This window comes from Lentibacillus juripiscarius (assembly GCF_042685205.1).
GTDB lineage: Bacteria > Bacillota > Bacilli > Bacillales > Amphibacillaceae > Lentibacillus > Lentibacillus juripiscarius.
The window spans coordinates 1-57671 of the sequence record NZ_JBHUNA010000005.1 but is presented as its reverse complement, the minus strand read 5'-3'; the positions used below and the strand labels follow the sequence as shown (position 1 = coordinate 57671).

At 44.0% G+C, this 57671-nt stretch carries 59 protein-coding genes, 8 tRNA genes and 1 rRNA gene (1 of these 68 running past the window's edge); 16 read left to right on the top strand and 52 right to left on the bottom strand.

Annotated elements, in window-relative coordinates; translation table 11 throughout:
• The 3 genes from ACFSUO_RS03050 to ACFSUO_RS03040 form a co-directional block, all read left to right on the top strand.
• Nucleotides 1–140, top strand: partial view of a YaiI/YqxD family protein gene (locus ACFSUO_RS03050; protein ID WP_382390963.1) — the end only. Its footprint begins 307 nt before the window's first position; 140 of the gene's 447 nt are visible here — the last part of the coding sequence; its start codon lies off the left edge, out of view; its stop codon occupies nt 138–140.
• Nucleotides 141–621: 481 nt separating this feature from the next.
• Nucleotides 622–870 (top strand): AbrB/MazE/SpoVT family DNA-binding domain-containing protein, encoded by a 249-nt coding sequence (locus ACFSUO_RS03045; protein ID WP_382390961.1) that lies wholly within the window; start codon nt 622–624, stop codon nt 868–870.
• Entirely contained in the window at nt 870–1199 is a 330-nt protein-coding gene (locus tag ACFSUO_RS03040) for a type II toxin-antitoxin system PemK/MazF family toxin (RefSeq protein ID WP_382390959.1), read from the top strand. Before ACFSUO_RS03045 ends, ACFSUO_RS03040 begins: the two co-directional genes overlap by 1 nt.
• A 338-nt stretch (nt 1200–1537) precedes the next feature.
• Here the strand turns inward: ACFSUO_RS03040 and ACFSUO_RS03035 are convergent, their stop codons facing one another.
• On the bottom strand, nt 1538–2935 hold the full coding sequence (locus ACFSUO_RS03035; RefSeq protein WP_382390957.1) for a LysM peptidoglycan-binding domain-containing protein: 1398 nt from the start codon (nt 2933–2935) through the stop codon (nt 1538–1540).
• Nucleotides 2936–3047: 112 nt separating this feature from the next.
• On the bottom strand, nt 3048–4292 hold the full coding sequence (locus tag ACFSUO_RS03030) for a cytochrome P450 (RefSeq protein WP_382390955.1): 1245 nt from the start codon (nt 4290–4292) through the stop codon (nt 3048–3050).
• A gap of 433 nt (nt 4293–4725) precedes the next feature.
• Between ACFSUO_RS03030 and ACFSUO_RS03025 the strand changes: the two genes are divergently transcribed.
• Nucleotides 4726–5019 (top strand): DUF3219 family protein, encoded by a 294-nt coding sequence (locus ACFSUO_RS03025; protein WP_382390953.1) that lies wholly within the window; start codon nt 4726–4728, stop codon nt 5017–5019.
• A 78-nt stretch (nt 5020–5097) separates the two neighbouring features.
• Here the strand turns inward: ACFSUO_RS03025 and thrB are convergent, their stop codons facing one another.
• The 5 genes from thrB to ACFSUO_RS03000 all read right to left on the bottom strand — a co-directional run bounded on the left by thrB (nt 5098) and on the right by ACFSUO_RS03000 (nt 10671).
• Nucleotides 5098–6018 carry a homoserine kinase gene (gene thrB, locus ACFSUO_RS03020; protein ID WP_382390951.1) on the bottom strand — a complete coding sequence of 307 codons (921 nt, stop codon included), beginning with the start codon at nt 6016–6018 and terminating at the stop codon, nt 5098–5100.
• The gene (thrC, locus tag ACFSUO_RS03015; protein ID WP_382390949.1) at nt 6015–7076 is read right to left on the bottom strand and encodes a threonine synthase; all 1062 of its coding nucleotides are present in this window, start codon (nt 7074–7076) and stop codon (nt 6015–6017) included. The genes thrB and thrC overlap by 4 nt, the downstream gene beginning before the upstream one ends.
• Nucleotides 7073–8380: a homoserine dehydrogenase gene (locus ACFSUO_RS03010; RefSeq protein WP_382390947.1), complete on the bottom strand. Its 1308-nt coding sequence runs from the start codon at nt 8378–8380 to the stop codon at nt 7073–7075. The genes thrC and ACFSUO_RS03010 overlap by 4 nt, the downstream gene beginning before the upstream one ends.
• 907 nt (nt 8381–9287) lie before the next feature.
• The gene (locus tag ACFSUO_RS03005; RefSeq protein WP_382390945.1) at nt 9288–9515 is read right to left on the bottom strand and encodes a hypothetical protein; all 228 of its coding nucleotides are present in this window, start codon (nt 9513–9515) and stop codon (nt 9288–9290) included.
• Between the two features lie 46 nt (nt 9516–9561).
• On the bottom strand, nt 9562–10671 hold the full coding sequence (locus ACFSUO_RS03000) for a mechanosensitive ion channel family protein (protein WP_382390943.1): 1110 nt from the start codon (nt 10669–10671) through the stop codon (nt 9562–9564).
• A 168-nt stretch (nt 10672–10839) separates the two neighbouring features.
• Between ACFSUO_RS03000 and ACFSUO_RS02995 the strand changes: the two genes are divergently transcribed.
• The 3 genes from ACFSUO_RS02995 to ACFSUO_RS02985 are packed head-to-tail and all read left to right on the top strand — an operon-like array spanning nt 10840 to nt 12723.
• Nucleotides 10840–11259 (top strand): MarR family winged helix-turn-helix transcriptional regulator, encoded by a 420-nt coding sequence (locus tag ACFSUO_RS02995; protein ID WP_382390941.1) that lies wholly within the window; start codon nt 10840–10842, stop codon nt 11257–11259.
• A 26-nt stretch (nt 11260–11285) separates the two neighbouring features.
• Nucleotides 11286–11891, top strand: coding sequence for an alpha/beta hydrolase (locus tag ACFSUO_RS02990; RefSeq protein WP_382390939.1), 606 nt, complete (start codon nt 11286–11288; stop codon nt 11889–11891).
• 55 nt (nt 11892–11946) lie between these two features.
• Entirely contained in the window at nt 11947–12723 is a 777-nt protein-coding gene (locus ACFSUO_RS02985; RefSeq protein ID WP_382390937.1) for a DUF3891 family protein, read from the top strand.
• A 24-nt stretch (nt 12724–12747) separates the two neighbouring features.
• Here the strand turns inward: ACFSUO_RS02985 and ACFSUO_RS02980 are convergent, their stop codons facing one another.
• Entirely contained in the window at nt 12748–13479 is a 732-nt protein-coding gene (locus ACFSUO_RS02980; RefSeq protein WP_382390935.1) for an EcsC family protein, read from the bottom strand.
• A gap of 396 nt (nt 13480–13875) precedes the next feature.
• On the opposite strand from ACFSUO_RS02980, the gene ACFSUO_RS02975 reads away from it, so the two are divergent.
• The gene (locus ACFSUO_RS02975; protein WP_382390933.1) at nt 13876–15489 is read left to right on the top strand and encodes a catalase; all 1614 of its coding nucleotides are present in this window, start codon (nt 13876–13878) and stop codon (nt 15487–15489) included.
• A 74-nt stretch (nt 15490–15563) separates the two neighbouring features.
• On the opposite strand, the gene ACFSUO_RS02970 is transcribed toward ACFSUO_RS02975, so the two are convergent.
• The 12 genes from ACFSUO_RS02970 to ACFSUO_RS02915 all read right to left on the bottom strand — a co-directional run bounded on the left by ACFSUO_RS02970 (nt 15564) and on the right by ACFSUO_RS02915 (nt 27868).
• Nucleotides 15564–17168, bottom strand: coding sequence for an ABC transporter permease (locus tag ACFSUO_RS02970; RefSeq protein ID WP_382390931.1), 1605 nt, complete (start codon nt 17166–17168; stop codon nt 15564–15566).
• Nucleotides 17165–18073, bottom strand: a complete 909-nt coding sequence (locus ACFSUO_RS02965) for an ABC transporter ATP-binding protein (protein WP_382390929.1) — start codon at nt 18071–18073, stop codon at nt 17165–17167. Before ACFSUO_RS02965 ends, ACFSUO_RS02970 begins: the two co-directional genes overlap by 4 nt.
• Nucleotides 18074–18256: 183 nt before the next feature.
• Nucleotides 18257–21079: a UPF0182 family membrane protein gene (locus ACFSUO_RS02960; protein ID WP_382390927.1), complete on the bottom strand. Its 2823-nt coding sequence runs from the start codon at nt 21077–21079 to the stop codon at nt 18257–18259.
• Between the two features lie 165 nt (nt 21080–21244).
• Nucleotides 21245–21706, bottom strand: a complete 462-nt coding sequence (locus ACFSUO_RS02955; RefSeq protein WP_382390925.1) for a YndM family protein — start codon at nt 21704–21706, stop codon at nt 21245–21247.
• A 236-nt stretch (nt 21707–21942) separates the two neighbouring features.
• Nucleotides 21943–22929, bottom strand: a complete 987-nt coding sequence (locus ACFSUO_RS02950) for a diaminopimelate dehydrogenase (RefSeq protein WP_382390923.1) — start codon at nt 22927–22929, stop codon at nt 21943–21945.
• A gap of 1095 nt (nt 22930–24024) precedes the next feature.
• A complete protein-coding gene (locus ACFSUO_RS02945; RefSeq protein ID WP_382390921.1) occupies nt 24025–24744 on the bottom strand; it encodes an endonuclease/exonuclease/phosphatase family protein in 720 nt (239 codons plus the stop codon).
• Between the two features lie 40 nt (nt 24745–24784).
• A complete protein-coding gene (gene ytxJ, locus ACFSUO_RS02940; protein WP_382390919.1) occupies nt 24785–25129 on the bottom strand; it encodes a bacillithiol system redox-active protein YtxJ in 345 nt (114 codons plus the stop codon).
• 35 nt (nt 25130–25164) lie between these two features.
• Nucleotides 25165–25551, bottom strand: a complete 387-nt coding sequence (locus tag ACFSUO_RS02935) for a hypothetical protein (protein ID WP_382390917.1) — start codon at nt 25549–25551, stop codon at nt 25165–25167.
• A 2-nt stretch (nt 25552–25553) separates the two neighbouring features.
• A complete protein-coding gene (locus ACFSUO_RS02930) occupies nt 25554–26033 on the bottom strand; it encodes a UPF0158 family protein (RefSeq protein ID WP_382390915.1) in 480 nt (159 codons plus the stop codon).
• 13 nt (nt 26034–26046) lie between these two features.
• Nucleotides 26047–26454, bottom strand: a complete 408-nt coding sequence (locus ACFSUO_RS02925) for a secondary thiamine-phosphate synthase enzyme YjbQ (protein WP_382390913.1) — start codon at nt 26452–26454, stop codon at nt 26047–26049.
• A gap of 12 nt (nt 26455–26466) precedes the next feature.
• Nucleotides 26467–27150 carry an RluA family pseudouridine synthase gene (locus ACFSUO_RS02920; protein WP_382390911.1) on the bottom strand — a complete coding sequence of 228 codons (684 nt, stop codon included), beginning with the start codon at nt 27148–27150 and terminating at the stop codon, nt 26467–26469.
• Nucleotides 27151–27301: 151 nt separating this feature from the next.
• Nucleotides 27302–27868 carry a DUF4256 domain-containing protein gene (locus ACFSUO_RS02915; protein WP_382390909.1) on the bottom strand — a complete coding sequence of 189 codons (567 nt, stop codon included), beginning with the start codon at nt 27866–27868 and terminating at the stop codon, nt 27302–27304.
• A gap of 178 nt (nt 27869–28046) precedes the next feature.
• Between ACFSUO_RS02915 and ACFSUO_RS02910 the strand changes: the two genes are divergently transcribed.
• Complete coding sequence (locus tag ACFSUO_RS02910) at nt 28047–28412, top strand: carboxymuconolactone decarboxylase family protein (RefSeq protein ID WP_382390907.1); 366 nt, start codon at nt 28047–28049, stop codon at nt 28410–28412.
• 97 nt (nt 28413–28509) lie between these two features.
• Here the strand turns inward: ACFSUO_RS02910 and ACFSUO_RS02905 are convergent, their stop codons facing one another.
• From ACFSUO_RS02905 to ACFSUO_RS02890, 4 genes are all read right to left on the bottom strand, one after another.
• Nucleotides 28510–29076, bottom strand: coding sequence for an NADPH-dependent FMN reductase (locus ACFSUO_RS02905; protein WP_382390905.1), 567 nt, complete (start codon nt 29074–29076; stop codon nt 28510–28512).
• A gap of 194 nt (nt 29077–29270) precedes the next feature.
• Nucleotides 29271–30296: a hypothetical protein gene (locus ACFSUO_RS02900; protein WP_382390903.1), complete on the bottom strand. Its 1026-nt coding sequence runs from the start codon at nt 30294–30296 to the stop codon at nt 29271–29273.
• A gap of 3 nt (nt 30297–30299) precedes the next feature.
• Entirely contained in the window at nt 30300–31172 is an 873-nt protein-coding gene (locus ACFSUO_RS02895; protein ID WP_382390901.1) for a permease prefix domain 1-containing protein, read from the bottom strand.
• On the bottom strand, nt 31169–31492 hold the full coding sequence (locus ACFSUO_RS02890) for a PadR family transcriptional regulator (protein ID WP_382390899.1): 324 nt from the start codon (nt 31490–31492) through the stop codon (nt 31169–31171). Before ACFSUO_RS02890 ends, ACFSUO_RS02895 begins: the two co-directional genes overlap by 4 nt.
• A 61-nt stretch (nt 31493–31553) precedes the next feature.
• On the opposite strand from ACFSUO_RS02890, the gene ACFSUO_RS02885 reads away from it, so the two are divergent.
• Genes ACFSUO_RS02885 through ACFSUO_RS02875 form a run of 3 tightly spaced genes read left to right on the top strand, consistent with a single transcriptional unit; the run spans nt 31554 to nt 32664 of the window.
• The gene (locus ACFSUO_RS02885; protein WP_382390897.1) at nt 31554–31808 is read left to right on the top strand and encodes a hypothetical protein; all 255 of its coding nucleotides are present in this window, start codon (nt 31554–31556) and stop codon (nt 31806–31808) included.
• Between the two features lie 48 nt (nt 31809–31856).
• Entirely contained in the window at nt 31857–32288 is a 432-nt protein-coding gene (locus ACFSUO_RS02880; protein ID WP_382390895.1) for a nucleotidyltransferase family protein, read from the top strand.
• Entirely contained in the window at nt 32257–32664 is a 408-nt protein-coding gene (locus ACFSUO_RS02875; RefSeq protein WP_382390893.1) for a nucleotidyltransferase substrate binding protein, read from the top strand. The genes ACFSUO_RS02880 and ACFSUO_RS02875 overlap by 32 nt, the downstream gene beginning before the upstream one ends.
• Nucleotides 32665–33034: 370 nt before the next feature.
• Here the strand turns inward: ACFSUO_RS02875 and ACFSUO_RS02870 are convergent, their stop codons facing one another.
• On the bottom strand, nt 33035–33166 hold the full coding sequence (locus tag ACFSUO_RS02870; RefSeq protein ID WP_382390891.1) for a ribbon-helix-helix protein, CopG family: 132 nt from the start codon (nt 33164–33166) through the stop codon (nt 33035–33037).
• A 152-nt stretch (nt 33167–33318) separates the two neighbouring features.
• Here ACFSUO_RS02870 and ACFSUO_RS02865 point away from each other — a divergent pair, with 152 nt between their 5' ends.
• Nucleotides 33319–33681, top strand: a complete 363-nt coding sequence (locus ACFSUO_RS02865; RefSeq protein WP_382390889.1) for a DnaJ family domain-containing protein — start codon at nt 33319–33321, stop codon at nt 33679–33681.
• A gap of 42 nt (nt 33682–33723) precedes the next feature.
• On the opposite strand, the gene ACFSUO_RS02860 is transcribed toward ACFSUO_RS02865, so the two are convergent.
• Both ACFSUO_RS02860 and ACFSUO_RS02855 read right to left on the bottom strand, forming a co-directional pair.
• Nucleotides 33724–34149: a hypothetical protein gene (locus tag ACFSUO_RS02860; protein WP_382390887.1), complete on the bottom strand. Its 426-nt coding sequence runs from the start codon at nt 34147–34149 to the stop codon at nt 33724–33726.
• A gap of 177 nt (nt 34150–34326) precedes the next feature.
• Entirely contained in the window at nt 34327–35340 is a 1014-nt protein-coding gene (locus tag ACFSUO_RS02855; RefSeq protein ID WP_382390885.1) for a DUF3231 family protein, read from the bottom strand.
• A 206-nt stretch (nt 35341–35546) separates the two neighbouring features.
• Here ACFSUO_RS02855 and ACFSUO_RS02850 point away from each other — a divergent pair, with 206 nt between their 5' ends.
• Entirely contained in the window at nt 35547–36089 is a 543-nt protein-coding gene (locus ACFSUO_RS02850; protein ID WP_382390882.1) for an NADPH-dependent FMN reductase, read from the top strand.
• A gap of 915 nt (nt 36090–37004) precedes the next feature.
• Here ACFSUO_RS02850 and ACFSUO_RS02845 read toward each other — a convergent pair.
• The 10 genes from ACFSUO_RS02845 to sigW all read right to left on the bottom strand — a co-directional run bounded on the left by ACFSUO_RS02845 (nt 37005) and on the right by sigW (nt 48539).
• Entirely contained in the window at nt 37005–37505 is a 501-nt protein-coding gene (locus tag ACFSUO_RS02845; protein WP_382390880.1) for a hypothetical protein, read from the bottom strand.
• 678 nt (nt 37506–38183) lie between these two features.
• On the bottom strand, nt 38184–39986 hold the full coding sequence (glmS, locus tag ACFSUO_RS02840; protein ID WP_382390878.1) for a glutamine--fructose-6-phosphate transaminase (isomerizing): 1803 nt from the start codon (nt 39984–39986) through the stop codon (nt 38184–38186).
• A 117-nt stretch (nt 39987–40103) separates the two neighbouring features.
• Nucleotides 40104–40238 carry a hypothetical protein gene (locus ACFSUO_RS02835; RefSeq protein WP_382390876.1) on the bottom strand — a complete coding sequence of 45 codons (135 nt, stop codon included), beginning with the start codon at nt 40236–40238 and terminating at the stop codon, nt 40104–40106.
• A 366-nt stretch (nt 40239–40604) separates the two neighbouring features.
• On the bottom strand, nt 40605–42395 hold the full coding sequence (locus tag ACFSUO_RS02830) for a S9 family peptidase (protein ID WP_382390874.1): 1791 nt from the start codon (nt 42393–42395) through the stop codon (nt 40605–40607).
• Between the two features lie 122 nt (nt 42396–42517).
• Nucleotides 42518–43417: a cation diffusion facilitator family transporter gene (locus ACFSUO_RS02825; protein WP_382390872.1), complete on the bottom strand. Its 900-nt coding sequence runs from the start codon at nt 43415–43417 to the stop codon at nt 42518–42520.
• A gap of 236 nt (nt 43418–43653) precedes the next feature.
• Nucleotides 43654–45003 carry a phosphoglucosamine mutase gene (glmM, locus tag ACFSUO_RS02820; protein WP_382390870.1) on the bottom strand — a complete coding sequence of 450 codons (1350 nt, stop codon included), beginning with the start codon at nt 45001–45003 and terminating at the stop codon, nt 43654–43656.
• Nucleotides 45004–45073: 70 nt separating this feature from the next.
• Entirely contained in the window at nt 45074–46303 is a 1230-nt protein-coding gene (locus tag ACFSUO_RS02815; RefSeq protein WP_382390868.1) for a CdaR family protein, read from the bottom strand.
• Nucleotides 46296–47111, bottom strand: coding sequence for a diadenylate cyclase CdaA (gene cdaA / locus ACFSUO_RS02810; RefSeq protein ID WP_382390866.1), 816 nt, complete (start codon nt 47109–47111; stop codon nt 46296–46298). The genes ACFSUO_RS02815 and cdaA overlap by 8 nt, the downstream gene beginning before the upstream one ends.
• A 183-nt stretch (nt 47112–47294) precedes the next feature.
• Nucleotides 47295–47969, bottom strand: coding sequence for a zf-HC2 domain-containing protein (locus ACFSUO_RS02805; RefSeq protein ID WP_382390864.1), 675 nt, complete (start codon nt 47967–47969; stop codon nt 47295–47297).
• Nucleotides 47970–47975: 6 nt separating this feature from the next.
• The gene (sigW, locus tag ACFSUO_RS02800) at nt 47976–48539 is read right to left on the bottom strand and encodes an RNA polymerase sigma factor SigW (RefSeq protein ID WP_382390862.1); all 564 of its coding nucleotides are present in this window, start codon (nt 48537–48539) and stop codon (nt 47976–47978) included.
• A 139-nt stretch (nt 48540–48678) separates the two neighbouring features.
• On the opposite strand from sigW, the gene ACFSUO_RS02795 reads away from it, so the two are divergent.
• Nucleotides 48679–48828, top strand: a complete 150-nt coding sequence (locus ACFSUO_RS02795; protein WP_382390860.1) for an aspartyl-phosphate phosphatase Spo0E family protein — start codon at nt 48679–48681, stop codon at nt 48826–48828.
• Between the two features lie 152 nt (nt 48829–48980).
• Here the strand turns inward: ACFSUO_RS02795 and rocF are convergent, their stop codons facing one another.
• The 11 genes from rocF to ACFSUO_RS02740 form a co-directional block, all read right to left on the bottom strand.
• Nucleotides 48981–49883 carry an arginase gene (gene rocF / locus ACFSUO_RS02790; RefSeq protein ID WP_382390858.1) on the bottom strand — a complete coding sequence of 301 codons (903 nt, stop codon included), beginning with the start codon at nt 49881–49883 and terminating at the stop codon, nt 48981–48983.
• Nucleotides 49884–50050: 167 nt separating this feature from the next.
• Nucleotides 50051–51148 carry a phosphomevalonate kinase gene (locus ACFSUO_RS02785; protein WP_382390856.1) on the bottom strand — a complete coding sequence of 366 codons (1098 nt, stop codon included), beginning with the start codon at nt 51146–51148 and terminating at the stop codon, nt 50051–50053.
• Between the two features lie 12 nt (nt 51149–51160).
• On the bottom strand, nt 51161–52138 hold the full coding sequence (gene mvaD / locus ACFSUO_RS02780; protein WP_382390854.1) for a diphosphomevalonate decarboxylase: 978 nt from the start codon (nt 52136–52138) through the stop codon (nt 51161–51163).
• A gap of 27 nt (nt 52139–52165) precedes the next feature.
• Entirely contained in the window at nt 52166–53131 is a 966-nt protein-coding gene (gene mvk / locus ACFSUO_RS02775) for a mevalonate kinase (protein ID WP_382390852.1), read from the bottom strand.
• A complete protein-coding gene (locus tag ACFSUO_RS02770; RefSeq protein WP_382390850.1) occupies nt 53128–54417 on the bottom strand; it encodes a hydroxymethylglutaryl-CoA reductase, degradative in 1290 nt (429 codons plus the stop codon). The genes mvk and ACFSUO_RS02770 overlap by 4 nt, the downstream gene beginning before the upstream one ends.
• A 292-nt stretch (nt 54418–54709) precedes the next feature.
• Nucleotides 54710–54782 (bottom strand) — tRNA-Lys (locus ACFSUO_RS02765).
• Nucleotides 54783–54902: 120 nt separating this feature from the next.
• Nucleotides 54903–54974 (bottom strand) — tRNA-Gln (locus ACFSUO_RS02760).
• Nucleotides 54975–54984: 10 nt separating this feature from the next.
• Nucleotides 54985–55069, bottom strand: a tRNA-Tyr gene (locus tag ACFSUO_RS02755).
• Between the two features lie 51 nt (nt 55070–55120).
• Nucleotides 55121–55196 (bottom strand) — tRNA-Thr (locus ACFSUO_RS02750).
• A 217-nt stretch (nt 55197–55413) separates the two neighbouring features.
• Nucleotides 55414–55489: transfer RNA gene (locus ACFSUO_RS02745), tRNA-Val, on the bottom strand.
• 81 nt (nt 55490–55570) lie between these two features.
• A tRNA-Glu gene (locus ACFSUO_RS02740) sits at nt 55571–55645 on the bottom strand.
• A gap of 185 nt (nt 55646–55830) precedes the next feature.
• Between ACFSUO_RS02740 and ACFSUO_RS02735 the strand changes: the two genes are divergently transcribed.
• Complete coding sequence (locus tag ACFSUO_RS02735) at nt 55831–56553, top strand: YwaF family protein (protein WP_382390848.1); 723 nt, start codon at nt 55831–55833, stop codon at nt 56551–56553.
• A 380-nt stretch (nt 56554–56933) separates the two neighbouring features.
• Here ACFSUO_RS02735 and ACFSUO_RS02730 read toward each other — a convergent pair whose 3' ends face one another.
• From ACFSUO_RS02730 to rrf, 4 genes are all read right to left on the bottom strand, one after another.
• Complete coding sequence (locus ACFSUO_RS02730) at nt 56934–57101, bottom strand: hypothetical protein (RefSeq protein ID WP_382390846.1); 168 nt, start codon at nt 57099–57101, stop codon at nt 56934–56936.
• Between the two features lie 187 nt (nt 57102–57288).
• Nucleotides 57289–57361, bottom strand: a tRNA-Thr gene (locus ACFSUO_RS02725).
• Between the two features lie 3 nt (nt 57362–57364).
• Nucleotides 57365–57439: transfer RNA gene (locus tag ACFSUO_RS02720), tRNA-Asn, on the bottom strand.
• A 40-nt stretch (nt 57440–57479) separates the two neighbouring features.
• Nucleotides 57480–57595, bottom strand: a 5S ribosomal RNA gene (rrf, locus tag ACFSUO_RS02715).
• Nucleotides 57596–57671 lie beyond the last annotated feature (76 nt).

The following is a 57671-nucleotide window of genomic DNA, read 5'->3' as shown; positions in this document are numbered from 1 at the left end:
ATCAGCTGCTGCAATCCCGCTATCTAAGCGCAATGGCACGCAAAAGCGGCAAACGGACAAAAGGACCGAAAGCTTATACGGCCGAGGATGAAGCAAAGTTCCGTGAGCTTTTCCGGCAAACGCTGGAGGACTTGCTTTAGTCGATTCCAACAGCGCGCTTCGCCTCTCTAATATAGCCACATCACGCCACATTCCATTTAATTTCCCAAGCCGGCACCGTACCCCCACCTCAACACCTTCCTCGGTACTTTCGCTGCTAAGATAGATGCTGACTTCCGCTGCGCCGGCATGCGCCTCCCGTTTAGAAATTCGGCTCAGTGCTGCCCAGCCGATTACTTTTCCTTCCTCCCGTGCAACCAGCCGGCAAACAGAAAAACGGGTATCTTCCCACCCTTCCCGTGGGGATTCTGTTTCAAATGTTACATTTCCGGTATGAATTCCTTCTATAAAAATAGCACGGACCTTTATCTACGACGATTTGACTTATCGTGCTGATTACCTGCTTACTTGCTATTTTATAATCATAAATAACCATGTACATCTTTGACAATTTTATGATAACAGAATATAATAATTTTAAGGTAAGGAAAAGTAAGAATCGATGGAGAGAGGTGGTTGTTGATGGAAGCAAAGTTAACCAGTAAAGGTCAGATAACTATACCTAAGGAAATTCGACGACTGTTGAACCTTCAATCAGGGGATGCGGTATCATTCGAAGTTCATGAGTCTGGGGTCACCATTAACAAATCAAGACGGCCATTGACAATACAGGAACGATTCGAAAACTATGATTTCAATAACTCGAAGGAAGAAATAGAAAAAGCCATGCGTGAAATAGACACAGGTAATGACGTTGGGGAGGAACGGTGATGAACTATAAGGCGAAGCAAGGTGATATTATTTCCATGGATTTCAATCCCCAAAAGGGCCGTGAACAGCGCGGCAGAAGGCCTGCAATTGTTGTAAGCAATAACTTTTTCAACCGACTCAGCAATTTGGCACTTGTTTGTCCCATTTCCAATACTTCTCCAGATTTTCCCCTTCATGTTAAACTGGATGACCAAACTAAGACAACGGGGTCCATTTTATGTCAACATGTAAAATCGCTTGACCTATCCGCTCGAAATGCATCATTTATTGAGAAACTTCCCAGTGAACTTCTTAGCGAGGTACTGAACATCATTCAAAGTGAGTTTTAGATGCAGGTTGTTAAAATGGTCCATTTTCACAAGACAATCGGAAATAAGACTCGCATTCAAATTAATGCTCTATTAAAGATGGCCCATTGGTAATCGGGAGCTTTTTCACCGTAAGGATGGGATCCTGCACCGGCCGGCGGTATGCTTGCAGATCGTTTTCCCAAGAAAAATGTACTGATTTTTAATCGATAGCTTGCGTGAGCCGCTCGATTTGTCACCATTGTTTGTCCAGGGGCCGGAATATGGTCGTTGAAGATCCCCACCGTCCGGCGGCCCATCTATTTATCCATGCAAAAAACCCCCTTTGAAATGGCCCTGCCATTCCAAAGGTCCGATGGTTATATCTTTCTAATTCTGAAGTTATCCTGCAGTACGGCCCAATTTTGTGGAAACGAGTTTCCCAATACCCAATAAAATACACCTCTTAGCCCATATTCCTTCACGGTGTCATATTTAGCCTGAACACTGCGGGCGTCTTCAAACCATACTTCATGCTCCTGGCCGTTCTCATCCATATAGCGGAAAAATGGTGATTGGTACGTTTCATCATACTGAATGGATACACCATATTTTGCTGCCAGCTGAACTGCTTCTTTCGGACTAATCGTTCTGGCAGTTGTACTTTCGACCCAAGGAATATTCCAATCGCGTCCGTACAAAGGCATTCCCATCAAGATTTTTTCACGTGGAATGACTGTGACAGCATAGTCCAGCACATCCCTTACTTCATTAATTGGTGCAATGGCCCATGGTCTGCCGCCTGCCCAGCCCCATTCGTACGTCATCAGCATTACAAAATCCACGATATCCCCATGTGCCGCATAATCATGCGCTTCATAGAGCAGTCCTTGCTGAACAGCACTTTCTTTTGGGGCCAAAGATGTCGATACCAGAAACCCTTCCGGATGCAATCGGGATACAACACGCCTCAAAAAGGCATTATAATTTTCACGGTCTTCCGGGTAAACATATTCGAAGTCAAAATTAACCCCTGCATACCCTTCCGATCGCAGCTTTTCCAAAAGGTTCGTAATAAACGTCTCCTGTGTTTCGGAATTACGAAGTAGCGTGGCAGCCAAATCTGAGTTTAATTCGCTCTGTTTAAAATTGGTTACAACAATCAGTGGTGCAGCATCATTAGCCCGGGCGGCTTCCAGTACCGACTGATCCCGCAACTCCGTAAGAGTTCCATCTTCCCTGACGCTGTACATAGATGGTGAAAGATAAGTAAGATACTTGCCCTCTCGCATTACCTCAGCTTTCCCCTGCTTATCCATTTGCGTTGTGTAGGCATTGACGTCAATTACAGGTTGATTCGTAATCGGAAATCGGAATGTTTGACCCGGAATGATTGGCTCCGGATCCCCGTTATTATAACTTACCTGCCCGGCACTCAACCCGTCAATACCCCAAATGTATTCATCTGCCTGAACGGTATGCAGAAAATACGGATTTGACACCATTTGACCGACGTATATCTCTGCAGGATTCGTAATATTATTTGCCACAGCAAGTTCCTGAACCGTTACACCAAACATACGGGCAATCTTCCATAAATTATCCCCAGCCTGAATAACATATTCACGTCCAGGCTCCGGGACAACCAGTGATTGCCCGACTACAAGCATATCAGGATTATCTAATTCATTTAACAAAACAATCTGATTCATATCTGAACCGTAATTTTGCGCTATTCGCCATATTGTATCTCCACTTTGCACGACATGTATTTGCATAATGATTACTCCCCCAATTTGCATGCTACTTTCACCCTATGCATTGGGTGTTTGTCCAGTAACAAATGGAAGGAGAATTCGTGCTTTAATGTCAAAAACGCCCTTGTCGATTTTATTTTCTTGTTACATCACTTATCATAAACCGGCTCTTCGGTATCGACGGCATGCGTACCATACTGAAACGCAAATCCTGTTTTGGCACGCTATAATCCATCCGCTTTGCCAAGAACTCCAGGCTCACTTTCATGACTTCAACCGTCACCCATTCACCTGCACAGCGGTGGCCCATATCATAATCTCCGCCGCCTTGCGGGATAAAATCAAAAAGACTTTCCTCCCAATTTTCGAAACGCTCCGGCCTGAATACATCCGGCTTTTCCCACAAATTCGGGTCATGATTGGTACCATAGACATCCAGCAACACAAGTGTCCCTTTTTTAAAATGATGGCCGCCCCAGTTAAAGTCGTCGCGCACCCTGGCACCCAAGAAAGGACCAAACGGATAATAGCGGCGAACTTCCTGAACAAACATCCAGCTGTAGTCATCATCACCCATTTGCAATTTCTCTTTCGTTTCCGGAAAATCATGCATCGCCAATGCACCGAATGTGATATACCGGCCAATGGCCACAATCGGTCTTAAAATATTTATTAGTTCGACAGCCGCGACCTGCAGATCCAACAAATTTCCATTCAAATCACGATGCCAAGCCATTGCGTATAAAGCAGTGTCTTCAGGTGGTGTGCGTTCTCCATTCCGTACTTGATCAATGATCGTTCTAATCCATCGCTCCGATCTGTTTCGTGCTGTGCGTCCACTCCAATGCCTTGGTCCAACCGCGCCAAACGCATCAATCATTGCCGAGAAATCGCTTGTCCGCTGGTTCAGCTCGCTGGCAAACAGCGGTACACCCGCCCATTCACAAGCAATGCGGCACATCACCTTTTCCGCTTCATGAAATAATTCGAACTTCTGCTTTTGCTGCCAGCTATCCACAGCAAACTTCCATTGTTTAGCTGTAATATCCTTTAGTTCACGGAGGCGCTCGGGTGTCATAAGCGACATAAATAGCTGCTTACGATGCTTGTGTGCAGCATCGTCCATTGTCTGTACGCCCTTTTTCCCAAAAATTGATTCTTTAATTCGCTTTGGCGCAGCACCCTTCCGTCTAAACTTTAGCTCGTCATAAAAAACCTCGGCCGCTTCTTCGCCACCTATACAAATTACTTTTTGTCCCATCAGTCTGGTCTGGAAGATATCCGAATGAAATCGCCTTCGTCTATTCGGAATATAGTTATATCCTTGCATTAACAGCTTCATGCTATTGTCCAGACCTTGTTCACGTGGTATTGCCATCTCAGCTTCCACCCTCTCAAACAGTAAGATCTGTAACTATGTTTTTCCTCAAACAGAAAAATATTCACTTTATAGAGGTTGTTCAAAAAGTCCGGTAAAAATAACACATCGAATTTCTTCGTTGGCTTGTTTTTCCGCTCCTTGGAAAAGAAATACACTTTTCCTGCGTGCGATGCGGGTTCAGGGAAACTTTCCTTGTGCTCATGTATCTAAATACATACATTCTGCTCCTTGGGAAAGAAGAACGCTTTCCCTTCGTGCGATGTCGTTCAGGGAAGCTTTCCTTATGCTCGAAACTACGCCGCCTCGAAATTCTCGGTCCTTTTTATCCTCCTTTTTGAACACGCACTTATAGGATGAAATCGTGGAAAGACAGCTGCATACCTGTTAACATTCACAATAAATATCACTGTCAAAAAAGGGTGAAACGTATATGTGTCAAAAAGTGCTTATAAATGATATGGAAATCAATGCGTCAAACGTTCAAGTGGGTACCGTTACCAAAAACGGCAAAAAACGGAGGCAAATTCAATTTGATTTTAAAGTAAGGAGTGAGGACTATCACGATGTGACCACGCTTCTTTATAAAAATAACTTTCAGGTCACTGTTCCCGATGAAAATATTACATTCCCTGCTGTCATCACAAACTACGCCACATCTATCACTAATTTATATGAAACAGGCCAGACAGGCGATTTCAGTCTTGAGCTCACAGGAAAAGAGTAATCAAGCTTTTTAATGGAAAAAACAGACAAGCCACACAGCATTACAGAACAATGCCGTGTGGCTGCTTTTAGCTGACTATCATTCGGAAGTCCTTTCCTTAGAAGTACTGGACTGAGTAACATGCAACCCCGTCCGGTCAACAGACAACCGTTCAATCTGATAGTCAGGCAGTTCTGTTTTCAGCTGATCAGCACATGCTTTTCCTTTTCCTTTTGGCAAAAAGGATATCATAGCTGGCCCTGCTCCGCTAATGACAGTTCCATAAGCGCCTTGTTCCGCCGCATACAGTTTAATGTCATTGTAATGTGGAATCAAATGAGCACGATAAGGTTCATGGAACAAGTCGCTTTCCATCATTTTTCCTGCCAGCCGATAATCCCCCGATAAAAGAGCGGCCACCAGTACATTGCTTACAGAGCTGGCCGCTGCCGCACGTTCTCTGCTAAACATATCCGGCAGCGCTTTTCGTGATGCTTCCGTCTTTAAATCCTGGCGGGGAATAGACATGACCACATCTGTATCCAGACCGGGCATTCTAATCCAGTCAACTCTTCCTGCAGCTGCTGTCGTAATGATTAAACCACCGTATAATGCCGGGGCAATATTGTCCGGATGTCCCTCTATGTCATTACCAAGCTCAAGCTTTTGTTCAGGTGTTAGAGACAGACTGCATAACTGATCGGCAAGTTCGATACCTGCAACAATTGCAGATGCACTGCTGCCAAGTCCTCTCGCCAGAGGGACTTCGCTGCTGACTACCAGCTTGCATGCAGGAAGTTCTTTGTGGAATTGTCCTGCCGTTTCCCTGGCAATTTGCAATATGTAATTGTCCTCCGCATTTGCGTCTGCTGAAAGATGTGGAGAATGTTGTTCCACCCGCCATTTGCTGGAGGGAGATACATCAACTGTTAAATAAAGGGCCAGTGCAAGCCCCAGGGAATCAAACCCCGGGCCGATGTTTGCAGTACTGGCCGGCACACGTATACGGAATGGCTTCATACACTCACCAGCTTCCTAATGTGATCGGTCACCACCGCTTCATCATTTGGCAGGGTCACCGGGGCTGCGTCCATCCTATCAATTGCTGTTTGCGGATCTTTCAATCCATTGCCTGTTAACACGGACACTACTTTGGACCCTTTTGGAATCGTGCCATTCTCACATTGCTGGATGACACCGGCGATTGAGGCACAGGAAGCGGGTTCTGCAAACACCCCTTCTCTTCGGGCCAGCAGTTTATATGCATCCGTGATCGCATCATCGGTGACCAAATCAATTTTCCCACCGGATTCATCCCTTGCATCAATCGCTTTCTGCCAGCTAGCCGGATTGCCTATCCGTATCGCTGTAGCTATCGTCTCGGGATCTGTAACGACCTCATTCCGAACTATGGCTCCGGCCCCTTCCGCTTCAAACCCGTACATTCGAGGCAGGCCGGTACGTTTGGATTCATGGTATTCGGTAAACCCTTTCCAATACGCGCTGATATTTCCGGCATTGCCGACCGGAATGGAAAGGATGTCGGGTGCTGTTCCAAGCTGGTCACAGACTTCAAAGGCTGCTGTTTTTTGTCCTTCCAGGCGGTATGGGTTAACCGAATTAACCAATGTTACCGGTTCTGTTTCGCTTAACTTCCGGACAATTTTCAGTGCATCATCAAAATTTCCGTCGATTTCAACAATTGACGCCCCGTACATCACGGCCTGCGCAAGTTTTCCGAGTGCAATTTTACCTTTAGGGATGACGATAATTGCCCGAAGCCCAGCTCTGGCTGCATAAGCAGCTGCAGAGGCAGACGTGTTTCCTGTCGATGCACAAATAACAGCATCACTGCCTTCCTCTTTCGCTTTAGCAACCGCCATGACCATACCCCTGTCTTTAAACGAGCCTGTTGGATTAATGCCCTCCACTTTGCCATGCCATTCAATGCCCAGTTTTTCTGAAAGAGTTGGAAAATAAATGAGCGGTGTATTGCCTTCATAAAGAGACAGTTCAGGCGTCCCGTCTGTCACCGGCAAATGCGCTCTGTAATGTTTGATCACACCCTGCCATGTCATGCGTCTGCATCTCCTTCTACTTTATAAAAGCTCTTGATTGCCTGTACCTGGTTAAGATGTTCAAGCTGCTCCAGTGCGTTTTGCATATTTTTCAATGATGTCTTGTGTGTGATGACGACAATCTCTGCTGTATCGTCTTCCTCTAATGGATTCTGGAGAATTTGTTTAAAGCTAATATCCAGGTCATTGAACAATGACGAAATCCTTGAAAAAACACCAGCCTCATCTTTAGCATGAAAACGAAGATAATACTCGCCAACACGCTGTTCCGGTTCTTTCAGCTGTTTCTCGAAGCGTGGCTCCACAAACTGGCTGCCGGTAACACCCCGGTGCATGTTCTTGATGACTGCGACCACATCAGACATAACAGCGGCAGCGGTTGGCATGCTCCCGGCGCCTGCTCCATAAAACATCGCTTCCCCGACTGCTTCCCCGTAAACATACACCGCATTGTACTCATTTTTGACACCGGCAAGCGGATGATCCTTGGAGATAAGCGCCGGCTGGACATTAATCTCTACCTGTGTTCCATCAAAATCGGCAAACCCAATCAATTTCATCGTAAGCCCCAGGCTGTCACCATACTCCAAGTCTTTTGGATCCACATCTTTGATTCCTGTAACTTCTACATCCTCCAGGTTAATATAAGTAGAAAAGGCGAGCCGTCCAAGAATGGCCATTTTCCTTGCTGCATCAAGCCCCTCCACATCTGAGGCAGGGTCAGCTTCGGCAAAACCGCGTTCCTGCGCTTGCTTTAATGCCGCTTCATAACTAAGCCCTTCCTGACTCATTTTGGTCATTATGTAATTCGTCGTACCATTCACGATGCCCATTAACTGTTCAATATGATCGGAAGCAAATCCGTCCGTTATCCCCCGTAAAATTGGAATTCCGCCAGCTACACTTGCTTCATAATAGAGATCACACTTGTTTCGTTCAGCGGCTTCATGCAGTTCCCCACCGTGAAGCGCAACCAGATCCTTATTCGCTGTTACAACATGTTTCTTAGCGGCAAATGCCTTCAAAATAGCCTCACGCGCTTCTTCAATACCGCCCATCACTTCAACCACAACGTCAATCTCCGGATCCCCCAGTACAGCATCCGGATCTGCCGTTAGCTGGGTTCCATTCATATCCGCTCCGATGTCCCTCGCCTTATCTGGATTACGCACGAGAGCACTTTTTACATAGACACCGCATCCGAGCTGATGGGCCAGTTTTTCCTGATGTTTCTCAATTAGATTGATGACACCGGAGCCCACAACACCGACGCCTAATAGTCCAACTGCCACATTATTTTGCACATCCTCACCCCATCATCTAATAAGTAATATTTTGTATATTTAAACACGAATAAGGATGAATAGCAATAGCGAATTTTTTGATTATTGTTTTAAACCGGTTTCAAGAGCCTTTGTTCATATAAGATGTTTTTTTGTGTTTGGTTGTTCATCACCTCGACAAGGGACTAAATAATGGTTCTTCCTCTATGTTAGGGCATTCCATTAGCGGGGCCATCCCTTGTTCTGATTATAGTTAAGTGCTCAGAGACGCTACGGCAATATACTTCGCTTTCACCGCTCCGGGTACAAAGGCGACATCTACTCAAGCCTTCGCTTTCGTAGTGTCTTCTTAGCCATGGGCACGGCCTCAGCCTCCTCGGAAAGCAAAGACCGCTTTCCTGCGGGGTCTTCGGACACGTGCTGTTCCCATAGGACAAGGAATGCTTCGGCAGCTTTACATCGCACGAAGAAAATTGGTTTGTATTTTCGAGGAGTCTGCGTATATTGCCTCCGCTGGTAAAGGTTTTCTGATTAACGTGTACTTATTTTCCATTTCAAGCAATTTCCTTCACTGGACTATACCTTTACAAATTAAAAAATATTGTAATGACTAAAGCAGGAACTAGCAGCTGGAATATGCGAGACTCCTGTGGGACAGCGAGCCTAAGAGACCCCGCAGTGAGCGTTCTTTGCGAGCGAGGAGGCTCGTGGTGAGCCCACGGAAAGCGAGTATATTCCAGCTGCGTTGTCAGAGAGACTCACTAATTCCTCCCTTCGTTAGTCTACGTCGCAGTTTATACAAATTGTTCAGTAGACGTTCATTCTCTAGAGTGACGCAAAAAACAGCAGTCTTTTGGAAAGCCACCTTTTTCTGATAATCAAACGGCTGTCCTATCATTGATTGGACAGCCGTTTTCAAATGCCGCAGTCAGCTCACAAGCGTCAGCAGTTTTTTGTTTCGTTCCTGCTGTTCCTCGCTTGACGCAAGGTCATATTTCTTTAATAGATGAAAAAGGGTGTTTAATGTTTCCTGAGGGTGCGTATCGTTTAGAAACCGATCCAGTTTTTCACTTATGTCTGCCGGCAATACGCTTTTCTGGCTTTCCAGCTTTTTCGCCACATCTTCATGTGGATGATCGAGCTTGCATTCTCCCAAAGCCATCGCCTCCCTAGTTGGACATCCTACCTATCATCCTAACACATTATGGCTCCTGCCTCACTGGTGGACCTGGCTCATCACCGTGTTCATCATCCTGCTGCTCCATATATAGCCTTCTTGCCGGCAGCGCAATGGAAACTCCTTCGTTCTCCAGAATTTCCATGATGCTGAGATTAATCTCCTCCCTAACTTTCAGGTATTCACCCCACGCAGTTGTCTTCGTAAAGAAATACAGGAAAATATTCAAGCCATTCTCCCGGTATTCGTTAAATTTCACAAAAATGGTTTCCTGATCAATGCCGGAATGATTTTTCAGCAGCAGATCAATCTGTTCGACGACACGCTCAACTTTGTCTCTTGGTGTGTCATACGTTAAGCGCAAGTCAAACGTAATCTGCCTCTTTCCCATTTCACTCCAGTTAATGATGGACTCATTCGCCAGTGTTGCGTTCGGTACGGTCACAAGAGCATCAGCAAAGGTCCGTACCCTTGTGCTCCGGAACGTAATATCCTCGACAGTCCCCTCCACACTATCTGTTTTGATCCAGTCGCCGATGGTAAACGGTTTTTCGGTAATGATCACGATTCCGCCAAACAAATTCCCGATGGCGTCCTTGGCCGCAAGTGCAAATGCCAGACCACCCAGTCCAAGACCTGCAACAAACCCGCCAACATCATAATCGAACTCCTGGGCAATGATACTGATACTAATTGCCACAATAACAAATCGCAATGCTTTGGAAAGAAACGGAATCAGCAAATCATCAATATCAATATTAAACCGTTCTTCCACCCTGTAGAAAAACTGTGAAGATGACGATGAAAGATTAAACAGCCCCCAGCCAATTATAAAAACGACCGACGACCTGATGATGTCAAGAAAAAGTGGATTCGTCTGTTCTAAATAAGGAAAATAACCGGCAGATACGTAAATACCAATAATGATAAACAGCCAACGGACCGGCTTTTCAAAGGCAGACAATATGTACGGAAAAATATCACCCGGTGCTTTTTTGCCCAGCTTCATTAACAGTGCGAATATATATTTGGTAAAGATCTTCCTGAAGATGAGGAAAAGCAAAAAGATTCCAGCCGCTATCGCAATATCTACCAGTGCATCGTATTGTGTAAGCATGTCCCAGTTCCACGTCATTCGGCTTAAGCACCCCTGTCCTTATATGGTGGTTTCTATTATAATCCTCAAACAGCCCTGATACAATTATACCGGTATTAGTTGACACTCTTTCCATAAACATATTACAATCATTTTAATTCAGACTAATTGAATTGCGAATGAATACCCAATGCTGGAGAGAGATAAATGCGTGAAAACCTATCATTAAAAGCCTTTGTTGTTTTAATGAAATCATCCAAATCTGTCATGGAGCACGTAAAGAACAATATTCATAGCTTTGACATGAAAACATCTGAGTTCACAGTACTTGAAGCCCTTCACCATAAGGGGCCGATGACTGTTAAACAGATTTCTGAAGCAGTTCTGATCGGTACGGGATCAATGACGTATGTAATTGATAAGCTGGAAACAAAGGGCCTTCTCGAGCGGCGCCCTTGCCCGGACGATCGCCGTGTCATCCATATCCATATTACGGATAAAGGGACACAGCTGATGGATGAGATCTTCCCTAGACATCAGCAGGCGATTGAAAACCTGTTTCATGACATCACCCCGAAAGAAAAAAAGACCATCATTGACGTACTAAAACGAGTTGGCAAACAATGAATGCCTAGTACCAGAAAGGAGCATTTATGATGAAGCATATTTTCAGAGAAGGTTCCAATCAAACAAAGCCGACACTGCTGTTACTGCACGGGACAGGCGGGACGGAGCAGGACTTGCTTCCGCTGGCAGAACAGATCGATAATGAGGCCAACGTGCTGAGCGTCCGCGGAAATGTATCGGAAAATGGAATGCCTCGGTTTTTTAAAAGGCTGGCTGAAGGTGTATTTGACGAAGAAGATTTAATCACCCGGACGAAGGAACTAAACGAATTCCTTGATGACGCTGCTGCAGAATATGGCTTCGACCGCAATAATATCATGGCTGTCGGCTATTCTAACGGTGCCAATATCGCAGGCAGCTTGTTATTCCACTTCCAGGACGCATTAAAGGGAGCCGCTCTGCACCACCCGATGGTTCCTAGAAAAGGGCTTGAACTGCCCAATCTATCCGGAAAAAATGTCTTTATTGGTGCGGGAACGAATGACCCTATTTGCCCATCACAGGAATCAGAAGACCTGAAAACATTACTCGAAAATGCAGGGGCTCAAGTAACACTCCACTGGGAGAATATGGGGCATCAGCTATCCATGGGCGAAGTGAAAGCAGCTGCGGCTTGGTATCAGGGTCTATGAGAACGTCCTTTTCGGCTAGAATGGGGGCACAAACACTTGAAAGGGATGAGTGCTAATGATTGTCAGAGAACGACCGGACGCCTTTGTCATGATTGAACAGGATAACCATGCCCAAGTTTCAGGAAAAATCATGTCCCAATGGAAAGATTCCTTGTTTCCCGGATTGGACCTCCGCCAGTCTGCGGAACATGCCATATACCGTCATGATGTTGGGTGGGAACCGTTTGATTGCCAGCCGTTTTGGAACGATCAGAAACAGTCCCCCTATATGTTTACTGATTTCCCAGCTATGCCGAAAACGGTGCTCTATAAACATGGCATTGACGTGGTGGAGAAGGAAGATGCGTATGCCGCGATGCTTTGCAGTGAGCATTACAAACAGTTTGTGAAGAAAGAACCCGGTGAGACTGCGCGGAACTTTGTTGAACATGAAGACCAGCGTCAACAGCGGCTTATGGAGTTGTTGGACGGATTTAACAAGAGGTTATTCCGTCATCATTTTACGCTTTTGCAGCTCGGTGACAGCCTATCCCTATATGCCTGTTTAAATGAACCTGGCGTCAGCAAAAAAGACGAGCATCCTTTTTTCAAAGACGGTATATCGCTCGCTGATAAACTCGAAGGATTGAATCGCGACAAAATGGAGATTTACTGGAAAGATGACCAGACAATTGTGCTTGATCCATTTCCATTTGAAAGGACACTTGAGTTTACATTACAACAAAAAGTTGTGGCTAAACAGGCTATTGCTCAGCATGGGCTGCTGGAAAGTTATGAACGTACGCCATTTGAGAAGATCAGTTTACGTTTAATGCCGATGCAGTCATTGTAGAAACCGTCATCTGTCTAACAAATGTTAGTGACGGTAATCCTGCGGGCGGGAAACCAGAATCCGCATCCGATACGCATTCATCGCCGTTTCTCCCAGCGTATCCATCAAGTTGTGATTCGCATAAGCCCCTGCAATCGCGCCTAGTCCCGGGACAAACTGCAGCAGTTTAATCAAATCCATATAATCCCTATATTCCTGCTGAAACACTCGCCAATCCATATCGGCAAGTTTTTGCTTTTCCGTTTCCCAGTTTTCCATCACACGAAAAGTTTCCCTGCGTTTGGCATCACTAGAGAAAGCGAGCTGGAAAATGTGCAGAATGAACAAACGCTCCTCGTATTTTCGTGTATCAAATCCATAAATGGCTGCTCCTTCAAACAAAAACTTCATTTTAATCGACAGTAGCATCGGAAAATCCGCCAAACCAAGGAAAAGGCCTCCCGCACCGGTTCCCGCACCTTCTACAACGGCTGTTTTACGGTAGGATGTGCATTTTTCCCTCAGCAGCGCATCCTTTTCCAGCAGACTTAACCCTGCTGACTGCTGCTTGTTTGTTGTCATCTCTGAACCGGCGAGCGTTGCTTTCACCATGTTTTTGATGCTTCCGGTAATAATGGTGTGGGCTTTCTCAGGAATCATTCCATTTATTTTTGTCTGCGTCTTCTTGGACAATTGCTTAACGAGACCGGCAGGCTTTAACATGTTCCGCCGCCATATTTTCAGTTCTTCGTATACCTTTTGTTCGTATTCATTCATGCTGATCCATCCTTTTTAATTGCCGAAAGAAGGTAATATCCATAGAGGGCTGAATGATTACATTCCAAGCTGTCGTTACTCAAACCTCCACCTCCTGATGGCAATTCCTTACTTTATTATAATATAGAAAACTTGGCTAGTGTTAAAGGAATTCTTAGAAAGCGTTCTTTACTTTCCTAGAATCCCTTATGCTTTGGAGTGCAAGCCTTTTAGGCGCAGGCGATTGCCTTAGTTGAACTTATGCATACTGTTTAGTTAAGCTGAGGCCTTGTTGCGGGAAACAACCGGGTACCCCAGTTTACATATATCATTTTTCCCCGCAGCAGCAGATTATTTTTCCGTTGTTTGGTTACTGTAAGATAGTGACAGTTTACAATAACAATGGAGGTGGCCAGTATGGCTGACGATCAGCCAAACGAAAAACATCAGACAAATATTGAGAATGAGGACACGCTGACAAACCAGCAGGGACACCCGGTTACCGATAATCAGGACATACGGACGGTCGGCAACCGCGGTCCCGCGACACTGGAGAACTATGACTTCATTGAAAAAATCAGCCACTTTGACCGCGAAAAAATACCCGAACGTATTGTTCATGCCCGTGGTGCAGGTGCCCATGGCTATTTTGAGTCATACGGCACTGCAGGAGATGAGCCGGTTTCCAAATATACGAGAGCGAAAGTTTTCCAGGAAAAAGGGAAACAGACGCCAGTATTTGTCCGCTTCTCAACCGTTATCCATGGCACGCATTCTCCGGAAACATTGCGTGATCCGCGCGGCTTTGCGGTTAAATTTTACACAGAGGATGGAAATTGGGATCTGGTCGGAAACAACATAAAAATTTTTTTCATCCGGGATGCGATTAAATTTCCAGACATGATTCATGCGTTCAAACCGGATCCAATCACCAATATCCAGGACAGCCAGCAATTTTTTGACTTCTGCTCCAATTCCCCGGAATCGTTCCATATGGTTACGTTCATTTACTCGCCATGGGGAATTCCTGCCAACTACCGGCAAATGCAAGGATCCGGTGTCAATACGTACAAGTGGGTGAATCATGATGGAGAAGCAGTGCTTGTCAAATATCACTGGGAGCCGAAGCAAGGGATTAAGAACTTGACCGTAGAGGAAGCAAACAAAATCCAGGCAACGAACTTTAACCATGCTACACAAGATTTGTATGAGGCGATTGAAAATGGTGATTATCCGGAATGGGAATTGTATGTACAAATCATGAGTGATGATGAGCATCCGGAGCTGGATTTTGATCCGCTTGACGATACGAAAATCTGGCCGGAAGATCAATTCCCATGGCTGCCGGTTGGAAAGATGGTATTGAACAAAAATCCAGACGATTACTTCACTGAAGTGGAACAGTCCGCATTCGGAACAGGGGTGCTCGTCGATGGCCTCGATTTTTCGGATGATAAAATGCTCCAAGGCCGGACATTTTCCTATTCGGATACGCAGCGTTACCGTGTGGGCGCCAACTATCTGCAATTGCCGATTAATGCTGCCAAAAAACGTGTGGCAACCAACCAAGAAGGCGGAAGTATGCGCTATGAACCAGAACGTTCACCAAAAAAGAACCCGCATATCAACTATGAACCGTCATCCCTTGGCAATTTAAAAGAAGCGGAACAAGTTGGCAAGGAATACACACCAAAAGTGGAAGGTAACCTCGTCCGTGAACCAATCGACCGGCAAAGCAATACCAAACAAGCCGGAGAAACCTATCGCTGGTTTGAAGACTGGGAAAAAGATGAACTGATTTCCAACCTCGTAGGCGATATTTCTGAATGCACACAGGAGATTCAGGACAAAATGATTGCACTTGCCGAGGATGCTGACGAAGAATATGGGCGCCGGCTGCGGGAAGGACTCGCAGAAGCCGCCAGTATGAAAAAAGACGGCAGCTCCAGCAAAAACCCGATCGGTAACAAGGACGCTGAACAAGCACCAAAACAGGCTACTGAACAAGGACGCGACTCTGAGCCGTATTAAAACTACTGCAAAAAGTAATGAGTCTGTTTTTGATATACGGACTCATTACTTTATTTATTCATGGTCATATATAGTTATTGTCCCTGGACATCTCGCTGTTTATATCTGATAAAACCTGTTGCTGTTAATCCAGCTGCCACAACAGTCAATACGACAGCCGGTATCCATTCCATCTCCTCTGCCGGCATTTCCGGAATATAGCCGTATGGTGACAGTTTCCCAGCCCATTCCGGGAACTGGAACATATCCCCGAAGTACAAGTCAATAAACGAATAGAAAACATACAGCCAGACTAGACCATTCCATTTTGGTGCAAACCCAACAAGTAGAGCTGCCAAGCCAATCATGACCAGGACGGCCGGGTAATAAGCCAGTCCCGCACCATAGATCTCACCAAACGCAAACGGTTCCTCCATTACACTGCTGGCGGCCAGCCAAAGACCTACAGCAGCAAACGACAGCATGACAAACCCATTGATAACAGCGATCAGTATATAGCCTGCCAAAAGTTGTGTGCGGGAAACTGCTCTTCCAAGCAGATGATCCAGGCGGTTTTTCTTTTCCTCGCCACTCAACTTAAACAGCGCCATCAGCGGTGGTATGGTACCAACCAGGGCCATAACTACCATTAATATAGAGATAAACTGCTTCGTAAATGAATGACCATCCTGTGAGCCCAGCAATTGCCGGATCATCTGATTACCTTCGAAGAATGAATCCAGATCTCCCATAACCGAACCGTATGAAACACCTATTAGCAGCATAGCAGCCGCCCATGCAATGATGCCGGCCCGCTGCAGCCGAAACGCGAGCCCAACCGGATGTAACAATGCCGGTGATGCTTCTTTTTTTCCTAGGCGTGAAGGGAGAAATCCGGCTCCATAGTCACGGATAGCATTGGAATAGCCAGCCAGAGTAAATAATAGAGCTGCGCCACCAAGCAAGAGCAGCAGTACCCACCAATGATTCCCCGCATAAACTTCTGCTTTTGTTACCCAGCCGAGTGGAGACAGCCACGATAATGCTGCATTCCCCACATCTCCGGCCGCCCGGACCATGTAAGCAACAAGCAAGAGGCCGAGAGAGATGCCAAAGACCGTGCGGGCGTTTTCCGTAATTTGAGCCATCAAGGCTGTGACACCAGCGAAAAACAGCCCCGCTGCCCCAAGTATGGACCCATACAATAGTGATCCAGCGATGTCCATACTTGCTATATCCAGCGCAGATAAGCCAATGCCTGTGGCGATAGCCAGTATCCCGTTTATTAAAACAAGCATGACTATGGACGCATTCAGATTGGCAAGATTTCCAACAGGAAGGGAACGAATCATTTCCAGCCGCCCATCTTCTTCATCTGTCCGGGTATGCCTATTCATCAGCAGAATATTCATGAGTGCGACAACAACCGCTGTCAATAACAGCATTTGGTGCGCCGTCATGGCCCCAGCCGTATAATTGTCCAAATCACCCGGTCCGACCATGGCTGTCATCGCTGGATTTTCCATCGTTTGCGCCATCACATCACGCTCCTGCTGTGTCGGATACAAATCAGTCAAAGCAACTGGCACTATGATGGTGAAAAAACTAATGGCACCCACCCACAGCAGTATCCGAAAACGGCCAAGTCTCAGCATAAACATCAGCAACTTGCCCGTATTCACAAAAGACCGCTGTTTCATTGCGATTCACCTCCAGATTTCGCCTGTGTGGTCCCTTCGTAATGACGCATAAACAAATCCTCGAGTGTTGGTGACCCACTTTCCAATTTTGAAACCCCAAATTGACTGATATACTGAATCACCTCACCCAGTTTTTCGGAGTCAACTTGAAATGCAATGCCCTGTTCATTCATTTCAACATGATGCACTCCTGCAGTTTCATGCAGAGCTGGTATTGGTTTTTTTGTCTCCACCAGCAGATTGGTCCTTGTTAAATGGCGCAACTCATCCATCGTACCGGATTCAATTATTTGCCCTTTACGGATAATGCCCACCCTGTCACAAAGCCGTTCAACTTCCGATAAAATATGGCTTGACAGCAGAACGCTTTTTCCTTCCCTGCGTACTTCCATGACACACTCCTGAAACGTCCGCTCCATCAGTGGGTCAAGCCCGGATGTTGGCTCATCCAAAATGTACAGATCCGCATCCGAGGCAAACGCTGCAATTAGAGAAACCTTCTGGCGATTGCCTTTGGAGTAGGTTCTGCATTTCTTGGAGGGATCGAAATCAAAGCGTCGGATCAGTTGCTCGCGTTTCTTTTTATTCATTTTTCCACGAAATTTCATAAACAGATCAATAACTTCCCCGCCTGTCAAATTAGGCCATAGGTTCACATCGCCGGGAACATACGCTATTCGTTTATGAATGTCCACTGCATCCTCCCAAACATCCTTTCCAAAAATCGATGCTTGGCCGCTTGTCGCATTCAGCATTCCCAACAGAATTCGAATAGTGGTTGATTTACCTGCACCGTTCGGACCGATAAATCCGTACACTTCCCCTTCCTGTACCTCGATATTGACGTTATCAAGCGCTTTGAAGCTGCCAAACATTTTACAGAGATCCTTTGTTTTTACCGCCATTGCAACCCCTCCTATTTATAGAAACTTTTTCGCAATATATCCAGATATTCATGAAATTCTTCCCAATATGGATCAAAATCGACAGAGGTCATTTTTTGGCCTTTCAGACGGTTGGTTACGCCTGAGCAACAAAAAAGTCGGGACAATGCTTATCACGTCCCGACTTTAGATGTTTTGATTATTTTATTCCGTTTTGTTGGATGGTTCATTATCATTGGAATTTTTCGGGTTGGAAGACTCGGACTCTGATCCATTAGATGGTTGATTTTCTTCCAGCTTACCTTCCAGTTCATCCATGATTTCAGCAGCTTCCTGCCACTTACCATCAGACAAGGCCTTCTTATACGCATCAAACAGATCGGCAAATTCCTCTAATCTTTCTTCAGCGCCGATAAGCGCCTCGGAAGGACCCTGCCCTTCATCCGTTTCGTCACCTTCTTGTTCATCTTGCCCGCCGTCATCCTCAACGTTAGGATCAACTTTCTTCAGCATTTTTTCAAGTGCCTTATCAAAATTTGCTTCCATGACGATTTGGTCACCATATGCCAGAACGACCCGTTTCACTTCCGGCAGAGATGTTTCATTATTTGATTCAATGTAAATTGGTTCAACATACAGAACCGTATCCTCAATCGGTATAGCAAGCAGGTTCCCGCGTATCACTTCTGATCCACCCTGTGACCATAAGTTCAGTTCCTGAGAAATTTCACTGTCCTGATTGATTCTATTCTCAATTTGCTGCGGACCGTAAATGTTCCGCTGTTTCGGGAACCGGTACACAAATATATCACCATAATTGTCCCCGTCGTTGCGCACACCCATCCAGGCAATCATGTTTTGCCTGTTTTTTGGTGTGTAAGGCATCATCAGAATGAATTCTTCCTCATCCTGATCAGGCAATTTCAACGTTGTATAATACGGTTCCATCGTCGTATCTTCGTTGAAATATTTTTCCGTTGGGAACTGCCAGAAGTCTTCCCGGTTATAAAATACTTCCAAGTCAGACATGTGGTACGTTCCATACATGGACGCCTGAACAGTAAACAGTTTCTCCGGATAGCGGAAATGTGCTTTAATATCTTCCGGCACTTCCTCCGTAAACAAATCCGGGAATATGTTCTGGAACGTCCGCAATAACGGATTGTCAGGTTCCGCTGCATAGAAGTTTACTTCACCGGTATAAGCATCCACCGTCACTTTTACAGGATTACGGATATAGTTGGTGTCCCCTTGAAATGCTTCTGAGTATGGATAATTCTCTGCTGTCAGATAAGCATCCAGCATCCAGACAACACTGCCATCATCACGGACGACTAAATAAGGGTCCTGATCATACGTGAAAAATGGTGCTATCCGATTCACCCTGTCCATAATATTTCTGGTAGCCAGAAGCTGACTGTCTTCTGTCACCTGATCCGATACGAACATACGGAAGGAACCTTCATCCAATGCAAACAACAGACGGTTTAACCCGGACAGCGAAATCCCCGTGTCCGCATCAAATTGTGTATCCACATTTTCATCACCGGATGGGTAATCAAATTCTTTAACCGCACTGTTGACAATCACATTCTTATACGGTTCTTCCCCAAAATAGATTTGCGGCCGGCTGACGTCCATCACACCTTCCGGGGGAAGATTCTTCAGCATGTATTTCGGCTGCCCCTGTGGCGTTACCTGATTAACATGGCTCATGGCCAATCCATACCCGTGCGTATACCGCAAGTTCTGGTTGACCCATGTTTTGGCCTGGCTCGGGAGATCTTTTGTATTCAGTTCCCTTGCCCCTAAAAAGACTTGTTCATATTCGCCATCAACCTGATAACGGTCAATATCAACATCGTTGAACTCATAGTAGGTGCGGAATGTCTGCAGCTGATTATACACATCCAAGAGCGGCCTCGAGTCGTTCATCCGCACATTATCAATCGTCGCACTGTTACGTTCAATCATTTCTGCTGAAAGGGAGTTTTTACCAGGATGCTGCTTTTCCTCGATACTATCGAGGTCATAGGCAGCCCTGGTATACGTCAAATTGTCCTCCAGATAGGGCTTCTCTTTCGAAAATTCATTTGGCGAGACAATGAAGTTCTGAACGACAATCGATGCCCCCTGTCCGACAATCACTAAGCCGACATAAGCAGCGACTGGAATGATAACAGATCGCAATCTGCCCCGGATCAGTGCAACAATCATCCAGATTGCCATAATAATCGCAACAGCAGCCAAAATGTAGGCTTTAGGAACGTTAATAACATCGTCCGTATAACTTAATCCAGTAACAGCACTTTCCTGAAACAGGTTCACTTTATTTGTTGACAGCGTCCCAAACGGCTGCAAGGCGTGAAACGCTGCAAGCAGCAAACCAACCAGACCAAGTGTAACACCCAGATGCAGCTGGGCAGAACGGCTCATCCGATACATATGAAAAACCGAGTATGCACCGATTTGCACTAGCAGGAAAAAGATACCCATTCCAAGCAGAACAAATACAATAAAGTTTAAGAACGGCAAAACATAAACATAAAAGGATATATCCATGTTAAAATACGGATCCGTCTCACCAAATGACACATGGTGAATAAACTTCAATGTTCGTTCCCATCCAATTCCCTGAATTATGCTGCTTCCGAACAAACCAATCATGGCCGAAAGAGCAAGCATAATGAGCATGATTGCCTTCCGCCGCAGCAGAATGGGCGGCAGCTGTCCCGAGTCAAAATGTTTTATGTATGACCGCCGAATCCAGTACAGCGTAAAGAACGTCCCCGCTGCAAACAATACAAATCCTGACACACCCAAAAGCACTTTGTTTGTCAGAACTGTTGTAAATACATCGGCAAAGTGAAGGGAATCCATCCAGATATAATCCGTTATAAGTCCAATGCTGATGACACCGGCAATCACCACCAGTACAAGTGCAAGTACCAAGTAGCCTAGCCAGTTGAACTTCTTATTCAACTTTATTTTCCGGCCGTTTCCAGAGCCTCCGTTAAAAATTTCCAATAATTTTCTCCCCTTATCATCCAAAAAGACTTCCTTTTCCCATAATACAACACTCGTAACAGGAATCAAAATAATACTTAGCCTTTTATACGATTCTAAGGGGATATGGTTTCAATTAATTTTCAACTAATTTGTCCATAGCAGGTAAAAAAACTTCTCAGATGATCATTTGTCACGGTGACTCTCCTTATTATCGGTTAGAATGTCTGACTCAAACTCCTCAGCAAATTCTGTCTGGAGCTGCCCCGTAACCGGAGATCTTTCACCCTCGTCCCAGCTTTTTTCTTCCATTTGCTCAGTGATATAGGTATGAATAAACGGCTCACAGCAAGTAATGAAAAAGGCAGCGATTAGTGAAGTTGTCACAATGGGAATGCCGATATCTATAAACATAGACCCCAATACCCAGAGCGACAGGAATGCCAGAGGAAAATCCGCAACAGACGCAACAACATTGCCGAATCTTCTAAGAACAAACAAATCCCCAATCAAATAAGAAACGCCGGTTACCAGCACACTGATCCAAAACAAATTCATCATATTTGCATTGTAAAATATTCCAAACAGTGAAAAGACAGTAATTCCAATTGCAATTGCCTTAATGCCCAATGTTTTCAAATGAACCATGTAAAAAGACACATCCTTTCCTTTCCGTTTTTTTTAGTATCTCTGAAGCGAAAAGGATTATACATGAATGCATTTTGGCGGTATCCTGGAGTCAGCAAATTACTGCCTTCACGTTATACGAATTTATTTTTTCACCATAGTACATCTAAACAACAAAAAACCCGGGTACTCCCTCATCTTGAGGCAGCCCCGAAGTTTTTCCCATAAAGTCATCCATCTATTTATATTTTCTGATGTTATAAATAATCTCGGCGTAATTCTGTCTGCGTTTTTGGTGAGATATATGCGGGAGCAACATCATATACTGTTTTGGCTCCGTGACTGCCTTCTGCACTCATACGGTACGCTGCCCGTGCATAGGCAACAAGTACACTGGACGTAAACTCCGGATTGCTGTCCAGATTTAAACTGTACTCCAAAATCTGATTATGATTGGATCCTGTTTTTCCGCTACGGATGACAAAGCCGCCATGAGGCATAGATGCATGGTTTTCCTTCAGTTCTTCATCCGAAATAAAAAGAACGGTCGTCTCATATTCATCAAAATAATTTGGCATTGTCTTGATTTCCTGTTCAATACGGGCTTGATCGGCTCCTTCTTCCGGAACAATATAGCACGTCCTTACATGCCGATCGCTTTTAGAAACTTTTGGATTCTCACCATTTCTAACCTGTTCCATTACCTTTTCAGATGGAATGGTATATTGCACGCCATTTTTCACTCCGTCTACTCTGCGAACGGCATCGGAATGGCCTTGGCTCAGTCCTTTTCCCCAGAACGTATAGGTTTGTCCCTCTGGCAATAATGCTTCAGACATGACCCTGTTCAATGAAAACATGCCTGGATCCCAGCCTACAGAGATAATACTTGTTTTCCCGCTCGCTTGTGCTACTTTATCCACAGAAGCAAAATATTCCGGTATTTTCGCATGCGTGTCATAACTGTCCACCGTGTTAAACATTTCCGCAAATGCAGGCACCTGTTCAGGCAGATCAGTCGCGGAACCGCCACACAATATCATCACATCAATCTCTTGCTGATACTGTGCTGCGTCATCCACTTGCAACACTTTCACATTTGGCTCACCGACATCCAGGCTTTGCGGGTTCCTGCGTGTAAATATTGCGGCAAGTTCCATGTCAGGCTGCTGCTTAACCGCAGCTGCCGCTCCTTTTCCCAAGTTACCGTAACCGACGATCCCAACGTTTATCTTTTTATCCATTGGCTTTATACCTCCTGTAATACCGACTATCTTTTTATACTACCGTTTTTGATTGATAGATGCAATTTTGAATCCAGATTAAACGGCTCCCCGCCGTCATATAACGCCAGCATAGACCCGTACATTACTCCCACAACCCAACCAAGAGTCACTTTTATTACGAGCAAAATCAGCCCCACCTCTAACTATAACTAACTTCTTGTTCCTTTGATTATGTTTTAAAAAAGTTTATATACACTTCCTTGCTGCTTATCTTCACTAAAATTGGGTAAAGTGACATAATTACAATAAATAATATAGGGAATAAACGAAGCAAGAGAAATCCTGGAATATCAAAGAAAATGTTAAGCAAAAGTGTTAGTAGGATGACAGTATTTAAAGCGCTGTTTCTCATTCTTGATTTTTGTGTTTGGTATTGCTTTTTTCCGCAATAAGGGCAAGTCATTGCCGGATCTAATATACTGCCGTTCACCTTAATAGAATCTTCCTGATTTCACATAAGTTCATTCCATAATCTGGCCCGTAGAACCAAGAAAGGACGTGATTTATTCCAGGAGTGCGCCCGTGCGCCCTATTGCTTTAAACTGATTTAGTGCAACTCAATAGATAACTCGTAAAATTATCTAAAAAACCAACATCTAAAACTTTTTGTAGAATTTAAACATAATGTAAAAACCGATTGCTGCCAAAGAAATACCACCGATAAGAATTAGGGTGATAATTAACGCTTCAGACATTTTTTCAACTCCCTTGAACGAAATAAACGCTTTCTTATATTACCTTACGTAGTTATAAGAAGAAGGTTTCAAATATTCGGAATTCCTTTATGAATATGCTGTAGCGTTAAGTAAATAAGTAAGGGATCTAACCTTTTTATACGTAGTACTAACAATACTTCTTATTATTCCATTAGCTGGTATCGCGGAAGACTGCTTTTATTGAAAATCAATTAAGTTTAGCAACAAGTAAACATGTTTGATCCCGAAATACTATGGGTTTTAAGCTTTGATCATCCAAAGGGGGTAAAGCTTTGCATCTTGTTTATAACATCGTGACTTCCCTTCAAATCCGTAGCAGCATTTTCCGCGGAGCAGGCTATATAGTAAGCCTTGCTGTCACAATGGCGTGATCGGAGTAATTGCGGACCCGCTCATCATGCGAGTGGTGACATGCGAGCAAATTGCCATTCAGTGCCGGCGACAAGAATACATAGTCCAGACGGTAGCCATTTTTTCTGTTGCTGTACCAGGTATACCCTGGCGCGCCCTGTGCCGCATTTTTCTTTGCATCCGTCCACCCGTCGTTCTCCAACGTTTGTATAAAGTTGCTGTATTTCCTCGGTGCGCTTGCCTTTTCTTCACGGCGCGCCGTGTTTAAGTCCCCGGCAACCACACATTTTTCATCTGTTTTTTGTTTAGCATAAGAAACGATTTGTTCCCAGTGAAATGCCTTATCATATTTTTCGTTCACATTCGGCACGTGAACACCTAAGAGGGATAAATCATAGTGAGGGATGTATACTTCATTCCAGCGGCTGGATCCTTGTTCATTTGGGAAGGGTGGCTCTAGTTGTTTCAGTGGGGTTCTGGAGACAACGAGCACACCGTTTTCCTTATGTTGGGGGTGGGAGGTTGCGCTGTATGGCCAGCCTGCCTCTTGCAGATAATTTTTCAAATAGCCACCGGAAGGATTATCTTTAAATTCCGTCAGGATCATCACATTGGCTTGATGGGCCTCAAGGGAATTCGCAATCTGCTCTATTGCCTTTTTTCCTCCTTGGCGAATATTCCATGTAAGTAGCTTTATCGTCTGCATTTAGCACCCTCCCAATTTGAGAAGTTTTTAGCTATACCGACTATGCCTGCTGCAGTGCACTAGTGATAGCATCTGCGGTAATGTTGGTATGGGACGCATTCCAGATCACTTCCCTGTTTTGAATCAAAAAAATCTGGGGTGATTCATGCTTGATATTGGTCTCCGCTTCAATCTGATTCGATATATCTCTATTTTCAATTACCTTAATGAGGTAGGCATCCACCTTGTCATCGGCTGAGTTGAGAAACGTCTGATATTCCTCAAAAGCACCGGCGCTGATAGGGCAGGTCGTACTATGCTTAAAAAGAAGCACCGGCTGCCCCGCTGAACGCTCCCATACTTGTTCTAATTGTTCATTTGATTGCAGGTCATTTAATTCTGCCATTTCTATCCCTCCATTTTACATTTTATTTAAATGCTTCATTTTGGCTGTTTATGTTTTTTGTTATTGCTTTTCCTGACATAATGCGTAGCGTACCTTTCTTCCATGTAAGGATCACCTGTCTTGGAAAAGCGCAGAAGCTTTTTTGGTCCTTTTCCCCAGGATTTGTAAACTGTTAGCGATGGTTTTAGTTCCTGTTCCGTAGCAAACTTTTTCAGCGTTTTTAGGATGTGATTCATCTTTCCAAGTCCCCCGACTGTCACCTTCTCCAGATAAGGGATCCTTTTAAAACGCCAGTCTTCCACTTGCTTTGGGGTAATTCGATCCATTTTAACCAGAAGATCAACCGGGCTAATATATCCTTTTTCTTTCATTAACCCAGTCGCGTGGCGGTACACCATTTTCTCTATTGTTTTGCGGCTCATTTCTAACTTCCTTTTGACTCCGTATATTCAACTTTATGACGTTCACAAAAATCAATTGCAATCTGTTTATAGCAATTATCCCGGTAAGTATACCAATCGTCTTCCAAATCAAGGTCAATAATTTCATCCTTGAATCTCCTGAAAGCACCTTTACCACATATAATGCGAAGCAGCTTTTCCTGTGCTTTGGAATCCTTTACCGAAAAACAGAAATCTTCTATCATAGCGTACTCATCGATTTCAAATTTAGACGGCAGTTCCACATATTTATCCTCATTCTCCACAAAATCAATTGCCAATTCCATCTGTTCCTGTTGCCAGTCAGGCAAATGATCATAGGGCTCACCATCTTCTGCCATTCTGATAAAGTCCTTCATGATATAAATGATCTCTCCAGTATCTTTTTTCAATAATGGAGAATCTTCTTCAGTTTGCATTTCCATTTCGTCAATAATATCGGTTAATTTCACTTTTGCTCCCATGTCATCACCTCCGTTACCCTTCTATTACCTTCACATGAACCGTCCGTTCCCTGGGCCCGTCAAATTCGCAAAAATAGACACTTTGCCAGGTGCCCAGAATCAGACGTCCACCGGAAATGATTAACGTCTCACTGGCTCCGACAACAGATGATTTCATGTGTCCGTCTGAATTTCCTTCCATATGAATGTAGTCCGGTTTGTTAGGAAATGTCTCATCTAGCCCACGCTTCAAGTCGGTCTTCACATCCGGATCGGCATTTTCATTGATGGTAATCGCCCCAGTTGTATGGGGACAGTAGACGACCATCATACCATCCTGCACGCCGCTTTCCGCGAGCACCTCGTTCAGGTACCCATCCAGATTGGTAAACGATTGTTTTTCATATGTCGGAATCGTGAATGTTTGTACTGTTTTTCCCAAGTGATCAGCTCCTTACTGGCAGAACTCCGGCCATTGGTTCCATGGATACTCGCTTGGTGGCAAGGATTCGGTTTCTGTTGTATCCTTTTTCGTCGGGTGTTCAAACGCAAGCCTATGCGACCATAAAGCAATCTGCTGGCCGGGTTTATTCACGTTTTGCCCATACTTCTGATCCCCATATATTGGGCATTCAATGGAAGCTAGCTGAACACGAATCTGATGTGGTCTTCCTGTTTCGAGTTTAATGGACAGCAGGCTTAGCTCATTGGTTTGTCCGATTACTTCATATGTCAGAACCGCTTTTTTGGCCTTGTTATGATTAGGGGAAACAATATGTACTTTATTTTCACGGCGATCCTTCAGCAAGTAATCCTCCAAAACTGCTTTACTCGTTGACGGACGGCCCCTTACGACAGCCAGGTAATCCTTATCAAACGCTCCCCTGCGCATGGCATCCGACAAACGCGACGCTGCCTTGGACGTTTTGGCAAACACCATCACACCGCCAACCGGACGGTCAAGCCGATGAACCAGCCCCAAATAGACATTCCCTGGTTTCTGATAGCGGATTTTCAGATCTTCCTTCAGCATGGTAAGCAGGTCCTTGTCCATTGTGCTGTCTTCCTGTACCGGTATATTAACTGGTTTCTCTATGACAAGGAGATGATTATCTTCATAAAGAATCGGGATTTTCATGAGTGTGAACTCCTTCGTTTCATGGTATCCCCATCATAACATATTCGGGAAACATGCTCATTTTGAGAGAACATTACGCCTGACCAAAATAGGCTTATAAAATATTTTGTTCCTGCTCTGTTATTCCGTTAAAGCGCACATTGTAAAAAATTTAGACCCTTAGCGAGCCACGGAACCCTCTGGCACCATAGTAAGAGGACGCACCGTTGTGATACACGAAGACGTGACCGAAGCGAAAATCGCAGAAAAGGGCACCGCCGAGTTCCCTAATATCAGAAGGTGTTTGCACCCAACTCGACGTCTTCATATCGAAATTTTCAAGTTGCTGCAACGTTCGATATTGTTCTTCCGTTAAAAGTTCAATGCCCATGGCAGTTGCCATATCAATAGCGTTATTTTCTGGTTTATGCTTTTTCCTTGACTCCAGTCCTTCAAGGTCGTAACAAACACTTCTGCGACCTTTAGGACTTTCCGCTGAACAATCATTAAAAATATATTCAGCCTTCTTTTTATCATAACCAACAATATCCGGTTCGCCGCCCGTTCGTTCCATTTCATTGAGCGACCACATTTTTTCAGTACTAGCATCCAGTTTCGCCTCAACTTTAGCCCATTCAGAACCTTTATGGCGGTGCATGTTTTTCTCAAAACGGGCTTTCAATGCTCCGAGTAATTCTTCACGCCGTTCTGGTGACAACTCCTTTTTATTGCTTGTCATGTTCATTTCCCCCTTATTGTTTTTACTCATATTGATTAAAGTATAGCTAAAATTTACGTCAAAAAGCCTTACCAATCTAGTTCGGAAGGAAAGCGTATTTTGAAGAAACTTAGATAATAAACCGTTTAACTTCGCACATACTAACCTTGATGAAAAAACTGTTAAGGAGATGAGATGGATGGAAAGTGAAGCTAGAAATTCTACGGAAGCAGCCCTTCTTCATTATAAGGAAGGATTAGGTTCCTTTACAGAAAAAATGCCGGCACTCGCGGAGCATTACAATGCCTTTACACAGGAATGTTTCAAGGAAGGTTCATTATCCAAGCGGGAAAAACAGCTAATTGCATTAGGTATCAGCCTCTATTCCCAGGATGAATATTGCATTATTTATCATACCAAAGGATGCCTTGATCAGGGCTGTTCAGAAGAGGAGATACTTGAATCAATCGGTGTTAGTGCAGCTTTTGGCGGCGGCGCGAGCATGAGCCAGGCTGTTACACTCGTACAGGAAAGTATGGAAGAGCTTAGGCAATTAAAGCAGTAGCCAGATGATTAGATAGGATGACACGAGGTGTTTAGATCATGATGTCCCGAGTCATCCTTTCTCTTCCTATTAACCCTTTTCCAATGTTGATTAAGCTTTAAAACGGAGATGCCGAGTCTTCCGCTATTTGCATTTTGTGAAAAACTTTCATCCCGTGCACCACATCATCAGCCAGGCGATTCAATCTGAATAGCGCATCATCATTCACAATTGCTTTTTGATAATAGTATTTCTCTTCCACAAATACGTATTTTGGTATAATGACAGCTTTCATATAGGAAAGGATTGGCTTCAACTGATGTTCCGGCACAAGATAATGCATTGCAGATCCTGCTGTTGCCACAATCCCGGCCACTTTACTACGAAAGGCATTATTTGGCAGCAGGTCAAACAAATTTTTAAGCGGACCTGGTATCGATGCCTGAAAAATAGGCGTTCCGATAATAAAAGCATCTGCCGCCATTATTTTCTCTAACACAACTTTTGTATCGCCCTCGTAATCCCGGTAATCCCGTCCATCACTGAACACAAGCTCATATGCGCTTAAGTCAATCAATTCCGTTTCCATATCCTGATATTGATCATTTATCCGATTTAGAACATATTGAACTGCAATCCGGGTTTTCGAACCAACAACCGAACCGGATATCCCAACTACTTTCAAACCCGTTTCCCCCTCAAAATCTTACTGCTCTATATAGAAGTTTTGTTATAATCAATTCCTATAACTGCTATTTTACACAAAAATCGCAAATAATACAGCTAATTGAACTGAAAGGGCACAATAGATGGCAGTCCAGTATTTCTATAAGAAGGAACTTTTCTGTCGTTTTAGCTCCAGAACATACCCAAACATCCCTAATTATCATTTGTTTCCTCAGGTATCTCGATTGTCACGCGCTCCCGCTCTTCCCCGTCTGTATTGATTTGCCAATAGCTGTATTCCGGATTTCTCCCGGCGAAGTTTTTGTCTACTGTTACCATCAGCTTATCCTTGTTATGAAAAAACACGGGATGGGTCACATGTTCATAAAACGACGTAAGCTGCTCGGCCTGTTTGGTTTCCAGGTCCATTCGAAAGGCTTCATAAACGAATGTGCCATTCTCATCTTTGGTGGCTACATCGGTAAAAACCACATACTGTCCGTCAGGCGACAATGTCGGCGATGAAATCATGGGCGCCTTAGAAGCGAAGTCACCTTTGGGTACAATGGATTTCTCATTTCCATCCTCCATGGAATGAAATACAAGCTGATCATGTTCCCGGTATGTTCTGAACATCAGTTGTTTGCCATCTGGAGTCACCGCAAGCGATGACATGTCATATCCCTGTTCGAATGTGATTTGTTCCGTTTCCTTCGTCTCCAGGTTCATACGGTAAACATCAAATTCATGCGGCCGCTCAGAGGCAATTGGTGAATAATTTTTATACGTGTCAGCTTTCAGGAAATAAAGTGATTTCCCGTCCGGCGAGAATGCCGCTTCAGTCATATAGCCTTTTGTATTGATCCGTTGTGCTATCGACTGCTCCTCCCGGTTAAAAATCCGCACCTGGCTATACCTTCTTTCTTCTGTTTCCCATTGCTCCACAAAGGCAATTTTTTTACCATTCGGAGAAAACGCAGGGTGCAAAAAAGACTTTCCTTCTTCCGGCTTTGCCAAAAGTTCCGCTTCCCCTCCGCTGACGGGAACGGTATAAAGTGCGGCATCATCCCCATGATAATAGGAAAATACAAGCTCGCTGTCATCAGGCGAGATAGCGGTAGTCCGCCCAAACCCGGAAAACCCATCCGGCTCCCCAGTAAACGAACCTGCCCCCCACAGAAGGACGAACAACACTATCATACCGGCAATAAAACTGATATTTTTCATTTTTAACGTCATTTGTTAAAACCTCCCGGAGAACAGAAGAATGGCATAAGGAAGTGCAACTGACAATGCGGAAAAAACGACCCCAGTCACAATTGAAAGAAGTGGTTTTTTTGCTATATACCTCATCTGAAATTTATAAGAAATCAGCCAGGTAATAATAGGAACCACCGTCAGAATCGCCTTTATGCGTAGCTCACCAAAGGCAAGTATTCCCCATAGCGCAAACAAACTCACACAAACAACAGCAGCGCCAAACAGCAGATTAAGTACATAACTTAACAGCACAACCCCACGCTGATGCTGGTTGCTTTTAGCCGAACCGCTTGAATAATACGAATTGCGGATTATGGCTATAATCCCCAGCCCGACCAGCAGCAACACATAAATACTGAATAGAATAACTTGCCATTGGGATGTTCCCTGTATCATTAACAGATTAATGCCATTCCAGATAACATTGGCAAACAGCACGACATGAATCACATAAAAATACCTTCCTGCAAATGAAATGTTAATGGCAGCTAGGGTGACAACGCTTCCTACAAAAAGCTGAATGGCGAGCCAAATAGGAATCGGATCATGATGAAAAAAAGCCGCATTTAAAAAATATAGAACACCAAACAAAATCGTCCCTATACCAATCACATACAACAGCCCGCGCTGATACGGATACATCGCCTCCTGCAGCTGATGGCCTGTGCTGTCAGGATTCCCAAATTCCGCAATTGCCTGCTTTTCGGCTAGCTTTGCCGTGTAACCCTCATCCATATAATGTTGTTTTGCTTCCTGCAGATGGCCGAGGAGCTCCTCCCGCAATTCTTCACGCTCTTCCCTTCCGCTCTGCATCTGTTCCAGCATTTTTTGAACATGTTTTTCCAGCCGATTCATGATATGTCTCCCGTTGTTTTCGTAATGAGATTATGGACACTATTCCATTCATTTAATTTCTTTCCCAATACATCTTTCCCATCTTCCGTAATCCGATAATATTTCCGGCGTCCATGATCTGTTTCGTACCAATACGAATCGAGCCACCCTTTTTTCTCCATCCGTTTTAACCCCGGATACAGCGTTCCTTCGCCCATGCTATAAAGCTGTTCGCTCTTTTCCTTGAGCACCTTTACCATTTCATATCCATACATATCTTTCCCATTCAGTAAATTAAGCAATAAAATATCAATACTGCCTTTCATTATTTCACGGTCCATTTTCACATCACCTCTTTTATTATTGTATAACGATGCACATCGTTTCACAAGGGTGGAAGGTATGAAAAATTATGTACAGCACAAGTTATATAGTGAGGTGAATCATATGGGAAAAAATCGAAAAAAGAACTTTGAAAGGCCAACACAGGCAAATATGGACGGGGAATTAAGCGTCGAGGATGGATTGGATGCTAATCACCCTTTTAAAGAGGAAGATAATCCTGCGGGAGATTCGGTGGATGAACATAAAGAACTGGAAGCCGCCAATGAAGTGATGGCTAAAAAACAGATTTCACAAATAAACAATAATTCATGAGTTCCCAACATGTACGGCCGCATTTTTTCGGAAAATGCGGCTGTTCTAATGTCAGAAGGCAACTATAAAGCAGGGAATGCCCACATCGTTTGTGTTCGTACACGCAATCCATGGTATAATATGTACACTACAATGCAGGCGGGTGTTAGAATGTCGAGTGAACTAAATATTTCCGAGCGTTTTGTGAATGAATTAGTTAATTACTGTTCGTCGAATCATGGAATTTCACAAGTAATCTTATTTGGTTCAAGAGCACGCGGAGATTTTCACCCAAATTCAGATATTGACCTGGCCATTCGGACAAAAAATACATCCCATTCTGAGCAAAACATAATGGAAGATCGGATACAGGAAATGTCAACACACTTAAAATTAGATATTGTTTTCATGAATCGGTTAACAAAAAAGGACTTAATATCAAATATAAACCAGGAAGGGGTAATTATTTATGAAAAAGGAAAGGCTTTACGAGAGGCTTGAAGACTATAAGCGGGCAGTCTCCAGGTTAAATGAAGGAACGAGTTTAGAAATAAAAGATGATATTGTGTATGATGGCGTTATTCAACGTTTTGAATTCACCTTTGAACTAAGCTGGAAACTAATGAAGGATTTTCTGGAGTATACAGGATTAACGGAACTTAGAAGCCCAAGGGGAACCATTCGTGAAGCTTATGCTTATGGCCTAATCGATGATGGCGATCAATGGATTGACATGATGGTAGACAGAAACAAAACTTCCCACCTATATGACGAAGAAGAGTCCAGAGTTATCTATGAAAAAATAAAATATCATCATACTGGATTACTAATGGAATTTGGAGATAAAATAGAACAAGAAATAACAAAAGTCAAGTAGACCACAACTTTAGGAAAAGACGGAAAGAATAAAACAATTCATCCGTGTTATTTCCAACAGCAATCACCCCTGCCTTACAAGCTGAACACCCATTATTTCAAAATGATGATCAAATGCAAAGATTTTTTGGATTTGCTGTTCTTTCATCATTGCCACACTTAATGCGTCACAATATGAAATTTTGTGATTACTGTATTGCTCAAGAATTTGCAGGGTACTTTTTCTAATTGACGGTGTAACATTCGCAACATTCCGTATATCTCCCAAAGATAGTAATCATGGTTTGCCGACAAATCCTCTGTAGTATCAAACGTATTTCGCTCCGCCTCGTTTGCCATTTGCAGCAAAGGGTTTTCCTTCTTTAAATTTTTTACACATACTCCCGAACGGCTTCCCTTACAATTTCCGTTTCTGACAAACCTTTACTTTGAGCCAAATCTTTTAAAACCTTCTCATCCTCTTTTGTTACATGAAATTGCTTCCGTTTCATTGGATTCTCCATAACGAGCCCCTCCTACACACAAATTATATAATAGGTGTGTAGGTGAATCAAATTTGTTATTTGTTAATATGGTCAACGCAGGCATACAATTTAATCTCCCCATTTCCTAACGCTGATGATAGGTATATAATCAAACGGAAAGGGTGAATGTTATGTATCTTATTGTAGAAGACAAAATCAGAGAGGCAATCAAGAATGGTGACTTTGACGACCTGCCAGGCAAGGGGGAAAAGCTGAATCTGCGAGATGATTTGCCGGGACTGTCGCCGGAATTGAATCAGGCATATAAAATATTAAAGAATGCCGGCTTTGTCCCCGATAAGAATGAGGAAAAAAAGACAGGCAAAAGCACCACCGCCGGGGATTTGATGACGTACGCAACCGGTGAAGAGCAAAACAGCAAGGGAAAGAAACAAAAAGAAGTTGACGAACTGGTACAAAAAAGAAAACTGCATCGCAATTCGGCCTACCCATCCTACCGAAACAAGATATTCAAAAAACTGTGCGGCAGATGATTGGTGTGAAAATGCTTCAGCTCCCCATTGTTCGGGCACCAGTCATCTCCCTTTTCCTTTCTTTTTCATGACATATAAAACATGATAATAAATAAGTGCAGCAATCAGCCCATAAACAAAATAGCCTATTAATTCTTGCGGAATCAGGTAAAGTTCCCCTTCTGCTGCTGCCAGCACCATTATATAAACAAATGAAGCGATGACTCCCGCCAGACCATAGAAACCTGCCCTTGCCACATACCGTGCAAAGCCTGTAGAATTACGCAGCCATTTGCTGGTCACTTTATCAATCAGAAGTGAGAACGAAATTCCACCAATGACATACACAGGTGCCGCATACGCCCCCAAAAATAGCATCGGAAGCCATAAAGATACAGCACTTTTCTCTGGTGCCGTTATAAAACTGGTCACGCCCATCAAAAAACCAAATAAACAAGTCGAAATAACTGCAGCAACGATTCTTCTCATCCGTACCCCCCCAGACCATGTAAAAAGCTCGGCACCATAGCAGTTTCATTTTAACCGGTGGGCACTGGAAAAACAATCATGGATAACAAAGGGTGTACCTCAAAAAACAACTATTTTTTGATCCATAATAAAACCCCCTTGATATTGGTCCAAAGGGGCAAGGCACTTGGTCTGAAATTAATTGTTACTTCCTTTTGACAATTGCGTTCTGTCTTCCATTTGTGGCGGTTCCTCTGTCCATCCATACTTAATCATAAGATCCCCACCGTCATTAGCAAAATTAAAGACATCCTTGGCAATCATGGCCATTTTTAGTGGAAGGTCTTTCCGTAAACTAAAGGATGTCCCAATCATGTTGCTCCCAAGTCCAAAGCTTGTCAGTAGCGATGTATTATACATCATGAGCTTATCGGAAAAGGGAGCTTTTGTAGAGTCTGTCACAAGCCCGGCCGACGTCATTGGAACGTTGACATCGCTCTCCAGAAGTACATCACTAAATTTCGAAATAATTTTTTTGGACAATTCCTTCCCGCGGTAGAAATACTTTTGGACTTGCTCTTCCTTTGCAACCTGTGCAAAGCCAGTCATTAGCTTCATGCCGGTCACATTTGACTCAATCCCCTGATAAATATAGGCGACCTCAACGGTGTTCAGACTTCTTTTATGACCAGTTACAGCAAGTCCTGACCGGTAGTCTTTTTGTTTTGCGAACACGGCCTCTTCAGGCATATTGACTGCAGGTGATTTAGGGAGAACTCCCTTTTCCAACAAAAACTGTGTTGTTTTTTCACTGTACTCTTCGGCAAACGAGGAACTGCGCCTATAAAGATCCATCAAGTCTTTCCGGTAACTCATGCCCAAATGGAGCGCATGAATTCCTGATGCAATCTTCATCATCGTTCGGAGATACATTATGCTGTACACGTCATCAAACAATGGCGGGGCCTGTAGAATCACGTCATTTTCCGTGAATCCTACTGGAACTGCTGCCTTTTCCTGTCTGAAGGTATTCGCGAATTCCGTAACAAATTCACTTTCCTTATCATAGAAAGTCTGTAATATTTCCAACGCTTCCGGATCTTTAACATGGGTTAAGAAATGTTCTGTTACCCGAAGCATCATGGTCTTTTTTTGATAAACAATCCAGAGTGTCGCAAGTTCAGAAGATGAAACCGGCACATGTACGGCCATTTTACCACTCCTTCAAAATCTTAAGTATAATCATTCACTTTTCCTATATCCCACGAGAAAACAGCCCCGACAAAACTGCAAGCTTACAATTTAAGCTCCCCATTGTCATAAAAAGTATACAATCAGACAAATGCTAATTGGTTGCATTAAAATTCAGGATACGATAGCCTTCATTATAGATGATAATGTGAAATGAGGTCGTCATGTTGAAACTTATCGGGATATCAGGGGCACTGGCCGGTGACAAAACATCTTTAGCTGTCAGCGACGTTTTAACCGCAGCTAAACATCTTGACTCAGCCATACAAACGGAGTTATTGGACTTGAGGGAATATGAGGTTGAATTTGCTACTGGAGCACCGTTAGTGGATTATAATGATGATACTTGGAACGTTGTAAATACAATGTTGTCTGCCGATTTTCTGGTATTTGGCACACCAATTTATCAAGCATCCATTTCGGGCGCATTAAAAAATCTGTTGGACCTTTTTCCCGAAAATGCCTTCAAGAATAAAGTAACAGGTATTGTAGCAACCGGATGGTCTGACAAACATTTTCTAGTACCGGAATATCAGTTAAAACCAGTCCTTTCCTACTTTAAAGGCCTAATACCAGCAGGGAACGTCTTCATCCATAATGATGCCTTCAACGAAGAAAGTGATGAAATTATCGACCGTGATGTTTCCGGGAGAATTCAAAACCTTGCCGATGAAATGATTTATCTGCAACGGGCGATTCTTAACAGATAAGGGCTGCAACGTGCCATGCGTTATTTTAACTTTTATCTAAGGTGCAAATCCGTAAAAAATTAATGTGAATGCAAAGAAAGATACATAACCTATTACAATTAGGACAGCTATTGATAACAACAACATCGTAACTCTCAACTGGGTTTGAGCAAATAATGTTTGAGCCAGTCTAAATAACTTATAAACGATCAAGATGAATAACGGGATAATATATAAGTATGAAAAGGTACTAACCCAATCAAAGTGCTTTTGGAATCCATTGTCTAAAACAGGTCCATCGTGTAAATGAAACTTAGATGAAATGTACATACTGCCGACCCTAAATATAATGGAAAGCAAGGCAAAATAGGCAAGGGAGACAAATCTCATACTTCTTTTTTCACCTTTGAGAAGTAGATAAACAAGGAATAAAAAAATAATTAAAACAATCATTTTAAACATTTCTTTCACCTCAAACTCAGCAATCCCTGCCAGGGAAATTTTGTTAAGGCATCCAAAGATAACATATGAGTGCAAGACCAGTTTTAAACCAAAAAGTTTGGTAAGGATGTTTTATTAATTCCGCCTTCTTTAAAAATTCGAAGCAATCAATAAAGCTATGCCGGCAATAATCAGTGGAAATTGATATCGCAGTAAAGATTCCCTGAATTTCCTCTACCCCAAACTATACTTCATGCCTTTGACTCGGCCTTCCAGTTTGTCAACCTAAATTATCAAATAAAATATTCCTGCTAACACCACGACCTCTATGAAAGGAAAATCCATCTGAAGCCACCTTCTTTCATTACTTTTTTTCATTTGGTATTAGTACCTTTAGTCCCATTTTTTTACGGGATAGATAAATCTAATATAGCACAATCGGCAAATGAGAGGAAACTGATATATTTTTTTCACCTTGGAACCATTATAGCTAACTTATTCTTCGTTCACGGCTACATGTTCATTTAAAACACTATTCAACTTCTCTTTTATTTCATCTGTGGTAACAATACAACTTATATAATGAAATTTCGCCTTAACCCTTAATTCATATTTATCATTAACTTCTTTTGAAAAGCCGTAGTATTTATGATTCATATCAATACGGACAAATTCAAATGACTTTATTTTCCCCCAAGCTATAAAGCGGGTTCCACAAAGTATCCCATCATCAAGTACAGCGAATAAATCAAGAAAGTTATATGTATGGAGTAAGGGGAGAAAAATTAACGGATAAAATGACAACTCAAATTCCTTTAAACATGTTCCAATGAAAAACATAACAAACATAAACAAAAGTGTTAGAGAATACATAATAATTCCCGCCTTTTGTTCAGAATACGTCGGGAACTTAACCGTTCTCTGTTGATAGGTTCTAATGGCCGCAATCTCCTCTTGCGTTGTTGGTAAAATAACATCTTTTTTCGTCTTTCTCATTTTTAATAAGACTTGAATAAACCTGTAACCATAGTACCCAATAACAATTAAAAATAATAGACTCAAAAATAATCTCAATTTAAATCACCCCTTTTGTCTAACAATCTGTGTGATTTAACCTAATTCTTTTAAGACAGTCGGTTTCCTTCCAAGTGTAGCCTTTCAAATCCTCCCATCCCAGTCATTACAACTTCCATATTCTCATGAAAAATTTATACCAATCAATAGATAAATCCTGCGATAACGATAATCAGATAACCAATGGAAATGAAATTGCAAGGAACAAACCTGGAATATCTCCTATAATCCACAATGTACTATTATTACAGTAAAAATATACAAAAGGCTGATATTATAATTGATACGCAATATCAGCCTGAATAAATATATTTCTTTTTCAAAACGGATTCTTTTGAATTACCCTAAAATTACGTTCTACGGGTATTTTTGATCAAACTTTATTTTCTTTGGTGCTTCCCCCGTTATAGCATCTTAATGACCGCATCGAAAACTAAATCATTATCTAAAAAATCGTCATAGGATATTCCTCTAGTGAATCTCTCCACTTTAACTGCAGCGGATAAAATATCTTCTAAAAAACTCTAGGCTCCCTCTGCATGTATAGCACCCCTTAAAATACTGGGTCTTAAAGCGGGTTTAAACTAACCGAAAATATTCCTACTCCACCGTTACACTTTTAGCTAAATTTCTCGGTTTATCCACATCACAATCGCGATGCAATGCTGCATAGTAGGCAAGTAACTGCATAGGCACGGCACTGGCAAGCGGTGTCAGCAGTTCATGTACACGGGGAAGAACAAAGGCATCCGTGTCCTGTTCTAAGCCTTTCATGCTGAAAATCATGTCATTGGCACCGCGTGCAACGACTTCCTGTACATTGCTGCGGATGGAGTAATTGACATTTTCTTGTGTTGCAAGTGCAATAACAGGCGTTCCTTTTTCAATTAATGCAATCGTGCCATGTTTCAGTTCACCGCCGGCAAAGCCTTCTGCCTGAACGTAAGAGATTTCTTTCAGTTTCAGCGCTCCCTCCAGACAGACAAAGTAATCCGTGCTGCGTCCGATGAAGAAAGCATTCCGGGTGGTGCCAAGATTTTCACGGACCAGTGCCTCGATTGCTTCTTTCTGGTCGGTCAGAACTTCCATAGCATTAGCGGCAATGGCCAGTTCCTGCATTGGGTCGAAGTCCAATTCCAAACCTTTTGCACGTGCAGTGCCGACTGCAAGGATGGCCAGAACAGCAATTTGAGCGGTATATGCTTTTGTTGACGCTACCGCAATTTCCGGTCCGGCATGCAAATGCAGTGTGAAATCTGCTTCACGAGAAAGGGTGGAACCAGGCACATTTGTAATCGTCAGTGCCGGGTGTCCCATTTCTTTCATTTTTACTAATACGGAGCGGCTGTCCGCTGTTTCCCCGCTTTGGGAGATGAACACAAATAACGGCTTTTCCGATAATAGCGGCATATTATAGGAAAATTCGCTTGCCACATGAACTTCCACCGGTATACCAGCCATTTTTTCCAAGAACTGTTTACCGACAAGTCCGGCATGATAACTGGTACCCGCTGCGATAATATAGATACGGTCACATGCCATCATGGCGCGCTGTACATCCTCATCCAGTTTCAGATTATCGCGTTCATCCTGGTATTCCTGAATGATGCGGCGCATAACAAACGGCTGTTCATCAATTTCTTTCAGCATGAAGTGTGGATATGTCCCTTTTTCCGTATCGGTTACATCGATTTGGGCTGTGAATGGGCTGCGGCTCACATCGGTTCCATCTAGTTTCTGCACTTTCACGAAATGGCGATTAACCAGAACAATCTCCTGGTCATAGATTTCCAAATACTGATCGGTCTCTTTCAGTGTGGCCATAGCGTCACTGGCAACAACATTAAACCCATCACCAAGACCGACGAGCAATGGACTCTTATTCTTAGCTACATAAATCGTATCATGGTCTTCTCTGTCGATTAGAGCAACCGCATAGGATCCTTTTAAAAGGCTAATTGTCTGACGGAATGCTTCCAGTGTTTCTCCATACTTCTCAGCATTCTTTTCCATGAGCTGCACGATGATTTCGGTATCCGTTTCACTGCCAAAAGCAACTCCGTCGAGATAATCCCTTTTCAAATCCAAATAATTTTCAATAACCCCGTTATGGACAATGGCAAATCTGCCAGAAGTGCTTTGATGCGGGTGTGCATTCTCTGCACTTGGGGCACCGTGTGTAGCCCAGCGCGTATGACCTATTCCGACTGTTGACGCAGCCGCATGATTCACGTGGCTGCGCAGTGCGGCAATACGTCCTTTCACTTTAAATAAATTAATATTTTCATTATCCATTAACGCAATGCCGGCCGAATCATAACCACGGTATTCGAGTTTTTCCAGCCCATTCAGTAAAATATCCAGTGAATTATTCTGTCCAATATATCCTACAATTCCACACATGTCGCTTCCTCCTTGGATTGCAAGGGGCAGCAACCGGCCATGTTCTATTTTCGAGCATGAAAGAGGTTTGTCCTCCGACTTCATTTCGGGGCTTGTTGCTGCCCCTTTCCCGTGTTTTTAGTCCATCTTCTCCAATCCTTTGTACAGCAAGTCGCCTAGCTGTTTTCGGAAAAGAGGTAACAGCTGAGATGTGCAGCCGGGAGGTATCCGCCGATTGATTTCGATAACCTCCTCCTCGTCAACTATTTCCATTACCGTACAGAAATAGTCCAGGCGCTTTATTTAATATTCGTGGCTTCTGCCCGCCTTTCCATTTTTGAATAAAACCACCCATGTTTCAATAGTCAAAACAGGGCTTTCTACATTTTAAACGAGACAGTTGGGATGGTCAATCACTTTTTGGAGGGTGAGTGATATTATGTGTATGCATCCATCTGTAATTTGTTCTTTTAAGCAGGAACAAAGAACATACCATTAGCAAAAGACCTTCTTGCCCTTATAATCGAATCGGTGTTTCAAAAAGTGCCATGGACACATTTTCAGATCTGCATACGATTATACTCATAAGAAGGTAGGCAGATAACCATTTGAAATAGATCCACCTGCCCTGACAACCGTCTATCCCTGATGCTTTTCCAAAAAGTCGAGCATACGGGAATAAACCTTGATTTCATTTTCTTTTTTCGAGAAGCCGTGTCCTTCATCTTCCAGGACAAGGTACTCGACATCGCGCCCTTCTTCCTGAAGCTTGGCTACAATAGTATCGGATTCTTCTTTAACGACACGCGGGTCTTTTGCCCCCTGAATAACGAGCATTGGTTTCGTCATACCATCGAGATACGTGACCGGAGAATCCTTGATAAAGCGTTCCTTATCACGCTCCGGATCTCCAAGCCAGCGTTTCATAATTGGCTTCCAATGGTCGGGGACCGAGTTAATAAAGCTGAACAAATCAGATGGGCCGAAAAGATCAACACATGCCCTAAAATATTCCGAATGGCGACCATGCAATAGCAATGTCATGTATCCGCCATAGCTGCCCCCGACAAGGAAGAGTTTGTCACGATCGGTTACATTTTGGTCAAACAGCCATTCTATTCCAGCGACACAGTCCAGCCGTGGGCCCTCTCCCCAGTCCTGCTCAACCAGTTTGACAAAGGAAGACCCATAGCCTGTACTGCCTCGGAAGTTCGGCGCAAAAATGGTGTAGCCCCGGTTCAGAAAGCATTGGAACATCGACCGGAAGGATTTCCGTTCAGCTGCCTGTGGTCCCCCATGCGGCCAAAAAATCGTGTATCCATTGTCATTCTCCGGTCTGGCCTTGAACAACAGTGCTTCAATGGTCATGCCATCAAACGACTTGTAAGATACGACATTAGGCTCCACCATGTCATCACTGCTTAGACCAAGCACCCGGTTATTGGTCAGCTGCTTCCAGTTCTGTCCGTCCGCAGACTGAAAAATATTGTGCGGAATGGTTGCACTTCTGGCTAACACATAAAGCGTTCCCTTCTTGGTTACCTTCAGCTGTTCGATGACATCAGCCGGTGCTGTCAGCTGCTCAAGTATTTCCGAACCCAAATCATAGCGATACATCCAGTCGGCCGCACCTTTTTCAGTTACGAGGAATAGTGCATTCTTTTCTTTACTGAATTTCAGTTCTTCCACACTCTCATTTTCAATGGCCAGCACTTGCGTGAATTCCTGTTTTTCTATATCAAATTTGGCGATATAATTGTATTCTTGTTCATAGTTCGTGACAAAATAGACCGTTTTGTCATCTGTAAATACAGGATCAAATGTCACGTGAACCTTTTCCGGATCAGGTGTCAGAGGATATGTATCATTCCCCAAACGGACAAACCCGGTTACATATGTATTAGCAAATGCCCGCAAATAGACAAATGCATTCTCATTGGCGGAAACAGCTGCAAGTTCAGTTGGGGACACTTCCCCGATATTCAGCAATGTGTCGGAGCTATCTGTCAGATTCCGAACCCGCGCATTCATGTATGACGGGTTATCTTCTGAAGTCATGTAGTAAATACGCTCGCCATCATCGCTTACATCGGTGAGAAAATACTTGTCCTCTGAATCACCTGTCACGAGCGGCTGTGGAAGTCCGCCTACATGTGGAAGGGCATAAATGTGGTGGTTTTCATCACCATCTTTGTCAAACCCTGCCAACACGTACCGTCCATACGGGTCAAATTTAATAAAACTGCATGATTCATTCTGGTGTGCGAACATATATGGGTATGTATCAGGCAAATCCATTGCCCATAAATTCATGTGACCATCAAGGTTGGAACTAAAAACAAGCTTATTTTCCCCTGGATCGACATCGAAACCAGTAATAACATACGTACGAAAAAATTGCTCCACAGTCGGCTTTGGAAATGGAATCATGTTACTCTCCCCTATCTAAAATGTGTGAATTATAGCAGTATAAAAATAATTATACTACAAATTCTAAGAACCTGCACAGACATAGAAAGGGGGAGTTTGGCTGGCATTATACCAAACTGGGATCAGCCAGGGGAATATGGGTTAATATGGACCAGAACGTCATTGACATCCCCATGTTCCTGCATCAGTTTATTTTTAACATTCTTAGAAATATGGTGTGCTTTTTTGACGTCAAGATCGGCATCCACACTGATTTTAAGGTCAACGACCACATAGGCCCCGTGAACTCTCGCCCGTATTTCATCCACCTGCTTCACGCCTGATACACTCTTTGCCGTCAGGATAAACCGATTGCTTTCATCATCATCTAATACATTTTCCAGCACTAAATCAATCGATTCCCGTGCCATTTTGTAGCCAAGACCTATGATAAGCAGTGCAACAACAATACCAGCGACGGGATCAAAATATACCAGCTGACTCCAGCCAATCCGCTCCCCAATCATCGCCCCGCCAACGCCAACCAGAACACCAAGCGAAGATAAAGCATCAGAGCGATGATGCCAGGCGTCTGTTACCAATGCCGGACTGTTGATCCGTCTTCCAAGCCGGTATTTATATTGGTATAGCATCTCTTTAGAAACTATGGAAATAATTACGGCTATCAGCGCGATTCCTGTTGGTGCAGAAGGCTTTTCACCCCAAAATACTTTTACAGATGTCCAGGCAATTTCAAGTCCTGCCAGAATGAGCAATATAGAAACAATGATCGCAGCAATATTCTCCGCTTTCCCATGCCCGTACGGATGCTCTTTATCAGGCGGCTTATTCGCATAACGTATTCCGGCAAGAACAGCAATCGAGCTGACGACATCCGAAGCGGAATGGGCAGCATCAGCAATCAGGGCCCGGCTCCCAGACACCAGCCCAGCTGCCCCTTTTATGGCAGCCAATAACAGGTTGCCGACAATGCCCACCCATGATGCAAATTGTGCCTTACGGTTGCGTTGTTCCTGATCCATGACCCTACCCCCAAAATTCCTGCTTCCATACTCCCATTAGCCTTGACCTTCAGGCAGTAGCATAAACAGTTTCTTTATAGTAACAAACTGGAATCATCTGAGTCTATAGCAACCTTGTTGCAGCCTCTTAGGAAAGTAGACAGTATGCAAGGAAATCACTATGAGGCAAAAGAGTTTCTCTAGAGAAAAATCCGGATATAAAAAACTCCTCCCACTTAGGGAGAAGCCTTTTCACCTTATTCATCTTTCATTCCGAGCAGTTCATCTATCACTGTGGCCACCTTGGAAGCGTATTTTTCACAATCCTCTTTCGTTGGGGCTTCAACCATGACACGTACTAGCGGCTCTGTTCCAGATGGACGCACAAGCACGCGACCTTCCCCGCCCATTTCAGCCTCCACGTCATCAATCGCTTCCTGAATCTTTTGGTTTGTCATGGCCTTATGCTTATCGATAACCCGCACATTTTGTAGCACTTGCGGGTATATATCCATTTCTCCCGCTAGCTCAGACAGTGGCTTCCCTGTTTCCTTCATCACATTAACCAGCTGCAGGGCCGTCAACATCCCGTCACCAGTTGTGTTGTAATCGAGGAAAATGACGTGACCGGATTGCTCGCCACCGAGATTATACCCGCCTTTTCTCATTTCCTCCATTACATACCGGTCACCTACAGCTGTTTTATCACTGCGCATGCCATTTTCTTCGAGTGCTTTATAAAATCCAAGGTTGCTCATAACAGTGGAAACAACAGTTTGATGACGGAGCAAGCCTTTTTGATTCATATGTTTGCCGCAAATATACATAATCTGATCGCCGTCAACAATCGCTCCTTTTTCATCAACAGCAATCAGACGATCACCGTCCCCATCGAAGGCAAGACCTGCATCAGCACCTTTTTCCCGTACAAATTTCTGCAATGCTTCAGGCTGTGTTGAACCGACACCATCATTAATGTTCAACCCATTCGGTGATGCACCAATCGAGTGGATTTCCGCCTCGAGGTCAGCAAACAAATGTGCTGCCAGACTAGAGGTCGAACCATGTGCACAGTCCAATGCAATTTCCAGTCCTTCAAAATCGTTGTCAATGGAATCTTTCAGGAAGGAGAGATACTTTTGTCCACCCTCAAAGTAATCGTTAACCACACCAATATCGGCACCGGACGGCCGGGGCAGGTTATCCCCTGCATCCATTAGCTGCTCGATTTCGTTTTCCTCTTCATCTGTTAATTTAAAACCGTCAGGACCAAAAAATTTAATACCGTTATCTTCGACCGGGTTATGGGAGGCAGATATCATGACACCCGCTTCTGAATTCGTTGCTCTTGTCAAGTACGCAACGCCGGGCGTGGAAATAACTCCGAGACGCATCACTTCCGCACCTATGGACAGCAGGCCAGCAACAAGTGCTCCCTCCAGCATGTGGCCGGACACCCGAGGATCCCGTCCAACCAGTACCTTTGGTTTTTCAGCACCTTTCGTCAGGGCATAACCACCGAATCGACCTAACTTATACGCCAATTCTGATGTCAATTCGGTATTAGCTACACCTCTAACACCATCTGTTCCAAAATACTTTCCCATGTTGTACCTCTCCTTTACTTCCGTTTCACCATGCTTACGAGCATTGACTGTACAAAGTTCCACTATTGCATCACTGCGAAATTTCAATTGTCACTTGTTCAAATTCACTTTTTATGTCTACATCTTCAGGTCCATCCACGGAAATAGAAACCTCATGCTCACCATTTTCCAGCCCCGCGGCATCCAGGGTGATACGAAAATCATCTTTAGAAACTTCACTGACACTGTTTTGACTGCCTGTTACAGTAATGTCCATTTCCGGACCATTCGGGTTGATAAATGTTATATCTTGTCCATCATTAAGGTTTTCCGTGCTGATTGGAATATTTTCAAATGTTTTCGTCCGTTCCAGTTCGACTGTCACCTCAACCGAATCTTTTCCCGGAACATTTGCACCATCCGGCAGAGCCAGTCCAGCTTCTATCGTCCCTGATTCTGTTATATCAGCCAAGTTTATCTTTTCGGTTGATACTTCCTTTATATTCTGAAGTATTTTACTTGTTGCGAACACTTCCACTTCATCTATGTTAGCAGATATGGAGCCCAATGAATACCCATCCTGTAATTCACCAGCCGTCTCCACACTCAGTGGAACCGTTTTGCTTGGATTACTGATCTGAACGGAGACATTCACACTTGGCGGCTCTACGCGGGCGTTCAGCTCATTTCCTCTGGCGTCGTATACTTTCACAGGTACTTCACGGCTGTCAATGGACTCGTCGGCTTCTGCAACATCCACAAATGCCTTCACAATGGCAATCTGATCAATCACTTCTTTGGAGCTTGTGACCGTTACCTGTTTCGGCTCCGTTTGTGAACTGTCAATCTGATATCCCTCTGGAAGCTTATTTCTATTAATATAATCAACAGCTATCGCAAAGTCCTTCGATGCCCGTTCTTCTATTGTCACCTCAATCGTCTTCGGCTCAATATAGACGTTCAATTCTTTGGGTATACCGGTATGCTTCAACTCAACCGTATGCGTACCTGGATCCAATCCTTCCAAATCTACATAGATGTCAAAGTTCTGATTTCGAGCTGTAGCTGTCAATGTACCTGTTGAACCTTCAAGTGAAACTGCAGCAAACTCAGGCACTCCGCTGACAACATATTTCTCCTCGTTAATCCGTATATTAACCGGGACATTCTCAATCGTCTGAATATCCGCGTTTGTGTTCGGGAGCAGTCGGGATTCATTTTGGTACTGATCCATCTCTACCTGCACAAACACATACAATGCAACAGCAAAAGCCAGGGAAATAGCACGAACAAACCATGGACTTTTAAACCAATTATCCATTCTTTTCCCCCCTCTGATGGCGTGACTTGGATTCAGAGGTTCTTAATGACAAGGACAGTTTTTCCCGGAGGTAATGGCGCAGGCCTTCCTGATCAAGATCCCGCTTCATCTCACCGTTTTCGGTACAGGATATGCCTCCTGTCTCCTCCGATACAACAATTGTAATAGCATCGGTGACTTCGCTGATACCCATTGCTGCCCGGTGTCTGGTACCCAGCTCTTTTGAAATGAACGGGCTTTCAGACAATGGCAGGTAGCAGGCAGCCGCTGAAATTTCCTCCTCTTTGATAATAACGGCCCCATCATGAAGCGGCGTATTGGGCGTAAAGATATTTGTCAGCAACTGATGGGTCAATTTACCGCCTATCGGAATTCCTGTCTCAGCATAATCATCAATCCCGGTTTCACGCTCGATGGAGATCAGTGCACCAATTCGCCGCTTAGCCATGTATTGGCATGATTGAACAATCGCTTCCACTTTCTGCTCCAGCACTTCCTCCTCAGAGCTGGAACTTCGCGAGAAAATGTTCCCCCGGCCAAGCTGTTCCAGTGCCCTTCTGAGTTCGGGCTGGAATAATATAATAATGACAACAAAACCCCATTTAATGACTTGGTTTGTAATATATTGAATCGTATGGAGTTCGAATACGATGCTGAAAGCCCAGACAAGCAAAACCACGACAATCCCTTTCAACAGCTGAATTGCCTTGGTGCCTCTGATCAGCATAATTAACTTATACAAAACATACCAGACGAGAGCTATGTCTACGCCGATTCGAAGCAGGTCCAGAAATCCCCCATCAAGCACGTTCACACTTCCTTCCGCACATATGTACAGTAAACTGTACGATCTTCGCAGTCGTTTTCATTATAACATATTTATTATTGTATCATGTTTTATAATAAGCGTAAAAAATGAAGTGTTAAAGCATTCGCGATGGGATCCATTCACAAAAAAACCCGGATCATCTCCAGGCCTTTGTTCATGATTCTATTGTTTTAAGGGGGTAATCCAAATTTGTTTCAATGAAAAAATACTTTTTATGATGTCTTTCAAGTGAAACCACATCCATTCAAATAGCGCATCCACTTGTTTCAGTTCGCCATTCACTTCACCCGCGGAAGCCATGAGCCCTGATCCGTTACTCGCCTCGTCTGTTATTAATTCACCATTAACCAAGACGACATTCCCGTCAACCGTTCCGTCAATTCTTAGATTGCCATTTTTGACAATCAGTTCCCCTTCCACGGTTTCACCTTCTGGCACAATAACCGTATCACCACGAATAACCAGATTTTCCTGTTTAGACACAACCAATGAATTGTTCTCATTCCATGCGGAGAGCACGCCGCCAAACATAAGAATCACGAAGATGGCCGCCGCTGTCAATGCAGGATGTGTCTTAAACCAGCGCAAATACCCCATGCGTTTCTTTTCTTCCGGTAAGCGCTGCATCACTTTAGTTGTAAAATCGGCAGGCGCCGTGACCTGCTCTGTACTCTGGACGAGTGTAACCGCGCGTTTTAACTCATGGAAGTGTTTCTGGCAGAGCTCACAGCCTTGCAAATGGATACGTAACTGCTCTTCTTCCTGCCTAGTTATATCTCCATCTAAATATTTATGCATGAGTCCCACTGATTCTTTGCTGCAATTCAAGCTGATCACACCCCTTTACACATGGCGAAGCTTCTTTCGCAATGCTTCGCGCCCTCGATGAATTCGTGTCTTCACGGTACCGAGCGGAACGTCTGTAATTTCACTGATTTCCTGGAGTGAAAACTCTTCCAAATACTTTAAGATGATAATGCTGCGATATTTCGGTGGAAGTCCGGCGATTGCCCGGTGAATAACTTCCTGAAGTTCCATCCCCTGTACTTCCTCCTCGGGGAGCCGATTACCCGCCGCAAGCTGTGAATATAGTGTCAGGCCGTCTGCCCCTTTAATCTCAGCATCCAGATAATAGTCAGGCTTTCGCTTGCGCATACGGTCTATGGTCAAATTCGTTGCAATGCGGTACAGCCATGTCGGGAATTTCCGGTTTTCATCAAACGAATGGATATTAACATACACGCGGATAAATGTCTCCTGTGCGATATCTTCCGCTTCATACCTGTTCCCCAGCATCCGGTAGCAATGCTGAAAAATCTTATGCTGATAAAAACTGACTATAGCTTCAAATGCGGCCTGGTCCCCTTTTTTGACCTGCTTTACTTTTTCTCTAATAATCCAGTCCATCTTATGTACCTCCGCTAACCATGCGGTATTAACCATACGGAATAACACCGTAAAAGGTTTCAAAAAATAAAAGAATCGTTTAGTTCTCCAATAAAACGGGAATTTTCTTAGTATAGTATACTAGATAGGAGGGGCATTTGTGGATAAAAATTCAATATTATTGAAAAAGATTGAACAATGCCGGAAAGAAATGTTGAACATGAGCAGCCAATATGGACTGACTTCACAGGCAGTTATTCAATCCAGCCAACGATTAGACGAGCTATTGAATCAATACCAGAATGCCTGAGGCAACAAATGAAGAAAAAGAACAAATGAAAGACAAGACATTGGGGGAATTCGATGTCCTTTCATAATAACCTCAGCCCGATATAGAAATAGACAGCACAAAAGACACCCAATCATATGGATGGATGCCTTTTAACAGACTATCTTTTTTGTTTACTTCAGTTTCTCACCAAACAGTGTTCCTATCAAACCGACTGCCATGGTGGCTGTTTTATTTTTATCATCCAGGATTGGATTTACTTCCACAAACTCTGCTGATGTAAGAATTTCCGATTCAGCCAGCATTTCCATTGCTAAATGACTCTCACGGTACGACAAACCGCCAATTACTGGCGTCCCTACACCAGGTGCTTCTTCCGGATCCAGTCCATCCAAATCAAGACTCAAATGAACACCATCCGTTCGCTCCCGCAAGTACTCAATTGCCTCGTTCATCACTTGAGACATCCCCATTCGATCAATTTCATGCATCGAATAGACGTTCATTCCTTTTTCCTGGATTAATTCTCTTTCACCCGGATCGAGTGAACGCGCACCAATTATAACAACATTTTCAGGTTTGACCTTAGGCGTGTAATCAAGAATTGTTGTAAGCTTTTCATGACCAATACCAAGACTGACTGCAAGTGGCATCCCATGTATGTTTCCCGATGGTGATGTGTCACCTGAATTAAGATCGCCATGTGCGTCGTACCAGATAACACCAAGGTTTTCATGATGCTTAGCCACACCTGCCAGACTGCCGATTGCAATACTGTGATCCCCACCAAGCACCAATGGAAAGCTGCCTTTCTCCATTTCCTGGTCTACCAGTTCAGCAAGTTTCTGGTTACTTTCGGCGACTTGCTGCAAATTCCGCAAATTTCCATCCTGTACTTCGTTCTTCCCGTCCGGACGGGAAACCGGAACATTGCCCAAATCCGAAATATGATACTGCAAGTTTTCCAGCCGTTCGGTAACACCGGCATACCGTATGGCACTCGGACCCATATCCACACCGCGCCTGTTTTGGCCAAGATCCATTGGGACACCAATAATCGACATATTTTGCTTCATTTTAATTGCCTCCCCTCAGCTTTATTGTAGCCAAAAAGGAAGCAATGACTCAACTCGACAAAAAACTGAATATATATGCAATATTTACTTAGGTGGCATCTGATATGATAACCAATGAAGAATTCCGGCAATTAAAAAAGCAGGCATGCCGCATGAGGCATTGCCTGCTATATGATGGAAGCACCAGTCATGCACGGACGCATTTCCAGCGGCTGAATTCCTTCTCGTTTCCATGCCTCCATCAACTGGTCCGCTCTTTCCCTTGAAGGCATGAAAGCAATTCCGCAGTCGCCGCCGCCAGCACCAGATGGCTTTCCCGCGCCACCGTATGCCTCCGCAAGGTCACATAGTGCAGTGAGCCTCGGGGTTTCGATCGCAACATTTGCATTCCTGCCAAGTACCTTCAAGGCTCTCCTGTTTTGTCTGATACCTTCTAAAACTGATGCTGAATCCCCTGTGTTAAGCCCCTGTAAAAAGATAGTTACCGCCTGTTTGCTGCCAGTTAAAAAATCGTTATACAACTCGGGAGAAGATGTTTTGAGCATGGAGATTTTCCCGACTAGCTCAGACGTTGACGCCGGTGAGCCGGTCCAGCCAATGCACATATAACTATCTTCCGGCAATTGTGCAGGTTCGACCGAGAAATATGGCCAATCGTTTTGCACAAGTTCTGTGATGCTCGCTGAAGACTTATATGCTTCCTTTAGCCAATCGGCCTGAAAAGAAGAATACTCCAGCCATCCCCCATAGGAAGACGCAGCTACATCAGCGCCGGAACCACTCCCTTGCGTAATGACATGGGAAACGGCAGCTAACTTAAAAACCAATGTTTCCGGTGGCTTTTCAGGAAGAAACCTGGCAAGCATTGCAAAAACAGCAGAGGTGACAGCTGCAGCACTTGAGCCGAGACCATATTTGCGGCCGGAAGCGTCATCCAATTCACTGCGGATCGACAGGTGAAAGTTGAGCGGCGTATAGTTGTTTTCCCGTAAATATGTATAAACAACGGACATCGCATTTTCGACAAATTGCACGCGGGTGTCATCAGTTTTAATACGGACAGCCCCCGCTTCATACGTCCAGGCCAATCCGTACAGATCAAAGGTTTCAAGGGAAAGGCGGTTCTCATCACTTTCTTCCAGCCTCGCATAAACAAAGCGGTCAACTGCCATGACGGCCAGTTTCTGATAAGGCTCAAGCACAGCAAACTCCCCCGCAATCATCAGCTTGCCGGGGACGCGTACTTTTAATGTTGAATTAGGCAAGACGTTCAACTCCTACATGCAGGTTACTCCCTGTCCAGCTTTACTCATAATGACATCATGGACGCCCGGAATGGAACGGAGCTTTTGCCGTACTATTTCCTCATATTCCGGCAAGTAAAGGACCTTGACATTCGGTCCGGCATCAATCGTGAAGTAAGCCGGTACCCCGTCAGCCCTTAATGCCCGTACAGCTTCCATAATCAGGAGTGTTGTATTCTGCCAGTACATAAATGGCGGATCGGCCGCCAATGTTGTTGCATGCATCCGCAGACAGTTGGCCTCGGCTATCGACCCGACTTTCTCAAAGTCCTTCCGCATAATTCCATCTTTTATCGCGGCAAGGTCAGCCGGGATGCTTTCCACCCAGCTCGGATAAAAAGGGGATGTGTCCACTGTGCGCTTCATCCCTTCCCTGCTCAGTACCTTTTTGGCGTCCGAAGACAGAACAGCAGCGGCCACTCTAATGTCCCAATGGTCTGGAGGAGTTACCTGGACAGCATATGAATCAGATCCATCCGCCCTTGTCCCTTTTTCCCACTCGACAAAACCACCATAAACCGAACGGCACGCGGAGCCTGAACCTTGTCTAGTCAGCGCGGATAATTCCTGATTGCTGCACTCCAGGCCAAGTGCCCTTGCTGCAGCCGCGGCCAATGCAGCAAAGCCTGAAGCAGATGATGCAAATCCGGCAGCAGTCGGCACATGGTTAACCGAATGAATTTCCGCATAAGTACCTTCTTTGCCCGCCTTTTTCCGTATCCGGTCCAGAAATGATACAACTCGGTTACGTTCACCGCCGGAAACTGCTTCATCATTCAAATAGAAAACATCCTCTGTCCAATCATCATGGAACTCAACAGTTGTTTCTGTATAAAAGCCATCCAATGTCAATGACAGGCTGTTATTCATTGGAAGTATGAGCGACTCATCCCGTTTTCCCCAATATTTAATTAAGGCAATATTCGTATGGGCTTTAGCTGTTGTCTTCATGTTTACGACTCCCTTTTTCCATTCCATCTAGTCCGTCTTTTTATTCAGTGCGAAAGACCATACAGCGTGTGCCCCAAATTTCTTCAGTTTTTCGCAAAGCTGTCTGGAGTGCACCTCATTGCGGGCCAGTGCAATCACACAGCCGCCATTGCCGCCTCCTGTTAATTTGGCGCCAAGTGCCCCCTCCTGACGGGCAAAATAAATCAGCCTGTTCAGACCGGCATCACTTACACCAAGTGCCTCCAGTTCCTTCTGTGCTTCGTTCAGCATCTGGCCAAGCAGGTTCTTGCTCGCACTTTCCAAAGCACTCCTGGCACGGTGTGTAATATCCCCAAGCCGCTCTAACTTTGATTGAATTCGTTTCGGTGCAGATTTAATCAGCTTGCCTACGGATTCAACAGCCAGACGTGTATCGCCCATCCGGCCTGAGTCTGCAACGATAAAGTGAAAATCACCTTGAGGTTCTATCCGATCAATCGGCTGTTCTTTTTCATACCAGACCGGAAGCTCAGATGTAATGGTCAGTGTATCAATTCCACTGGGCTCCCCATGGGCATACCGTTCCGAAATGTCGGCCAATTCAAGAATATCTTCCTCCGTATATTCCCGATCCGCATAAGCGAAAAGGGATCGTATGACTGCGATTGCTACCGATGCACTGGACCCAAGACCTTTTCCGGGTGGTATGGAAGATTTAATGCGAATCAGCAAGTCTTCGCATGGTAAATCAAGCTTTCTCAACGTGGCTCGTATACAATTCGCCAACCCATCCAGCGACTCAGGAGCTGATGCAATCGGTCCATGATAGAACGTACTGTCCATCTTCACCGAACCTGGAACATAATCAACGACTGCCTCCACTCCTACTAAAGGAAAAGGGAGTGCAATTGCCGGCTGTCCGTGTACAACCGCATGTTCCCCGATAAGGATTAATTTACTATGAGCTACACCAATAGCTGTTTGTACGGAAGTTGTCGCTTTTTCTGCACTCATTTTTTATACTCTTCCACCAATTCTTTAGCTTTTCCGACACGGATTTCATTTTCTTGAATCAAACGTTGCGATATCACATCTATCATCTCCCCTGTGGCTCCTGCTGCAATGGCTACGGATCTGGAATGCAAAGCCATATGCCCCTTCTGGATTCCGTCTGTTGCTAAAGCCTTTAATGCCCCGAGGTTTTGGGCAAGTCCAACAGCTACAATAACTTGCGCAAGTTCCTGTGCTGAATCAACATTTAAAAGTTTATGAGCAATGCTGGATATCGGGTGAACACGAATCGATCCACCTACCGTCCCAACTGACATTGGCAGTTCCAGTTCACCAATTAGATTGCCCTCGTCATCCTTGGACCATTCTGTCATGGAGGTATACCGGCCATTACGTGCCGCATGTGCATGGGCTCCAGCTTCCACTGCACGCCAGTCATTGCCTGTTGCAATCACAACCGGGTCAATTCCGTTCATAATACCTTTGTTATGCGTCACTGCACGATACGGATCAGATGCCGCGAATTCATACGCATGAATGACACCATCCCGCACCTCTTCGCCGGAAAACTCTTCCGACCCAAGCAAATCAGTTGGTATAACACAGCGCGCGCGTGCAAGACAACGATCCGGGTAGTTGGAAAGAATTCGTAAATAGACTTTTCCGCCTGTTAATTCCTCAACTGTTGGAGCCAGGGACTCAACCATCGTATTAATGATATTCGCTCCCATGGCATCACACGTATTAATATATATATGGAGGACGAGCATTTGACTATACTTCGAACCCGGCTCTTCATTCAGGATTCTGACATCCAAATCCTCTGCACCACCACCCCTGTTCACTAAACTAGGGTATGCAGCATTCACAGCATTAATCAAATTATCTTTTTCATGTAAAATAGCTTCTTTCGCTATATAAAAATCCTGGCATCCGACTACTTGGATCTGGCCAATCATGACACGATCAGTCGCCTCCGTTGTGAACCCGCCTGCATTCCTGACAATTTTGGCAATATGACTTGCAGAGGCAACAACTGATGGTTCCTCAATCGCCATCGGCACAACGAAATCCTTGTCATTAATCAAAAAGTTCAGTCCTAGTCCCAGAGGAAGCGGGAATGTACCCACAACATTTTCTATCATGTTATCAGCGGTATCCGTTGACAACGCTTCTTTGGAGAATAGATACGCTGTGTCCTCTTCCGTAAAACTCTCCATTTTCGCAAGCAATTCCCGCCGCTGTTCAACGGTCATATTATAAAAGCCAGGAATCCTGGAAGTCTGCATGCCATCTCATCCTTTTACCAACTTATTATACGGCAATAAACACGATTTGTTTATGATTCAACTGTGTCTATTATGTAAAAAAACAGCATAAAATGCAAATAAACAAGGCTGTTGGCAATCATAACGACCTTGTTTATTTTCCATTATAATATGTGTTATGGATTTCCGCTAGCATTTTTTAATATCGATGAGATTTGGAGGATTCCGCCGCCCCTAGCTAGTCCTTGTTTCCTTTAATCCTAATCAGAAACAAGGGGAACCGAGAGGTGAGAATCCGACATATCTTCTTTGATGAGCCATGGAGGATTCGAACCTCCGACCCTCTGATTAAAAGTCAGATGCTCTGCCAGCTGAGCTAATGGCTCCTGTTGGGCATTTGGTCTATTATAGAGTGGATCACCTGATGGTCTGTTGCATCAGACAGACCTGACAATCGTTTAACGTACAGGCAGCATTTACTGAAAAGCAGACCAAATAAAAAAAGACTGGGCTACCAGGATTCGAACCTGGGAATCACGGGATCAAAACCCGATGCCTTACCGCTTGGCTATAGCCCAATGTAACATATGGTGGAGGGGGAGAGATTCGAACTCCCGAACCCTGAGGGAGCGGATTTACAGTCCGCCGCGTTTAGCCACTTCGCTACCCCTCCGTAGTTATTATAACTGATTTCTTAAGAATTTATACATCAAAATTAAATAAATGGTGCCGGCCAGAGGACTTGAACCCCCAACCTACTGATTACAAGTCAGTTGCTCTGCCAGTTGAGCTAGGCCGGCATATAGATAGTGATTCATTTACTTGTACTGTTTTCTTTTGATTAAACCGCTCGTCGTGTTGCACGCTAGTTCATTGATGCCGCACTCCTCGCAAGCCTGCACTTGGTAGCTTAATCTGTGTTGTTAGCGGCTTGCTCTGCCAGTTGAGCTAGGCCGGCATACTTTAAATAGTCTGTTTAGCTTTCGGGATTTTTATACATGTTGGAGGTGGAAATAATGGTGGAGGATGCAGGGTTCGAACCTGCGACCCCTTGCTTGTAAGGCAAGTGCTCTCCCGGCTGAGCTAATCCTCCAATACACAGGACGTGCTAATCCATGTATTACGGCAAAACATCGCAAATTTAACATATCTCCATGCAATCCTTAAAAGGAAATGGTGACCCGTACGGGATTCGAACCCGTGTTACCGCCGTGAAAGGGCGGTGTCTTAACCACTTGACCAACGGGCCACTGAACATGAAAAAAGCCAATATGTATTCTTGCGTTCACCGACGAGTATTATTATATACAGTTTGTCCATTTTTGTAAAGAGGATAATACAAAAAAATTATTTCCGGTACGAATATTTTACTTTACAATTATATTAAACCATAATCAAAAAAATCACATCACTAATGAAAGGATGACTAAAACAATGGCATCCATATTTCTGGAACAAAGTGGCTCGCCTTTTACAGCATTCGGTTTCAGTCACATAACCACACTGCTCGTTTACATTATTGGTCTTACCATTTTAATGTTGTTTACCAAAAAAATACTGAGTAAACCATCTATTTATCAATTCATTCGTTGGAGTCTCTTCACCCTCCTCATTTTATCCGAAATAAGCTACCAGCTATACACAGCACTCAACGGCATTTGGAGCTTGAGTGAGCATATGTTTCTGCATCTATGCGGCATTGCGGGCATAACAGGCGCAATCTCCCTGCTCACCCATAATAAGCAATTCATTCAGATCACATTTTTCTTTGGACTTATCCCTGCATTTTTAGCTTTAGTCACACCCGAACTACCTTATGACTTCCCACACTACCGGTTTTTGAAGTTCTTTATTCATCATATCGCTATTTCGTGGACCGGTGTATTTTTAGTCATAACAAATCATGTAACGATACCATTTCCGTCTTTTATTAAATCCTATGTCTATTTACTGATATATGCCGCTATCATAGGTTTCTTTGTCAATCCTCTTTTAGGTTCTAATTATTTGTATCTCTCGCACACACCAGCAGCCAGCACTCCCCTGGATTTGCTTGGCAATGGAGTCTGGTATTACGTCAATCTATGTATTTTAGCGTTTATTGTTTTCTTTCTGCAGTATCTAGTATACAGCACACGGGCAGGCATAAAACAATAAATGTATCCAGTTATGTCTTTAGGCTGACCGGAAAACAGTCTGGAATTGCCCAGTTCATATCTTCCCGGTTTAAAAGATCGCAAAAGAAGCTACTAAAAGCTGCTTCAGCTGCAACTCTTTCGGTATGTCATTTTCACTGGACTTTTTAGAACAACCTCTTCAAGTGCGCGTTCAAAAGGAGGATAAAAAGGACCGAGAAGTTTAAGGCGGCGCAGCTTTGAGTAGCGGAATGTATGCAATATAATACATGAGCATAAGGAATGCCCCCCCTGAATCCGCATCGCACGCAGGAAAAGTGATCTTCTTTTCCAAGGAACGGAAAAGCAAGCCAACGAAGAAATTCGATGTGTCTTTTTTACCGGACTTTTTGAATAACCTCTTCAAGAATATATAATGGCAGCAACCCAGACAATCACAATAACCGGCAGTGATGTGTAAAGAGATTGCCATAGTTTCATTTTGTGCTTTTTTATAAGATAAACAGCCACAAATACTTCCATAATCGTTACAACAACTGCAATCAATATAAGTATCGGAAAGCTTGTCATAATTATCCTCTCCCTTGCACAGGACGTGCTAGTGTCGATAATGCGGCAGGACGTCGCGTTATTATCAGCTGGGCTGTTTATTTGTGAGTTATCCACGTTTAAGGGTGATGGTCTTACTCCCAGTTAATGCGTAAAATAAAAAGCAGCTCAAGCCCTTGATTAATAAGGGTCTAGGCTGCTGCATCAAAGCTTCCAGCCGGACTCGAACCGGCGACCTCTTCCTTACCATGGAAGCGCTCTACCGACTGAGCTATGGAAGCAAATGGCTCCACAGGCAGGATTCGAACCTGCGACCGATCGGTTAACAGCCGATAGCTCTACCACTGAGCTACTGTGGAATAATCTGAAAATATCAATTAAAGATATATATACAAATAAGCCTGGCGGCGTCCTACTCTCGCAGGGGCAAGGCCCCAACTACCATCGGCGCTGGAGAGCTTAACTGCTGTGTTCGGCATGGGAACAGGTGTGTCCTCTCCGCTATCGCTGCCAGACCTCTGTAATGACAGGGTGCTCTGTTAGACGCACAGAACTATGTTTAAAATGAAGAACAAGAATTATTATATGCAT

Coding starts and splice junctions, on each gene's coding strand:
- mvk (WP_382390852.1), bottom strand. CDS start 53,131: ATGAGTGCAGAAAAAGCGACAACTTCCGTACAAACAGCTATTGGTGTA.
- ACFSUO_RS03040 (WP_382390959.1), top strand. CDS start 870: ATGAACTATAAGGCGAAGCAAGGTGATATTATTTCCATGGATTTCAAT.
- ACFSUO_RS02980 (WP_382390935.1), bottom strand. CDS start 13,479: ATGAATGAATACGAACAAAAGGTATACGAAGAACTGAAAATATGGCGG.
- ACFSUO_RS02965 (WP_382390929.1), bottom strand. CDS start 18,073: ATGGCGGTAAAAACAAAGGATCTCTGTAAAATGTTTGGCAGCTTCAAA.
- ACFSUO_RS02885 (WP_382390897.1), top strand. CDS start 31,554: ATGAAAAATTATGTACAGCACAAGTTATATAGTGAGGTGAATCATATG.
- ACFSUO_RS02970 (WP_382390931.1), bottom strand. CDS start 17,168: ATGAAACAGCGGTCTTTTGTGAATACGGGCAAGTTGCTGATGTTTATG.
- ACFSUO_RS02870 (WP_382390891.1), bottom strand. CDS start 33,166: ATGGAGAATCCAATGAAACGGAAGCAATTTCATGTAACAAAAGAGGAT.
- rocF (WP_382390858.1), bottom strand. CDS start 49,883: ATGAAGCAAAATATGTCGATTATTGGTGTCCCAATGGATCTTGGCCAA.
- ACFSUO_RS02815 (WP_382390868.1), bottom strand. CDS start 46,303: ATGGATAATTGGTTTAAAAGTCCATGGTTTGTTCGTGCTATTTCCCTG.
- thrB (WP_382390951.1), bottom strand. CDS start 6,018: ATGAAGCCATTCCGTATACGTGTGCCGGCCAGTACTGCAAACATCGGC.
- ytxJ (WP_382390919.1), bottom strand. CDS start 25,129: ATGGCAGAATTAAATGACCTGCAATCAAATGAACAATTAGAACAAGTA.
- glmS (WP_382390878.1), bottom strand. CDS start 39,986: ATGTGTGGAATTGTAGGATATATTGGACAGAATAATTCACTGGATATT.
- ACFSUO_RS02975 (WP_382390933.1), top strand. CDS start 13,876: ATGGCTGACGATCAGCCAAACGAAAAACATCAGACAAATATTGAGAAT.
- ACFSUO_RS02985 (WP_382390937.1), top strand. CDS start 11,947: ATGATTGTCAGAGAACGACCGGACGCCTTTGTCATGATTGAACAGGAT.
- ACFSUO_RS02890 (WP_382390899.1), bottom strand. CDS start 31,492: ATGGACCGTGAAATAATGAAAGGCAGTATTGATATTTTATTGCTTAAT.
- ACFSUO_RS02920 (WP_382390911.1), bottom strand. CDS start 27,150: ATGAAAATCCCGATTCTTTATGAAGATAATCATCTCCTTGTCATAGAG.
- ACFSUO_RS02860 (WP_382390887.1), bottom strand. CDS start 34,149: ATGAGAAGAATCGTTGCTGCAGTTATTTCGACTTGTTTATTTGGTTTT.
- ACFSUO_RS02855 (WP_382390885.1), bottom strand. CDS start 35,340: ATGGCCGTACATGTGCCGGTTTCATCTTCTGAACTTGCGACACTCTGG.
- mvaD (WP_382390854.1), bottom strand. CDS start 52,138: ATGAAGACAACAGCTAAAGCCCATACGAATATTGCCTTAATTAAATAT.
- ACFSUO_RS02875 (WP_382390893.1), top strand. CDS start 32,257: ATGAAAAAGGAAAGGCTTTACGAGAGGCTTGAAGACTATAAGCGGGCA.
- ACFSUO_RS02865 (WP_382390889.1), top strand. CDS start 33,319: ATGTATCTTATTGTAGAAGACAAAATCAGAGAGGCAATCAAGAATGGT.
- ACFSUO_RS02895 (WP_382390901.1), bottom strand. CDS start 31,172: ATGAATCGGCTGGAAAAACATGTTCAAAAAATGCTGGAACAGATGCAG.
- ACFSUO_RS02915 (WP_382390909.1), bottom strand. CDS start 27,868: ATGACAAGCAATAAAAAGGAGTTGTCACCAGAACGGCGTGAAGAATTA.
- ACFSUO_RS02955 (WP_382390925.1), bottom strand. CDS start 21,706: ATGGTTCATTTGAAAACATTGGGCATTAAGGCAATTGCAATTGGAATT.
- ACFSUO_RS02995 (WP_382390941.1), top strand. CDS start 10,840: ATGCGTGAAAACCTATCATTAAAAGCCTTTGTTGTTTTAATGAAATCA.
- ACFSUO_RS02945 (WP_382390921.1), bottom strand. CDS start 24,744: ATGCAGACGATAAAGCTACTTACATGGAATATTCGCCAAGGAGGAAAA.
- ACFSUO_RS03045 (WP_382390961.1), top strand. CDS start 622: ATGGAAGCAAAGTTAACCAGTAAAGGTCAGATAACTATACCTAAGGAA.
- ACFSUO_RS03035 (WP_382390957.1), bottom strand. CDS start 2,935: ATGCAAATACATGTCGTGCAAAGTGGAGATACAATATGGCGAATAGCG.
- ACFSUO_RS02910 (WP_382390907.1), top strand. CDS start 28,047: ATGGAAAGTGAAGCTAGAAATTCTACGGAAGCAGCCCTTCTTCATTAT.
- ACFSUO_RS02730 (WP_382390846.1), bottom strand. CDS start 57,101: ATGACAAGCTTTCCGATACTTATATTGATTGCAGTTGTTGTAACGATT.
- ACFSUO_RS02845 (WP_382390880.1), bottom strand. CDS start 37,505: ATGAGAAAGACGAAAAAAGATGTTATTTTACCAACAACGCAAGAGGAG.
- ACFSUO_RS02825 (WP_382390872.1), bottom strand. CDS start 43,417: ATGGATCAGGAACAACGCAACCGTAAGGCACAATTTGCATCATGGGTG.
- ACFSUO_RS02835 (WP_382390876.1), bottom strand. CDS start 40,238: ATGGAAATAGTTGACGAGGAGGAGGTTATCGAAATCAATCGGCGGATA.
- ACFSUO_RS02930 (WP_382390915.1), bottom strand. CDS start 26,033: ATGGGAGCAAAAGTGAAATTAACCGATATTATTGACGAAATGGAAATG.
- thrC (WP_382390949.1), bottom strand. CDS start 7,076: ATGACATGGCAGGGTGTGATCAAACATTACAGAGCGCATTTGCCGGTG.
- ACFSUO_RS02770 (WP_382390850.1), bottom strand. CDS start 54,417: ATGCAGACTTCCAGGATTCCTGGCTTTTATAATATGACCGTTGAACAG.
- ACFSUO_RS02735 (WP_382390848.1), top strand. CDS start 55,831: ATGGCATCCATATTTCTGGAACAAAGTGGCTCGCCTTTTACAGCATTC.
- ACFSUO_RS02900 (WP_382390903.1), bottom strand. CDS start 30,296: ATGACGTTAAAAATGAAAAATATCAGTTTTATTGCCGGTATGATAGTG.
- ACFSUO_RS02830 (WP_382390874.1), bottom strand. CDS start 42,395: ATGATTCCATTTCCAAAGCCGACTGTGGAGCAATTTTTTCGTACGTAT.
- ACFSUO_RS02880 (WP_382390895.1), top strand. CDS start 31,857: ATGTCAGAAGGCAACTATAAAGCAGGGAATGCCCACATCGTTTGTGTT.
- sigW (WP_382390862.1), bottom strand. CDS start 48,539: ATGGACTGGATTATTAGAGAAAAAGTAAAGCAGGTCAAAAAAGGGGAC.
- ACFSUO_RS03000 (WP_382390943.1), bottom strand. CDS start 10,671: ATGACGTGGAACTGGGACATGCTTACACAATACGATGCACTGGTAGAT.
- ACFSUO_RS02935 (WP_382390917.1), bottom strand. CDS start 25,551: ATGAGCCGCAAAACAATAGAGAAAATGGTGTACCGCCACGCGACTGGG.
- ACFSUO_RS03030 (WP_382390955.1), bottom strand. CDS start 4,292: ATGGCAATACCACGTGAACAAGGTCTGGACAATAGCATGAAGCTGTTA.
- ACFSUO_RS02990 (WP_382390939.1), top strand. CDS start 11,286: ATGATGAAGCATATTTTCAGAGAAGGTTCCAATCAAACAAAGCCGACA.
- ACFSUO_RS02950 (WP_382390923.1), bottom strand. CDS start 22,929: ATGGATAAAAAGATAAACGTTGGGATCGTCGGTTACGGTAACTTGGGA.
- ACFSUO_RS03025 (WP_382390953.1), top strand. CDS start 4,726: ATGTGTCAAAAAGTGCTTATAAATGATATGGAAATCAATGCGTCAAAC.
- glmM (WP_382390870.1), bottom strand. CDS start 45,003: ATGGGAAAGTATTTTGGAACAGATGGTGTTAGAGGTGTAGCTAATACC.